Genomic DNA, 57671 nt, shown 5'->3' with positions numbered 1-57671 from the left:
AAAATATCAGAGAAAATATTGTCAGACATTGAGAAACTATTTAATTAATGGAATTACCCTTCAAATCAAGAAAACTTAAAGATTCAATAAAAAGAATAACTGACAAGGCGAAGAACCTTAATTTGGATATAGAGTCTTTATTAGTGTATGGCGTTTCTAAAGAAGAAGGAGTAATTGTTACAGGTAAGGAAGTCGGTAAGAACTTAAGTGAATATTTTTATTTCTCCGGAAAAAAAATCGCCTATAATCCGTACAGAGTAAACATAGGGTCAATTGGCCTAACCAATGAAAGTTTTAGAGGATTAATGAGTCCTGCATATGTTATTTTTGAGGTTGATCCGACTGTCCATATAGAATTTTTATTGCTTTATTTAAAGAGTAACATTGGGTTAGGATTGATTAAATGGTATGGAGATCGTGGAGGGGTGAGAAATTCTTTGAGAATTTCTGATTTAGGTGAAATTGACTTTCCCGATATCTCTTTTAATGAGCAGAAATTATTTTATGATGACTATATAGGAAAAAAGTTAAAAGTAGATGCATTATTAAGTGAGTTAAATAAACAAGAAAATTATTTGGCTAGCTTAAAGAGGTCTGTATTACAAAGCGCGATACAAGGCAAATTATCGAAAGATTGGCGTATAAAAAATCCCAATAATGAGCCATTGGAAAAAATGCTCAAATTGAAAAGAAAAAACAGTGGAGAGGAATTATCAATCGTCAATGATAGTGATGAGAAGTCATTTGATATCCCAAAAACTTGGAAATGGGTGAAACTGGGAGACTTAACTGAGATTCAGAATGGATATGCTTTTAAGAGCCCGAATTTTTCGTCAGAAGGAATAAGATTGTTGAGAAACATAAATATTTCAATTGGAAGAATTGACTGGAGTAATGTTGTATACTATCCGCACCTTGATATAGGAAATTTGGATAGGTTCAAGCTTGATATTAATGACATAGTTATATCCTTAGATCGACCTTTAATTTCAACAGGTTTGAAAATATCAATTATAAAAGAAGATGATTTACCAGCTATGCTATTGCAACGAGTGGCTAGAATTTCATATTCAGAATTAAGAATCAACCATCTGTTTCTATACTATTGGTTTAATTCAAATCATTTCATTTCAAATCTTTCAATAGAAGATAGTATAGGAATACCTCATATTTCAACTAAAGATCTTGAAAATAAAAAAATTCCACTACCACCAATCGAAGAACAAAGGGAGATTGTAAGCATTGTCGTAAAGGCGTTGATGTTTTGTAACGAGCTAAAGAATCAAATTGCCGACTGCAAAAAAAACTTAAAAGATTTATTAGAATCATTTATTATTAAATTTTTTGGAGAAGACAATGTTAATAAATCACAAAAAATCTCTACGCATAGTAAAAATAATAATTTTACCAGGACAATAAAGTATAGTAGCCAAACCAAGCTTATGGAATTAGTTGAATTATTAAAAGAGCATGGTAAATTACATGCTGAAGACCTTTGGAAAATGTCCAAACATTATGATGTCCAAAATATTGGTGACAGCATAGATAAATTTTACGCCGACTTAAAGGAAAAGATTGAGACTGAAAGCTCTATCAAAGAGGTGGAGAATGAAAAAGGCTACTTGGAATTAGTATGAGAATAGATAGAGTTTACATTAAAAAATTTAAGAATCTAAACAATTTTTCAATTAATATTGATGAAAATGAGTGGCATACTGTCCTTTTAGGACAAAACGCCGCTGGAAAATCTAATTTTTTGGAAGCTTTAGTTATTATTTTTCGAGACTTAGATTTAGAACAACAAACAAGTTTCAGTTATTCTATTGAATATAAATGTAATGGCAATCTGATTAAGGTCAATGGAGGTCCGGATGTTGAAAATAAATTTGGTTTATTTCTAGGGGAAAAAACAGCTAACGAAATCAAATATTCTACAATTGTATCTAAAGCTGAAGTAAAAAGGAATAAGGGTAAATATTTACCTAGATATGTGTTTTCTTATTATTCAGGTGTTAGCAACAGGTTGCTGGAACATTTTGATGTACATCAGCGGCGATTCTATGAGGAACTTATAAAAAGCGATAATATACCGGCACAAAGGCCTCTTTTTTATGCTCGGCTTATTCACAGCTACTTTGTACTGATGGCATTTTACTCATTTTCAGATTCCAAAGTCTCTAAGTTCATGGAGGATTATTTAGGAATAGTGGGATTAGAATCGATGCTATTCGTATTTAAAAGACCAATATGGGATAAGAAAAATAAAGATCCACTTGACTTTTGGGGAGCAAAAGGAGTAGTACGCAATTTTCTTAGTGAATTGTGGGATGCCGCAATGGCCCCAATTGTTTATGAAGATAAGGTAAGACTTGATTTTAGACGAGATCAAAAGCAAGATCATCTCTATCTATATATATCAAATCAAGATAAACTTCAGAAAATTGCGAGAAAATACGGAAATAACGCAGGTTTTTTCAAAAGTTTAGAAAGTACCTACATATCTGACTTAATTCAAGAAGTTAGAATAAAAGTACGAAAACGTAATGTCAACGGCGACATTACCTTTAAAGAGTTATCTGAAGGCGAACAACAATTACTAACGGTGTTAGGGCTTTTGCGATTTACTAAGGAAGATGAATCTTTAATACTATTAGATGAGCCAGATACGCATTTAAATCCGTTGTGGAAATGGAGATATATGAGTCTTTTACACGAGATAGTTAGAGAGTCAAAACCAAAGGATGAGGAGACAAGTCAAATACTTATGACTACACATGACCCTTTAGTTATCGGCGGTTTAACAAAGGAAGAAATTAGAATTTTTCAGTCAGTAAAAAGCTTAGATGAAAAAGGGGATGAGTATCAAAAAGTAGAAGCCTTTCAACCTGATTTCGACCCAAAAGGATTAGGCGTAGCGGGTATTTTAACAAGTGGATTGTTCGGCTTGCCAAGTACATTGGATAAGGAAACATTCGATTTATTAAATAGGCGTAATGATCTAATAGTCAAGCAGGATAGTGGTGTTTTGACTATTGAAGAAAAAAAAGAATTAAACGATATTTTTATAACTCTATCCGCGATAGGAATTAATACAACTGATAGAGATCCTCTTTTTGAAAAATTTTTGATCGCAATGAGCAAAATTGAAGCTATTGAACCTTTAAAAACGAACAAAGATGATCTTTTAAAACAAAATGAAGTTGCAAAGAGGATTTTGGAAACGTTAATAAAGGGGGAAAAAAAATGATTTTCATTGACTTGGAAAACAATGCTCCTAACATCGATTGGATTAATAGAGCCGACACCGTTACACAGTCTTTGGTGCGCGCTGCCGACCATGCCGCAAGGAAAGTAATTATTGAAGCAAATGAAGGATTATGGGGAGAATTAAAAGGGTATTTAAGCAAAATTCGAAATAGAAAATGTTGGTATTCCGAGTCTATAAATGACGGTGCCCATTGCCATGTTGACCATTTTAGGCCAAAATTAAAAGCGGTTGATGAAAATAAGGTAGATCAAGGAGGATATTGGTGGTTGGCCTTTAATTGGCTAAATTACAGGTATGCAGGTCCAGCTGTTAATGTGAGGAAGAAAGACTATTTTCCTGTAGTCCAAAATAAAGCCAATAGATACGGTGATAACATTGCAATAGAAGACATCTTACTTTTAGACCCCATAAATATTAGCGATCCAAGTAAACTTGCCTACGATAGCGAAGGCAGGGTAAGTCCGCGATTTACTGACCCAAATTCTCGTGATTATAAAAGGGCATTTTATTCCATTGAAAAATATAATTTAAATTTAGAGGGGCTTAAAGAGGGTCGGAGACAAAAGTACAGTAAAACGACCTTGTTGATTTTAAAAATACAGAGTCAATTAGCCTTACAAGTTATAAATCATGACTTAGCTAGGGATGCCGAAATTGCGAGAATGATGAAAGAACTAAGAGACCTAGCACATCCAGATTCAGAGTATTCTGCATCGGTAAAATTCTGTTTGAAAAGTTGTGGACATGATTGGGCATCTGATTTGTTGATGGCGGCATAATACTATTTCATCAAGTTTGAGTTTAGTTATGAACCTCTTGGCCCCCTGCCGCCGCAGGGGCCTCCCTTATGGCCCGCATGCAAATCGCAACGCTCATTTGTAGCACAAATCAACAATCTATCCCCGCAGCCCACGTTAGTGATGGCAGTGGATACCGGCCCGGCGCTTAATGCCTGTGCAGTATGAACGTACAGCACGGGCCGCAGGCAACGACATTTTAAATTCAAAAGTTAAAATTCAAAAGTCAAAAAAGGGAATCGGTCATTAGTTCATTGGTTCACTGGTTCATTACTTCGTTGGTTCATTGGTTCATTAGTTCATTGGTGGGATGGTGGGTTGGTTTTGGTTCATTGGTTTAGTGGTTCATTAGTTCATTGGTGGGATGGTGGGTTAGCAGGAGGCTTGTTGATTTACTGGTTCATTAGTTTATTGGTGGATGGTTGGGGGAGTTGTATGCCGGCGGAACCGGAATCGCCTGCTTCTGCCTTCTCCCAATGCTATTAATAAGGAATTATGATTGATTTGATATGGAACTCCGAATGTACGATATAGAATAATGAAGGAGAATCTTCGGTGTGGGACATTCGAAATTCAGTGTTCGATATTATTTGTCCTCCTGTTTTTCTTAACTTAACAGCATTGGCCCTTCCCCGGGGAAGGAAGAGCGCATGCCCTCAATTTATTTCTTCCGGACACCTGTGTTTATAACCCCAACAACGGCGCGGCGCTTCATAAAAAAGGTTCGGTTGAAAAGGTCAACCGAACCTTTTTTATTGGTATTTGCCCACTGCCCACTGCCCACTGCCCACTGCCTGCTGCCTGCTGCCCACTGCCCACTACCCACTGCCCACTGCAAACCGCCCACTTAATTATTGCCTTTCACCCTGCCTTTTTCATCGTCGGCGCCGCTGCGGTGCTGGCGTACTTTGATGGAGTTGTTGCCAAAGTTGTAGGTGAGGGTAAGCCGGCCTACCCTCGAGTCGTTTCGTTGCCTGATATCGAAGTTGTTGCCAAGCTCGTTGCTGCTTAGGTTGTTGCGGCGGATGTTAAATACATCGTCGCAGGCCACTTTAACATTCAACTTTTTATTATAGAAGGATTTGCTGAGGCCAAGATCGACCGAGTAACGGGGCCTTATTTTATATATACCGTAGGTTAACCTGGATTGGTAATCGCCCATAACCTCTAACCGGGCGCCGGCAAACTTAAAGGTTTGGGTTGTACGTGCCTGGTACGCCCACTGGCCATTGTTAAAGTTGAAGCCTGCAAGCGAATCGGATTTAAAGCCGAGGTAAAACGCTGTTACGTTGATATTGCCCTCCCACCATTTGGTAATGGTGAAGGGGGTGTTGATGTTGGCATTGTAGCCTGTTTGCGTTTGCAGGTTTTTATTGGTTTGAAATGTTTTTTCGCCTTCGGTTAAAATCAGCTCGGTAATGGCATCGGTGGTACGGCTGTAGCCCAGGCTAACATTAATGGTTTTATTATAGGTGTAGTTAAACTCGAAGTTTTGGGTATACTGCGGGTTAAGGAAGGCATTACCTTTTTGAAAGGTATACGGATCGAGATAAAAAATGAAGGGGTTAAGCGCATCATAACCCGGCCTATCAATACGGCGGCTGTACGATAGGCTTACCTCGTTTTTATCATTGATGGTGTGGTTAATAAATGCGCTTGGGAAAAAGTTAAGGTAGCTGCGGTTTACCGGCGTGCTGCCTATAAGGTTGCCGTTTGATTGGGTATGCTCGGCACGCAGGCCCACCTGTATAGATGTTTTTTTGAACTGCTTGTTCAGGTTAAGGTAGCCGGCTTCAATTTTCTCGTCGTAAATAAAGTGGTTGCTGCGGCCTTTATCGTTAATATATACGCCGCTGCTGTCAATCTGGGCCCTTAAATCGTTATCAGTTTTAACGTTGCTGTATTTGGCGCCGGCTTCCAGTTTTATGGTTTTGGTAAGCGGTTTGGTATAATCAACCTTAGCAGTATATATGGTAATGGTTGACGGGCTTTGGTTACGCAATAACTGCGACGGGCGCTGCGGGCTGCCATCGGCTAAAAAATAATCGGTAGTGTATTGCGCGTTGTTGCTGTTGTTAAATTTAGAGTAATCAAGGTCGAAGCTTAGTTCCTGGCCGCTGGTGTCAATTTTAAGCCTGTCGTTAAGGTTAACGGCTATGTTTTTGTAGGCCTGCTCAAAAATTGAATTGGTGCGCAGCGATGAATCGGCAGCACCATATTTGGTGCCTATTATGGTAGATGTGCTGTTGTGGTTGTTTTCGGTATTTGAGTAGCCACTTACCACAAAGCCAATGGTATGTTTGGGGGTAAGGTCGTAGTCGGCGCCAATGCGGTAATTATTATAATGATTGGCATCGGGCATAAATGACTGCTGGTTAAAATAGTTGGTAACCCCCTGGGCGTTGCTCACCACGCGGTCGAGCAGTAAGTCGTGCGCGCGTTTGCTGTCGCCGCGGCTAAAAGTGCCAAACACATTCAGGTTGCCATCCTTATGGTTAAGGTTAAGGCTGCTGTTATCTCTCCAATACCTGCCTTTGGCCACGCCGGCCGTAATACTGCCATTGGTACCCGACTGGGCATTCTTTTTTAATTTAATGTTGATGATGCCCGAGTTACCCGCGGCATCATATTTAGCCGATGGGTTGGTAATAATTTCGATAGATTTAATGGTGTTGCCATCGGTTGAGCGTAACAGTGTAGCCAGTTGCGCGGCGGTAAGATAAGTAAGCTTATCATTAATCATTACGGTTACACCCTGTTTGCCTTTAAGGCTGATGTTATCGTCTTTATCCACAGTTACGCCGGGGGCCCGTGCCAAAATTTCCATGGCGGTGTTGCCGGCGGCGAGTACGCTGCCTTCTACATTCATTACGGTGCGGTCAATTTTGCGTTCAACAAGCGGTTTGGCGGCGGTAACGGTAACCGTTTTTAAAGTGGTATTGCCGGGCTGCATGTTTAAAACGGGCACTTCAACCTTGGTTGAGCCTTCGGTAACGGTAAAAGGTTTGCTCACCGCTTTTACATAACCTACAACGGTGGCTTTTACCAGGTATTTACCTGCTGGTATTTTATCAAAGGAGTAAACGCCATTATCGTTACTTAAAGCGCCTTTAACTATGGTGGAGTCGGTTGCTTTGATGATGCTTACGCTGGCATAGTCAAGAGGTTTGCCCTGGTCATTTACCAGCGAACCTGATACTTTGGCGGCACCCGTATTGCCGGTTTGGGCAAAGGACGCGCTCCAGCTGATAACTACAAGCAGGAGTGTGTATAATATATGGTTGATTTTAGTTTTCATTATTGTGTTGTTAAAAAGTTTGGGCAATACAATGCCGTTAAGGAAAATAGCTCCTTTTAAAATTTGTAAATAAGTTTTTAGCTGTTTTGGCGGTGGCCTTAAGTGTGTTTAGTAATTATTTGATATAAGCTTTTTATTCATAGTGTATGTCAGTTTGAGGCTGGCCAAGGGGTAAGCGCCTTCGCCGGGGCCTGATCTGTAATTTTTGTGTCTTTTTGTATTAAGATGCACAATAGGGTGCTTTGGTTACAGAGAAATTAAACTTTTTAACGCAGGGAATAAATTTTTAGCAATATTTATGATAATGGCCTGGCCTATTGGCTGGCTGCTACCGGGTTGGGTTGGCGCAGTAACAAATGGATTTGGTTTAACGGCAGGTGTCGGGCTTTGGTTAAATGTAAGGCAGTAAAAAGCAATAATAAGCCCGCTAAATAATAGCAGGCTTATATATTTTACAACTGATCGCATTTTATGTTATACAACGATGTGGTTTTATTGCTGATTTGCATTTTTAAGGCTATCGGCTACCTCCTGCCTTCTCAGGCTGTCGATAGTGGCCTGTGGTACCGGCGGGATATCGCACTCGATGCCGTTTTCTTTCATGATAAATTTTGCGCCAAGCGGGTTAAGCGGTTTATTGCTTTGCTGGCAATCATAAGGGTTAAAACCGATGTTAACATCCAGCCTGGTATCAATAACCAGCTTGGAGTTCAAGGGTACCTTTAAGGTGAGGTGCAGCTCCTGCCCGCGCCAAAGCGTACCGGCGGTTCTTTCCAGGTGGCGGTCAAATTTCAACACCGAGTCTTTTTGGATAAAGCGGTAGGTAATGTTTTTTGTATTGGTAAGCGCATCCTCATAATCGCGGCCGCGGGCGGTGAATGATTCAACCAAAACAGGTTGTGCTACATCGCTTTTTTCAATATCGATGCTTACGCGGCTTGGGCCGTCCATCTCTTCGTTGCCATTAAAGTCGTCATCTAAAATAACCATGCCGTTAAAACGCTCTTTTATGCGCAGGCGGGTGCTATCCTCGTTGCTCAGGTATTTGGCATCGTTAAGCTGCAGGTAATAGGTGTTGTTTGCCGGGGCTTTAATGTTAATGGTGGTGTTTAGCCTTGCGCCTTCCCTAAAATCAACAGATGCCCTTACACCGTAATATACTACTGCGCCAAGCGCGGCCAGCCATACACATAATAAAGTGGTGCCAACCGAGCGGTTGAATGATGCGTTACGGAACAGAAAGCCAATAATGAGTAATATAATAGCGGTTAAAGGGATAGCCAGTAATAAAAAGCCGCCTGCTATAAATACAAGATTGGTATTATGGTTAACTATATTGAACGGAAATATATGGTAGATATCTGTTTTGCCGAACGCTAAAAACATAATAACAACCACAATAAGTGCAATAGCAAGGCCAAAACAGCCCAATAATATACCACCGGCTATTATTTTACCAAGCAAGCTGCCGGCACCCCGTAGAAACACGCCAAGGTGGTCAAAAAAATCGCCGATAAAATCGCGGGTTTTGTAAACAAATGGCCTGGCCTCGTGCTGAAAGTTGTGCAGGTTTTCTTTAACGGAGCTCAGTTCTTCCTCGAAACTCTTTTTAAAACCTTTCAGGTCTTGTTTCTCGCCTTTCATAGCCATCCTGTCGGCGCGGCTAACGGCTTTCGGGATCACCATCCACAATATAACATACAAGAAGAAGCCGCTGCCTGCCACACAAAGGAAAATTACAAAGGCCAGCCTGATCCAAACGGCCGGGATATCAAAATAATTGGCAATGCCTGCTGCAACACCGCTCACCAGGTGATCATCCGGATCGCGAAAAAGCCGGCGGCGTTCGGTGTTATAGGCATAGGAGGTGTTTCCGGGCGCTTTTGCATCGTTTTCGGCCGATTCAAAGTCCTCAACCGAGCCCATTTGCTCAATTACAAGCTTTACGTCCTGCTCAACAATGACTTGCTTGCTTTGGCTTGCTAAAATTTCGTTAAACATTTCGGCAATGCGGTTTTCGATGTCGGTTGTTATCTCCAGGCTATCGGCCGAGGTTGAAAAATGACGTTTTACATCTGTCATGTAAAGTTTAAGTACGTCATAAGCATCCTCTTCGATGTGAAAAACGATGCCATTTATGTTGATGATGATAGTTTTGTTCATGATGGGTAATAATTTCAGGTTTTTTTATTTTCTGTCTCCAATGGCCGTTTGCACAGCATAAACCAATTCCTGCCAGGTTTTATCCAGCTGTTCCAGCACATTCCGGCCCTCGTCTGACAGTACATAATACTTTCGGGGCGGTCCTGAAATCGACTCGACCCAGTTGTAAGTGAGCAGTCCATTGTTCTTTAAACGGGTTAATAGCGGGTACAGAGTACCCTCAACTACAAGCAGTTGGGCTTTCTTTAGCTCAGCAATTATGTCTGAAGCATATGTTTCGCCCTTGGCTATGATGGATAGGATGCAGTACTCCAGTATGCCCTTCCTCATTTGGGTTTGTGTGTTTTCGACGATCATAATACAAAGATATATGTTTAAGATTGTATTATGCAATACATAGTACTAAAATTATTAATATTTATTATTAAAGATGCTTTTTTTAAAAAAAAGTCATCTTTTTAAAGATTTTACTTGACTTTTTGATAATGTAACATTACTTTTAACATTAATTAACTATTAACTGATCTTATTATTAACAAAATGAAAAAACTTCTACTAGCAAGTTTGTGCTTTCTGTTGTTATGCCTAACACAGGTGCACGCACAAAACCGTACAGTTACTGGTACGGTTACGGCCAAAGACGATGGCTTACCCATTCCGGGAGTATCAGTGAAAATCAAGGGGACTTCAAGCGGTACGCAAACCAACGCTGCCGGTAAATTCTCTCTCAGCGTATCTCCGGGAGCGGTACTTTCTTTCTCTTTTATCGGTTATAACAGCCAGGATGTGGCCGTTGGTACAAAAAGTACAATTGAAGTTGTGCTTTTGAGCGCCAACAGCCAGTTGAACGAGGTTGTAGTAACAGCGTTGGGTATCCAAAGGCAGGCTATTTCGGTAGGTTACTCTACTGCAAAAGTATCTGGCAAAGAAATTACCCAGGCAAAACCTATCAGCGTTGTAAACGGTTTAACCGGTAAAGTATCGGGATTGCAGGTTTCAACTGTTAACAACGGTTTGTTTGCCCCAACGCGTGTAACTTTACGTGGTAACAGGTCATTACTTGGTAATAACCAGCCGCTTTATGTTGTTGATGGAGCTATCTTCTATAGTGATATCAGCACACTTAATCCAGAGGACATTTTGGAAATTAACACGTTGAAAGGTTCAAGTGCCTCGGCTGTTTACGGTTCTGATGCATCAAACGGTGTTATCGTAATTACAACCAAACATGGTACAAAAGGTACCTCTAATTTAACGGTATCATCAACCTACCAGGTTGAAAAGGTTTCTTACATTCCTGAATATCAATCTCGTTTTGGCGCTAACGGCGGTGAAGGCGAGGTTTTTGACTTTACCAAGTTTGGCGATGGTAATGGTAACTATTATTATTTCCCTTACGAAAACCAAAGTTACGGGCCTGAATTTAATGGCAAATTGGTGCCTATCGGTCGTCCATTGGCTGACGGTAGCTCTGAACTAGTACCTTACGCGGCAGTTAAAAATCAGAAAAAAGACTTTTTTGATACAGGTATAACTACCCAGCATAACTTTAACTTCAACTCTGGTGATGAGACAGGTAGTTTCTTCATGTCGGGCCAGGATTTGCACAGTAAATCAATTATGCCTAAAGATGAAGGCCGCAGGGACGTGTTCCGTATAGGTGGCGACAAAAAGTATGGAGCTTTTTCAACTTCATATTCTATGGCCTATACTTATTTAACAACCAATAAAACAGCTACAGGCACGGTTTATAATGACTTGATCGAATCGCCTGTTAATATCCCTGTTGTTGATTTGAAAGATCCTAACAGCAAATATGGCGGTGTTGATCAGTATTACAATGACTACTACATTAGCCCTGGTCAAATTATAAATGAAGTGAGGTTACTGAATGTTGAAAACCACATACAGGCCAACTTGCAGGCAAATTTAAAAGTAGCCAAGTTTTTAACCTTATCATACCGCACTGCCCTTGACAATACCTGGGCAAGGTACGAGAATAAAGATGCAGGCAGAACTTATAGTGCTTTTACCAAGAGTGCCAACACGATGGTTTATCCTGATACTAATGGTGATGGAAAACTTGACGTTGTAACAGATGATGGCGCCGGTACTAAATATGCTGCCAATGATGTGTTGCCATCATATGGTACAGGTAACTCAACTAACATTTTATTTAGTTCTGATTTCCTGGCCAACTATAACTTCAAACTGCCATCTGACTTTAAAATTGATGGTACATTAGGTGTTGCTTATTTAGATAATAAAATTACTTATACCAACATTGGTCAAACTTCGCTAAACTTTACCCCATACAATACCTCTAACTTTACCGGCGCACCAGGTTTAGGTCAAGCTCAATTCCAGGCCCGTAAATTAGGTTATTTTGGTACTGCAACTTTAGGGTACAAAACTTACGCGTTTTTACACGGTTCATACCGTACTGACTTAGATTCAAGACTTTCTGAAAAAAACAAATATATTCCTTATTATGATATCGATGGTTCGGTAGTAATAAGCGAAATATTTAAAGGCATAGCCGAAAGTGATTACCTTAACTTTGTAAAAGTACGTTACGCGCATTCCTTAACAGGTAACGCCTCAGCCTTATCTGGCGGTTCTCAGTACATTGCTTATGGAGCTTATCAAACTATCCCAACTGTAACTGCTGCGCCAAACTTCCCTTACAGCGCATCGGGTTTGTCGGGTTACGTTTTAAACGGTACTATTGCTAACCCGAACATTAAACCTGAAAAGGTTACTGAAGATGAGGTTGGATTAGATTTAGGCTTCTTTAAAGACAGGTTAACCTTAACCGCATCAGCATACAAAGCTGTTACTAAAGATGGTATCGTAACTGCGCAGGTTTCACGTGCATCCGGTTTTACATCGGCTGTATTGAACGCTGCGAATACACAAAATAAAGGTTTGGAGTTGGATTTACATGGTACTATCATCAAAACACAAGCTGTTACCTGGAATATGGGCGTTAACTATACCAAACAAAGCAGCCGGGTTAACAGTATTGCTTCAAGCTTAAGCGAGTTAAACGTAGGCGGTAACACTTATGCTATTTTGCACATGCCATATGCCCAGATTAAAGGGTATGACTGGACAAGAGACCCCGCTACTGGTAAAGTAATTGTTGATGCCAATACCGGTTTGCCAACAAGAGCATCGGCAACATCAGCGTTAGGAAATGTTAACCCAACCGATTTGTTAGGTTTTACATCATCATTAAGCTACAAAGGTTTTACTTTAAATTTAACAGTTGATTACAGAGGTGGTTACAAAATATTTAACCAGATTTCAAATACACTTGACCACGCTGGTAACAGTATCACTTCTACACTTACAGGCCGTCAGCGTTTTGTATTCCCGAACTCGGTTTATAAAAATGCTCAGGGGAATTATGTTGATAATACCAACATTCTTACTCAGGATGGTAACTTTAACTTTTTCCCAACCACTTACTTAGGTGTTGATGCCAATTATGTAACCAGTGCCGCCGCCTGGAAATTAAGAGAGGCTACTTTGAACTATAACTTCCCTAAAGCATGGTTACGCGAAGTGAAATTTGTAAAAAATGTTAACGTAGCAGTTTCTGGTCGTAACCTGATCATGATACGTCCGAAAACTAACAAGTACACAGATCCTGAGTTTAACGATGATACCAGCAACGCCGTTGGTAGAACTACATTGAACCAGGCTCCGCCAACAAGAATAATCAGCGGTACATTAGCTGTAACTTTTTAACAAAGAAATTGATAGAAAAAATGAAAACGAAAACAATATTTAAGCGAAAAGTTAACCTGGGTTTGCTTTTCTCTGCTTTGATGTTAACGGGTATTGTAGGATGTCAGAAGGGAACGTTTGATGTTAACAAAGTTAACCCTAATACGCCAACGTCTGCCCCTTCTAAATATTTATTAAGCGCGTCATTAACGGCTACCGCAAGTTTAATGCACGGCGGTAACTCTGATATGATCAATAACTGGATGGGCTACTGGACACAAAGCGGTGGTTTTACACCGAGTACAACGTACGTAATTTATCAGATAACCAGCAGCAACTATACGGGTAACTTTGATAACGCCTACCTTAACTTATCAAATTACAATTTGTTACTGAAAAACTCAGCTTCCGATCCTTTGCAAGCTAACTTTAAAGGAATTGGGATGATTATGGAAGCTTTTGTTTTTCAGCGGTTGGTTGATTTGTACAACAAAATCCCTTATTCACAGGCGTTCGCTACCAACGCTACATTTTCCTATAAATATGACAATGATCCGGCAGCCACGTATAAAGCATTAATTGCTAAATGCGATTCGGCAGTTGCTGTTATCGGTTCGGCGCCAGCAGCAGCCATAAATCCCGGTGCTTATGATGTTGTGTTTGGTGGTACTATGACCAAATGGGTACTATTTGCAAAAACATTAAAATTAAAAATGTTAATGCGTCAGACCGAAGCCGGTTTAGGGAGTGCAGCTGTAGCTACGGCCCTGTCGGGTACAACCGCTGCTGATTATTTAGCCGTTGATGCCGCTGTTAATCCAGGTTATTCAAATGCTTCTTCTGGTCAGTTAAATCCATTTTACTATAACATTATAGCCAATGCCACAGGCCAAAATGGTATAAACACTACTTATTATCGTGCAAATAGTTATGCCGTGAAATTTTATCAGGACCATAACGATCCACGCGTGAATTATTTTTATGCACCATCTGGTAAAGAGACGATAGCTTATACCACCCCAAGTAGTGATAGAAGTGCTGTTAAAGGCAGGGCTTATGGTAGTACTAACGGTAATGGTGAATCAAATTCAGTGATATCAGCTATTGTTGGCACTGGCTTTACCGCTACCGGGACTCCAAAAGGTCCAACTCAATCAGCACCGCTTATCACAGCCTTCGAAAGCTTATTTTTACAGGCCGAAGCAATACAACGCGGTTATATTGCCGGTGATGCAAAAGCTGTTTATAATGCTGCAGTAGCGGCAGATTTTACTTTCTTAGGTGCACCCGGAGCATCTGCATATACCAACCAGGCAGATGCCTTAACAAGCTATGATTCTTCGCCGGATAAGCTTACGCTTATCATAACCCAAAAATGGGCGGCTATGAACACCGTTGATCCCCTGGAATCATATAGCGATTGGAGAAGGCTTGGAATACCAAGAGATTTACCGGTATCGGCTTATCCGGGTGTTACAGTGGCGCATATCCCATACCGTTTGCCTTACCCTATAAACGAAACCACCCTTAATGGGGCTAACGTACCTTCTGGTGGTACCGGTACAGACTTATTCACATCTAAAATATTCTGGATGAAATAAGCTCAGGGCTTATGTTTAAGAAATAATTAAAAAACGAAAAGAAATGAAAAAGTTAATCATATTATTAGGAGTCCTTACCGTCTCGCTTACGTCTTGCTTGAAAGACAAGCCAAACGTGGATTTTTCAAACCTTGGCACATTTGCAGAGATTGTGCATGCAGGTAAGCCCTACTTTGGCGAAGCTGCCATTACTGACCCGGGAACAGGTGCCGACCTTACGATTACAAGGAACCTGCAAATCAACGTTACGGGCCAGTATGCGCCTACTAAAGATGTAGCTGTTACCATAGCCGTTGATAATTCGATAATAGCAACTTATAATGCATCTGATAATTCAAACGTATATGAGGCGATGCCAACCGGTTCTTATTCGATATCTGCAACCACCGCTACTATTAAAGCAGGAACCCGTTTAGCTAATTTCACGGTAACCTTTAAGAAAGCGATGCTTGACCCTGCAAAAAGCTATATGTTGCCAATTGTACTTAAATCGGCTACTAACGCTTCTTTATCGGCCAACTACAGCATTAAGTATTACCACTTTATTGGTAATGATTTTGCTGGCGATTACACCTGGCATTTCCGCAGGTACAACAACTATGGTGTGGGTAACCCTCCGCCTGCTGGTACCGCACCATCTGGTGGTTCATTTGACGATGTTGTTACTATTTACCCTGTAACAGGCACCCATTTCCAGGTTACCAGCGGGTATTATACTGCTGCAGTTAATTACGATGTAAGTTATGTTAAGGCTGGTGGTTTATTCTCTAAATTCACCATTGCGCTTAACGCAACTGATGTTGCCCGTGATTACACACCAAACAATATTATTGTAACACAGGCCCCGGTTATTGTAGGTTATGATGATACAAAATCATATACCTTTGCGGAAGCTCTAAAATTACTCCACTTCCAATACGCAGTTACCGGATCGGGTAATGCAAGATGGATTGAGGATACTTATGTACCATAACGAATAATACAATGTTATTTTATAAGGGGACTGTTGAGAAAACAGTCCCCTTTTTTGTCTGGAACCGGTAGCTAAAATTATATAAGCTCAAGTATTGGTGTCGTTACCTTGGGACAGGCATCTACGCGATACTGCGTTCAGGCTTATGGGTGTAAATACATTCAACAGAAGTTTCTTGATGAAATTATTTAGTTAATAAATGCTGAGCAGGTTTACCGGCAAATAAAGGATATAAACTGATGGGTATTGAGTTTGAAAATAAAACACTTAGCGCTATGTAACTATGCCGGCATGGCCCGAATAAAAAGATATTTTACATCACCTGTTTCAATATGCAGAACAAGTGCGTATTGTATTTGAGGTAATATGTTAATAGCCAACGTTTTGGTAAATGGCGTAAAATTTTGATTACATCGCTGATATTTTAAAATAATTAAATATCTGACTATGAATCTGCTTATATTTATGGTTAACTTTAATACTTATTATAATTAAAATGAAAAAGCAAATCTTATCTACCTTATTGTGTGTTTTAGCCGCGCAGCTTGTAATGGCGCAGTCGATAACCGCATCGGGTACAGTAAAAAATGAAAAAGGGCAGGCTGTTGCTTCGGCCCTGGTGCAGGAAGCAGATACAAAAACCGCTACTTATACAGATTCTACGGGCTTTTTTACCTTGTCTTTAAAAGGTAATTCAGCTATCGTTGTTAGTGCAAGGGGCTATAAGGATGAGAAGGTAACCGGAAAGGATAATCTTTTGGTTGTTCTTAAACCAGGTAAATCTTCGGCGAAGGCACTGAACCTTGATGACCCTAATAAACCGGCAGCAGGTGTACCTCTGGAGAATAAAAATCAGGGAACAGCTTTTTTTAATGTGTCTGGCGCCAGCGGCAGCTTATTTAACATCAGCCATAAAGAAGATACCAAAGGAAGCCGTTATTTAGTTGGCGATGGCTGGGCTAAAGGCTATGTGGTTGACAAAACCGGCGCTACTGTTAAAAACGACAATTTTGCCTATAACTATGACAAGATCAATGGATCGTTGTTATTAACCCAGGATAAACGCGCGGCCGTTGATGTTGACCGGGATCAGATAAAAAGTTTTACCATCTATAATAAACTGGACCAGCCCGAAACATACCAGTTAATTACCGCTATAAATCCTACCCATTACACTCAGGTGTTATCAGATGGCAGTAAATACAAAGTTTATAAGTATACAAAAACAACTTTCGTGAAATCGGACTTTAAAACCGATGGTATGACCTCAACCGGGAACCATTATGACGAATATGTTGATGAGCCAACTTATTATGTGCTTAACGTTAAAACTTCGGCTTTGCAAAAAATATCTTTAAAAGCAAAAGCCATCAAACAAGTTTTCGCTGCCGATGCGGATAAAGTAAAAGCGTATTTCAGCGATCATGCTGATGATGATATTAACGATACCTTCCTGAGCAACCTTGCCGATTCATTGAATTAGCAAATCGGGAAAGAATATATTTTTAAAAAGACCGTTAGCATAAAACCTAATGGTCTTTTTTATTATAATTTAAATAAAAATTTTACCGGTTTAAAATGAAAATAAAACATATAGCAGCGCTCGTGTTGTTCATGATAACATGCGACGTTTTAAAAGCGCAGACAGGCACAAACAGCATTTCATCTACGGGGATCATGTCTGGTACAGGGATGGCCTATAACCTGGTTAACAATGAAGGTACCAAGGGCAGCAGGTATTTATTTGACACCTGGGTTAAAGGTTACGTTACCGACAACAAAGGAAATACAGTTAACAGCGAAAATTATACATTTAATTATGATAAAATAGGGGGCGCATTACTACTGAGCCAGGATAAACAAACCGCCATTGCCGTTGATAAAGAACATGTAAAAAACTTTGTGGTTTACAATAAGGCAGATAAGGCTATGGCTTTTGAATACGTGCCCGCAATTGATGCCACGCACTATTGCGAAGTATTGGCAACCGGGAGCAAGTATAAAATATATAAGTTTACCAAAACCAGGTTTATAAAAGCCGATTATAAGAACGATGGTATATCATCAAGCGGCAACAAATATGATGAGTATGTTGATGAACCTGCTTATTATGTAGTTGATGCTAAAACACCGGCACCACAAAAAATAAGCTTAAAAAATAAAGCCATTAAGCAAGTTTTTGCTGCAGATGCGGATAAAGTAAAAGCATTTTTTACAGACCACAAAGATGATGATATTGACGAAGCATTCTTAGCGGCCCTCGGCAACTATCTGAATCAGTAAATTAGTAAGCACGACGTTGTTTGCGGCCTGCTTGCTAATTCGGGGCTACTTTTTATCCACACTATATTTACCCGGGCCTATAAATATTAAGCCGGCAAATACTATGGCGTCTTCAATAGCATGAGCCGCATCGCCCAGGCTACCGCCGGTACGTAGGTGCATTAATGCCGCGATAGCCAGGTTGATAAACAATAAAATACATACCGGGCGGAATGCAAGCCCGATAATAAGCAGGAACCCGCCCAGCAGTTCGGTAACAGCTGCCAGTAAGCCCCACACCATAGGTAAAAAGTGAATGCCAATATATTTCATTGATCCGCCAAGCTCGGTCCATTCCTTAGGGCCTCCCATCAGTTTAGGGTAACCGTGGTAAATAAACATAACGCCCAAACCCACACGGATAATTAAAAGTCCGAAGTTTTTGTAATTGCCTAAATTGCTAAATAATGCCATGTACTAATGATTAAAATGGTGTTTTAGTTTTGATTTCCCGAAGCCAGGATTTTTAATGCCTGGACGTTATATAAATTTCAAAATGCTGTGTTGTTCCCCTACACTAAGGGTTACATTTCGGCCCAGTATAAGGCTGCAGTTATCGGGTATATGCCCTGCCGGAAAATCAAAGCATACCGGATAATTATACTGCTGTACAATATCCATAATAATTTCGGGTACGGTTTGGCCAAAGGGAATATCGTTATCTTTTACATCGGTAAACCCTCCAACCACCAGGCCGGCCAGGCTTTTGAGCTTGCCCGCCCTGTCAAGGCAGCGCAGCATGCGGTCGATGCTGTAAAGATATTCGCCTACATCTTCAATGAATAACACTTTTCCTGTGTAATCAATATCAGATACTGAGCCCGATACCGCAACAAGTAACGACAGATTGCCACCGACAAGCAGGCCGCTGCTATCGCCGGTGCGATTGGCGGTATGCGATGTAAATTCGTAAGTCAATGGTTCGCCAAATAAAGCCTTTCGCAGCGTATCTAACGATCGTGCCGATGCATCCGGGATATTTACCGGCATTTGCCCATGAATGGTTTGTGCGTGGTAATTGGCAAACAGGTGGGTGTGTAATACAGTAATATCGCTAAAACCGATTATCCATTTGGGGTATTGGGCAAACCGGCTAAAATCAACTTTGTCAATCATCCGGACGGTGCCATAGCCGCCCCGCGCGGCTATGATGGCTTTAATGCTGTTATCGTCAATAAAACGTTGCAGGTCTTTCGCACGCAATTCATCATCGCCGGCAAATTGATGGTAGGATGCTGTCACGGTTTCACCCAATATAACTTCCAATCCCCATGATTGTAACAGGGTAACCGCGTCTGTCATTGGATTGGGCAGTTTTTTTGCCGGGCATACAATGGCAATTTTATCACCTTTTTTTAAGTAAGGAGGAAGTTGGAAAGTTGGGAAGTCGGGAAGCCCGGAAGTCGGTGAGTTTGAAAGATCCGAAGTCGGCAGGTCCGCATGTTCAGAATTAGTTAGTGATTCACTCATGTTTATGTAATAAAGGCTTTCTATCTTTCTGACTTTCGGACTTTCTGACTTCCCCGTCTTTCGGACTTTCCCGACTAAAAACCTATCTTTGCAAATTATTTATAACGTCGCTTATTCATGTCACAACTCAACAAATATAAAAGATATACGGTTACTTCTGCATTGCCTTACGCCAATGGTCCTTTACACATTGGCCACCTGGCAGGTGCTTACCTGCCGGCCGATATTTTTGTAAGGCACCTGAGGCTCAAAAAAAAGGATGTGTTATACGTTTGCGGATCTGACGAGCATGGCGCCGCCATTACCATCAAGGCGAAAAAGGAGGGTACTACGCCCCAGGCTATTATTGATAAATACCATACCCAGATAAAAGAAAGTTTTGAAGAATTTGGAATAGCATTTGATATTTACCACCGTACGTCGTCGCCTATACATCATGATTTATCGCAGGAATTTTTTCTGAACCTTTACGAAAAGGACGAGTTTATCGAAAAATTCAGCGAGCAATATTATGACGAGGATTACCAGCAATTTTTAGCAGACAGGTACATTACCGGCACCTGCCCAAACTGCCATAATGAAAATGCCTACGGCGATCAGTGCGAGCGTTGTGGCACGTCATTAAACCCAACCGACCTGATAAACCCGGTATCAACCCTAAGCGGCAAAACGCCTATATTGAAACCAACCAAACATTGGTACCTGCCTTTGGATAAATACCAGCCCTGGCTGGAGCAATGGATAGATACCAAAGAAGGCGATTGGAAAACCAACGTATTTGGCCAATGTAAATCGTGGCTAAAATCGGGACTGCAGCCACGCTCTATGACCCGCGATTTGGACTGGGGTATTGATGTGCCACTGGAAGAAGCTAAGGGCAAAAAGCTATACGTATGGATGGATGCACCGATAGGCTATATCTCGGCCACCAAACAATGGGCCATTGATAATAATAAAGACTGGAAATTATACTGGAAAAAGCAAGCCGATGAGCAGGATAATGCCTGTTTGCTGCATTTTATTGGTAAGGATAATATTGTGTTTCACTGTATTATTTTCCCATCCATACTGCACGCTCATGGCGAGTACATTTTACCGCAAAATGTACCCGCCAACGAGTTTTTAAACTTAGAGGGCGACAAACTATCAACCTCGCGCAATCACGCCGTTTGGCTGCATGAATACCTGCAGGAATTTCCGGGCAGGCAGGATGAGCTGCGCTATGTATTAACCTCGATTTTGCCTGAAACCAGCGACAGCGAGTTTACCTGGAAAGATTACCAGGCCCGCATCAATAACGAATTGGTGGCTATACTGGGTAATTTTGTAAACCGGGTAATGATACTGATGCACAAATTTTACGATGGTAAAGTTATAAGCGCGTCTGATAAACTCGAATTGCAGGATGAGTACCTGAATACCGAGATTGGTATTTGTTATGACGAGATAGAAAAAAACCTGGAAGCTTATCGCTATCGCCAGGCCTTGCAGGCCGTAATGGATATTGCCCGCCTGGGTAACCGCTACCTTACCGAAAAGGAACCATGGAAAGCTATTAAAACCGATCCGGAAGGTGCAAAGGAAGCCTTGCACAACTGTTTGCTCATTATTGGTCATTTGGCTACTGCCGCGCAGCCATTTTTGCCGGCAACAGCAAAAAAGATCATAGGTATGTTAAACCTGCCCAACCAGGTTATTACTTACGATCAGGAGATCACTTTTGATAACGGCCATCAGCTAAACCCGGCCGCGTTATTGTTTAATAAAATTGAGGACGACGCGATTGACTACCAACTAAAAAAGTTACAAGATAAAAAAGAAGCCGCCGCCCCGGAAAAAACTATAAACGTGCAGCCCGCGAAAGAGAATGTTAGTTTTGAAAGCTTCGCGGCAATGGACATCCGCACGGGGACTATCCTGGCTGCCGAAAAAGTGGCCAAAACCAAAAAACTGCTCAAACTAACCATAGATACAGGCATCGACCAACGGACAGTGGTATCCGGCATAGCCGAATATTACGAGCCGGAAGCCATCATAGGCCAAAAAGTGAGCATCCTGGTAAATTTAGAGCCGCGTGAAATAAAAGGCATCGTATCGCAGGGGATGATCCTGATGGCCGAAAACAGCGAAGGTAAACTAAGCTTTGTTGCACCGGTGGAGGATTTTCATACCGGGGCAGTGATCAGGTAGATTTTGGATGTGCAGATAGTTGTTTTTTTAACCCGATAAAAATTTGCTGCTTAGGCATGTGATTTTTCAGGTATAATTTGCACCTTTGCAAGCTGATTAAAGGATGTGCCTTTTATCAGCCACAGCAGGTCCCGTAGTTCAACGGATAGAATAGGAGTTTCCTAAACTCTAGATATGAGTTCGATTCTCGTCGGGACCACATATGCTTAATTCAAAAACAATCAAAAGCCTGTAAATCAAATATTTACAGGCTTTTTGATTTTGGTAAAATGGCCATTTTATGCATCTTTTTTCACTGTTCTGGTGAGTTTTAGAGCGTTTTTTTGCCACTTACCGATTTACTCACCAAAAGTGCAATAATTTATTGATTTTCAACATGTTCAGAATTTGAACATCTTGATTTTCGTGGCCTGTAAATGTAGGTTTGTAACGATTGTGAACAAAAATTGGTGAGTAAATGAAGACAAAAAATTTTAACCTACTTTTTTACTTAAAGAAGGTAAAGGGCTATGAATCAGGTAATCTACCTATCTATTTGCGTATTTCCGTTGACGGAAAAAGGAGTGAGGCAACTATCGGGCGAGGAATCGAACCTGAAAAATGGGACGAAAAACGCGGAAAAGCCCGTGGAAATACGGAGGATGCCAGGAGTTTAAATGCCCATTTGGACAGTATCCTGGCGAAGCTGAAACGTATCCATACCCACCTGCTGGACAGTGAAGAAGAGATCTTCGTCGATACCTTGCGGAACGAACTGGACTGAAAAGAAAAGAAATCTAAATGTTACTGGAGATTTTCGGCGATCACAGTAAAACGGATGGAATTTCTGATTGGTAAGGGCTTGAGGCCAATACGCTCAAAACCTTTAAAAGATCTTTTGAAATTTAAGCGACCAGACTATGAATTGCGGAAGGTCGATTTTAATTTTCGGGAACAATTCGCTTGATAAAATGACTTTTGAAATCATTTATTCCAATAAGCTTTTCGCTTATAAAAGCATTCGTTAAACTATAAAAGTCGTTTTTAGATTCAAATTTAGATGATTCTATTATTTGTAAGATATCTGAGATAAGGGATACTTTTAAGACATCAAATTTATAAGATAAAGAAATGTTCATGAATTGCGCGAAGGCACCTTTGTAATTTTCATAGTTTTCTTGGTGAAAATTTCTTTTGATATATATCCAGAATTTCATGATTTCCCGGTCATTGGTATTTTCTTTCATTTTTACCTTATCAAACAATAATCTAAAAATAAAAAAATCATCATAAGGGTCTTTTCGATTATGTAGCGGCCAGGCGGCCATTTTTCTGAAAAGCTGGTAAAGACAACCTTCTCTGATATATATATGCGAATTATACAAATCTTCGTCTCTAAACATTCTGCTTATTAATACTTTATTCGGTTTGCCATCTGCTAAATATTGCAGGAGATGTTTTTTAAGACACAGGCCCTCCGTGATACGCCCCTCCTGAATATAAATGCTTGATAGATTAAGGTTTTGCTCAAATATTCTGAACATAGCGGTCTTTAACCCCTTGCTAATCAGGTATTCATTTAAGGCAATACACTCAATTAGCTTAGACTTCGCTTTTTCAAAACTTCTGTTTTTGTAATAATATAGTCCCCATACAGATAAACTCCATTGTTTTAAGTATAAATAACTATCGCAATGGAAATCGTTTTCTACCATTCGATCGAGCTTTATGAGCTTCCTTAGTGCACTTTTTCCCTTTTTCTGGTTAAAAGGTAGCACAAGCTCCTCAAATTCTGCTTTGGCGATTCGAATTTTATTAATTTCCTGCAACTTCTGTTTGCTGTTAATTAATTGTTTCAGTTCTTTGTTTTCCGAAACTATCAAAACCTTTTTAAAATCATATGGCATATTTTGCTCTTCTTTCGATTTCGCGAAATCTGACCATCGGAGGTTGAACAGACTCAGGAGGAGATTTTCCGGTGTGGTTTTACTCATTTGATCTTAATGAAGTGTTTGTGAAAATTTGAATTAATTACCCAGATCAAATGGAATATGATAAGTACTATTACCTTTTTTTATCTTGTTCTCGCGATTTAATGTTGCTATGGTTGCGGAAAATTGACGGTCGTCAAGGTTTTCAATACACTTAATCAAATCGTTTTTAATCTGCATTTTGAGCTGAGTTAAAGCCTCGGGATTGCGGGGCATTGTAATGTAATAGGATTCATTTTTTAATAATTCAGGATGAACATACGATTCCAAAATGCAGACAATCAAATCCAGTACATTATTATTCCGAACAGCTATCGACATACTTAAGGAATTATTTGTTTCGGGGTTTGCTTTATGCCAGATCCCACTAGGAATATATAATATATCTCCTTTGTTAAGAACATATTCAGTTTCCGGCTGCAAACTTTCTTTATCCTGAGAATTATCCCCACTTTTAAAAACTTGCCATTTTTTTTGCCCTTCCAACTGAACGGTAAATACAGCTACAGGGTCGTAGTGAATATCAAAGGATAGTTGATTGATGGCGTTGTAAAACAACGTGATATCGATATCGCTATGAAGCTCCTCTGACAGCTGGTGCGCAAAGCTTTGAATATTCAGATTATATTCCTGAATACCACTAATGATCAAGGACGCCTTTTTATTGATGAGATCACTTACTTTCTGAGGATCTATTTTTGTTTTTTCATACGAATCATTTGAATAGTAAGAAATAGTTTCCTGATAAAGCCCGGGATCCAATATTTTGCCATCTATGGACATGCGTATTTCTGGAAACTGAACACAACTTGCATGGGTGTTCAGAAAATAATTAAGGTCACCAAAAGAAAAGAAATCTTTAAATTTCTCTTGTTCTCCTTTAATAAAAAGAACTTTTTTATTGTGATAATTTTCAAGAAAATGTTCCTTTTCTAATGGATGTAAGATTTTTTCAAGTACAGTCATTTTTTTAACTTATTGAACGATTACAGATGCTCTTATGAGTTTTGAATAGTAATGGCGCTCAAGTAAATGATATAACAGTAATTCATGCTTTCTATGGCTAAAGCAAAATAGCCGGTTGATGTGCATGTGGATTAAGCTGGAAATTAAATCATTAAAATCTGTTTCTTTTGTTTTTTTTAAATGTGTTATTTCATTTATATCCCAACGTGTATCGGCGCTTCTGATCTTTATAATTTCGTTCAATTGACGTTTTTCTTGGTCTGTAGTTTTTTTATTTTCCAGATAATTATTGATAGCTTCCTGCATTAATCTGTATTTGCTATTTAGCTGTTTGAGCAGCATTTTACTTCCACCAAATTCCTGAAAGAATGCAACCCTAAGCCTGTCAACCAAAAAGTGTCTTTCCTTCAATGAGAATCCAAAATCAGTAAATAATTGATCGATACTATACAAAGCCGCTATTGTTTTAGGCATAAAGCCTTTATTAATAAGCTTTAGCAATTTTAAAACAGCAATGCTGTCTTTGTAAAAGAAATGTTCGACTTCTATGATTTTTTCAAATCCATATCTTTCGATTTCTCTTTCGTAACTGTCAACAATGACCCTGGAAACGATTTTTTTCTTTATCCATAGGTCCAGGCCATTCATAAAAAACTGATAAAGTTTTCCCTGTGTTTCCCGGTGTGTATTGAAGAATCTTATTCTGAGGTGATCAAATTCATCTTTATACCGTACAAAAAAGAAATGTTGGAAAAGCAGCTTGTTTTTCGTGATGAAGGGGTATACAAAATCCGTTAGCAGACGTTCCAGATTAAGTGCCCCCCCATAAATTTTTAAATACAACCATTCTGAATGTGGCGGAAACATTCGCTTGATCTTATTAGAAATTAGTGGTGCTTTTGCGCCGGTTTGTATAATTTGTTGCTGTTCTGTGTAAACCGGTATGAGAAGGTCGCTTATGTAATGCTTGTTATTGGGGTCTGAAATGATTGATTTATTGCTGTGGTAAATAAATTCTTCCAAAATAATTTCTTTTTTACCGGATAAGCTTTTTAAAAACAAGGCGACTCCAGCAGTCGTTTTAAGGTCAATCAGTAATTCATCCTCATATTCGATTAATAATAATTTTGAAGGCATTTTATATTTTAATCTGAATTTTTCGAGGAAAGTGGAGTGCCGGTTATGATCCTCCGGAAGACCGGATAGGTGCTTGGCTGTGATCTTCCAGCGGGCTCTTTTTAGAATGATATTCTTATAAACCACTGATGGAAGATAGGTCAGCTTTTCCAAATCGCCCCAATCCCAAACGGCCATCAATTCCCTGTCCTGATATTGTACGTCGCATAAAAATTTATATACAGTAAGCGGTTTGTTGTTGAAATTATGAGCCGTGGTTAACCGGGGAATGAGGCGTTTTTTTAGACTTTGACTATAAAGAAGGACACGATCGTTTCGGACTGTTACAACTATATCGTCAACTGTGATCTGATTCTTTGTATCTGGGCCTTGTCCGCCGAGATATTGAATACTGTATTTTCTTAAATTGGGCCTAATTAAAGAATTACCTACCCCTGTTGCCGGGGTATGGATGATCTCCGCGTAAATTGAGTCGCCGTCAATTGCTTCTTCTTTTGAAATTATATCGTTGACGAGCCCCATAATTTTTCGGTCCCCATAAGCAAACCTTCCTAGCAGGTTTGCTCCGGAAGGCCCGGAAATATTTTTAAGGGCAAATGAAAACTTTTCTTTGTTGATTTCATCTTCAGATTTTAGGAGGCTTCCGAAGATACACATGCTTGATGGGATGTAAACGTTTTGGCCTCTTTCAAGTCCTTCAAGTTCTGAATGTTCAATTTTGATCTCATCAAGGCCATTATCCAGGTATTGCCTGTATTTGTTGATGCAGAAATCCCTGATAGCTGAATAATCTGTTTGTGTATAACCGTCAAAAGATGTGCTGTTTAGATCTGAAATTAGGTCTTCTTCAGAATAGGAGTCAAAATTGAACTGACTGTATCCGACACCGTAATCCATATCAAGCGCTGTCATCAGCGGGACATATTGGTCCTGATATGATTGACTGAATTTGTTTTTGAAAATCTCAAGAAAGTTGTTTCTGTTTTTTTGAGTTAGGCAGCACAGATCATCAATTTGAGAGGTTATTTCCTCAATTAACTGCCTGTTCATCGTATTTGAAACTAATTTTAAGAACAGGTCTGCATGTAATAAACTTTTACGCCGAAATGGAGAGTTGACCAGCGTAGATAATTGCTTTTCAATATTGTGGTAATCGGGAATTGTGTTCTCGTTTTTCTTTAAAGCAATTGATACCCCTGTTAAATTAGAGATGAGCGTGTTGATCTGTTGATTAGAGTCATGCTCTTTTAATTTTACCAGAAGTGAATCTAGTGGATCGGTATCTGTCATTCGCGGCTCAAGCTCACAAATAAGCAACCTGGCCCGTATCAGCTCATTTATATAATTGTTAACTTCATTCTGGTTGGCGTCGGTATGGATATTTAAGTATTCGGTGAGCTGTTTTAGTGTTCGGCCCGGTTTCATAAAACGGAATATCGAATTCAGTAACGCCGATTTTGCTATTGAAGAGAGCTTAAATTCTCTGGTGTCGCCTTTGTCCAGGTATTCAATGTATCGTACAACACCAGGTAGGCTATATAAAGAATCGTTAAGCCGAAATTTTAAAATGGGTAAAATTTCCGGGATACTTTGTAAATGTTGAACCAGCTCATTTATGAATGTTATATCTACCCGTATTTTCTTAAGATGATTTTGCGGGCAAGATAGCTTTATAGCAGTAGGCTCCGGCTTTAACTCCAACAATGCAATTCCTGCGAATACACCGAAAGGCGTTGCTCGTGTGCAACTCCGTAGCCAGTATTTAGTAATACTTTCTTTTAGTTTTTTATCTTCTTGGGTAGTTATTTCCCGGGATTTGAGCAGAGCGGCATATAGCTGAGGCGAGGCCCAATAAATTCCTTCTTCAAAACTTGCAGGAAGAGGATCAGGAACATTATTGTAGGCTTCAGAATCGTAGAAAGGAACGCGGATAACTATCTGACCGAAATTTCTTAACATAGACAGTTTAAATTAAATCATCGACATTAGCAGGGGGACGTTTTGATGGTTTAGGAAATGTATAATAATTCGTCAATTGGAGGCAGGGATGGTTTTAAGTGCAACATATGAGCAATTCCAATACCTATTATTCCCAAACTAAAACATGTATTCCAATTATACTCCTCCGGTTTGGCTACCATGCTTAAAAATCCACCGAACTTATTTTTACAGCCTGCATAGCCTGCCGTTTGCCTGTGCCAGTAAGTGGATCGGTATTTGTATCTGGCATCATTAGTAATTGCAGCTATCTTATTAAATGCGAGGCCCAAACCGGCTGCTCCATAGGTTAAACTGGCATCCCAGGTAAGATTATCCTCTTTTGAGCGATGCAGGCATGTTTCAAGAATCTCTGATGACTTGTTTTTTAAAATTGGATCATCCAGCAACAACGCGGCCTTGTACAACGCATAGCCAATACCAAGGTCTCCGTAACATTGAGAAAATTGGGTTTGAAAAAGGTCCTCACCAATGTAATTCGGAAACAAGCCATTGATCTGGTCTCTTTTTTGTTTAATAAGAAATTTCGCCGCGCTTCGGATTATAAGAAGGCATAAGTTTTGCTCGATTCCTTTTTCATAAACATTAGCCAGGAAATTTATAATAGATGCGGATCCGTGTGAAATGCCCAGATATACTTTATTTTCCAACTGTGGGGCGGGCCAATAAAAATCCCCGTCGGGATCCCGGTGTGCTCGATTGTAACATTCTTTTATACAGTTTATTAAATTGCGCTCAACCAAACCCTGTTGCTCGGTTCTTGATAAAAAATAATTCCCTGCAGCAAGCGCCCCACTTGAAGTATCGAAGTCAGAGCGGTTAATTTGATGGATGATTAGTTCTGACATTACTACGTCGAGATCTGCAAAATAATCATCTGCGTCTATCGTAAAAAAGACGTTCTTCTTATTGAATTCGATAAATCTACCTAAGCCGGACAATTGAACATCAATAGAATCTACTTTATGAGTTGGCTTAAAATTGTAGATATCTAAACGCCGCAGGCCATCCCAGAGAAAATGCTCCGCACTTGATCTGTAAGCTTTATTATTGGTGTATAAGGCGTAATAGCTATAAAAGAGAGACAATCCCAACAAACCGGTTTCAAGGGTTGCCAGGCCAATTGATGAAATCAGTTCAGGAGATTGTAGCCTTTCCCGGATCATATGAATCTGGTCGTTTATTAGCAAATCATCAGAATCGTTAGATCGCATGGCCTGTGATGGAGTCGCTTTAACAGAAAAAAAATGTTTAAAACAATACCAAATAACGTCAGAACTTAACAGTCATTTTGGATTGTCTAAAAATTGGCATTCTCACAGCCGGTTTTCCTTTGGAAACGTGATTACATCATTTTTGGGGAATAAAATGCTGTTATTGCAACAAGTAGCAATATGACATGTCCCCGGAAAACAGCTGTCGGTTTGCGTAGATGATGTAGGGATGGTGTTTCTCAATTGTCTGGCATTGAGCGAAGCGATCACTTGCCTATCAAGTCCGATTTTGTTTAATTTTAGCTTTTTCATATTTCTGGTCTGTATAAATGTGAAATTATAATATCGGTTTATTTTTTTACGGGCGTTACTGAACAGCTTATTTATTAAATGATATATGAGTAGTTGTTACTATCGTTACTGTGGTTGGATCAGTTTCGGTAGGAAATCTTCCATTCTGATTATCATGGTATTTGTACAAGGATTTATACTTTGGAAATGTGAGTTTTTTGGGTTTTGTTTTCATTTTTGATGGTTATAATCCAATTGTAAAAAATAGATATTTAACTTCAAAAATAATTACACGAAAGGCAATTTAGGCAATACCAACACTACATTTGATTATATTTGAATTGAAATGGAGTTAAAACCTCAACCTGGAAATTTTCCAATCAAGAATCATTTTATTTTTTGGATGATATTTATTGCCTATGAGATAATAATTTCGCGTTCTTACAGCGGTACGTTTTCTTCTGTACTTGACTATATTACCTACTATACCCTTAATATAACACTGTTTTACATACATGCCCAATGCCTAATAAGTTTCAGTTTTTCAGGTAGGTTAAAATATATTTTGTGGTTATTAGTCTTTGCGGCCGAGTTACTGTCGTATTTATTTATAAAATATATAATTTCAATATGCTATTATAAAATTGGTTTGTATCAGAGTGCTCCCAGTAAAGTTGGCGTTTTTTTCAGAGAGGGGGTCTGGCGCGGTTTTTATTTTATGGGTCTGGGCTCGGCGTACGGTTTTTTTGTATCGTCTATCAGATATAAAAACAGAGTGACGGAACTTGAGATCGGAAAATTGCAAAACCAAATAGCTTTGAAAGAGCTCGAAAATGAAAAACTGTTTTCAGATATTGCTTTTTTAAAGGTTCAAATCAACCCTCATTTTATCTTTAATACGCTCAGCCTGATTCACAACGATGTCGCGAGGCTTTCCGAAGAGGCGGGAGAACGTCTGCTGATGTTATCCGATGTAATGCGTTTTGCAATAGAAGAACCAGGTCCCGATGGAAAGATAGATCTGGAAATTGAATTAACGTATATTGAAAATTATGTTTTTTTGAATCAGGAGCGTTTTAATAAAGAATTGAATATTCATTTGTCGGTAACCGGAGAAGTTTCCGAAGCGCGGATAATTCCTTTAATCATTATTACGTTAATAGAAAATGTCTTTAAATATGGAGAGTTAAGAAGAAAGGAATATCCGGCCAAGATTGATATCGGCGTAGAAAATGGTCAATTGCAGCTGTTGATTACGAATAGAAAACGATCCGGTAATTATTTAAAAGGTTTTGGAATAGGTATGAAAAACATTCGTAGGCGGCTTGATTTACATTACATGAATAATTACACCTTAGAGATCGAGCAGGCCCTTGAGGACTATTCGTTAAGGCTTTACATTAATTTGTTATAATATGAATTGTTACATTATCGATGATGAATTACATTCAATAGATACGATTAAAGGATATATTTTAAAATCTGATAAGCTGCAGTTTGCGGGCAGTTCAACAAACCCGGTTCGCGGACAATCGGAAATAAACAGTAGAGATGATGTAGATTTGGTTTTTATAGACATTGATATGCCTGACGTTTCCGGTCTTGAACTGACAAAGTTGATACCGTCTGAAATCGCCGTCATTTTTATTTCAGCCCATCATAAATATGCTGTAGATGCTTTTGAACTTAATGTTGTAGACTTTCTCTTAAAACCGATTTCTCTGCCAAGATTTCTTAAGGCGATTCAGAAAGTCGAGACAGTCAAAGGGGCGCTATTGAAAGACACCTATCGAAGTTCGGACTCTTTGTTTATAAGTCCGGGAACCCGGGGGAAGGTGATACAGGTTCACTTAAACCAAATAGTTTACATTGAGGGGTTGAAAAACTATGTAATCGTCCATTTAACAAGTGAAGAGAAACATATAACTTATCTTACGATGTCTGAAATTGAGATGGCTTTACCCCAAGTTCAATTTATAAGAATTCATAAATCATTTATAGTTAATAAGTCGATGATCCAAAGTATTGAAGGGAATATGATTACCGTTAACAGTAAAATCCAATTGCCCCTTGGACATACTTACAAAGATAAATTCAAAGATATAATCGGTATGATTATGCTCAAGAGCAAAAGGTAATGTAGCGCGTGTCGATTGTAAAATATGGTGACGATAGCGCGCGGCTGTCGCAATACCTGATCTATTGATTAGTCCAGGTTGAAAAGTTCCCTGCCACTCAGGAGATTACTGAAAAAATAACTCAACAATGACAGTACCTAAGGCGATCAAGTTAAAGTTGTCTTTTACTTCATCAATTATTTTTCTAAGGCTATTTGCGCATAGCCGATAGGGCGAATTTGGGCGGATGAGCTGCCTGACGAGTGCTTGTTAGCCAATTAGTTTATGACTCTTTTTAAGTTAACCGATAAGATCGCCAATGCACCTGCATATTTTCGATCCCGTAAGATACTGCCCGGTCACAACCAGCAACATTTTAGATAATTAAATCTGCCCTGGTTTTCAATGTAAAATTTTTTAATGAATATGGTCATTGAAGCTCCCGATCAGGATAACTGTTGGTGTAAATCAAAGGTTAGTTTGTGTAATAAATGTTAATGGGACAATGCATCCCCTTAACTTTATTTTAAGCAGTCCGCAACGGAGTTGAGAAGAAGTCTCAGCTTTTCAATTTTTAAAACATTTCAATAATAAACATTTATGCTGGTAACATTCTGCAATGGCTGATTGGGCTGCGGACAGATTTAGATGGTTGTTTATATAGTGATTACAATTAAAACAATCGTGACTCACGCAGGGGCCAATAACAAATGTAAACCAGGCATAATGCAAAATAGTGCCGAAATCGAAATTTACATATATAATATATTAACCAATTTAATTAAGTAATAATGGAAAACAAAAATTCGAGAGTTGCCGGTTTGAAAACATCAGGTGTAGAACTGATCAAGCCACGGAAAATTGAAGATGTTTATGCTAATACGCAAATGGTTGAAGCATTTTGCGGTGAGTTTGGAAAAGGAACAGATTGTCGCGGAGTTAACGCTGCTGTTGAAGCGGATGAAGACAGTTTGCTGTTTTAACATTTAGAACAGCCTGTTCCCATCGGATTTTGGGGAGTGAACAGTACATTGTAATAAAGGCGGCATGATAATGCTTGTTTTCCTATCGCCGTTAACAGTATTTGTTTCCTGAAACCGGTCTTAAAGCGGATGACAGTAGGTTTACTGACTAAAAAATCTCCATAAAAGTGGAGTTTCAGTTTGCTTTTTTAACAGTTTATTAATCAATAATTTAAAACAAAAAAAGGATGAACAATCAACAATCAATGCCAAAAGAACAAATCAAGGAATTGATCAAACCGCGTAAAGTGGAGGATGTGTATTCGAACACCCAGGCAGTAGAAGCATTCTGCAGGGAATTCGGAAGCGGAACAGATTGCAGGGGTGTTAACGCTGCGATCGAATCAGATGAAGACAGCTTGCTGTTTTGATTTGAATGAAAAGCCGGCGGCATGTAGAAATGCGGCCGGCTCTTTAGGTATGGATTTAACAGCAGATATTACAGAAGATGAAGGATATAAAATATAGTTTTTACAATGTTATAGTTCCGATAGCAGAAAAGTCTGAATATCTGATTTATAATTTGATCAGCGGAGGGCTGGAGGTTTTAAATTGGGAACAGGGCTCTTATGTTGAAACTGTCGGGCAATCGGTATTAAGGCTTGATGATAGTGTTGGTGCAGAGCGTCATAAGCTGTTGAACTACCTTTATGATAAGGGTTTTTTTGTAAAAGGGGATTTAAACGAACGTGAAGAATACAACAAGTTTTATTCAAAAAAAAGGGAACTGTTGTATGATAAGGATGACGGGAGTATTAACCTGACGGTGGGCACTACGATCATGTGCAATATGGGTTGCCCATATTGTTTTGAGTTTGTAAAGCCCAATAAGTCATTAAATGATATCGAGAACCTTCGTTCAATCATCAATTATATTAATGATATGCTTGAGCAATCGCCGGTAAAAAGATGGCATGCGCTCAATGTTACCTGGTACGGTGGCGAACCTTTGATTAATAAGAACGCAATATCGAGGCTAACCCCAATGTTAAAGGATCTTTGTGCCAAGCATGGTATCAGCTATTCGGCCAATATCATCACGAATGGTATCCTGCTTACTTCCGATAACTGGGCACTTCTAAAAAACTGCGATGTAAAAAATGTACAAATTACGGTAGACGGGCCACAAAAAACGCATGACAAAAGCCGTCCGCTCAAGGGGCGTAATAATGAAAAGAAGAATTATTTTCAGATACTTGAAAACCTTTGTTTAATGCCGGCTGGTATGCATGTCACGGTGCGGATCAATACAGACCGTGAGATAGCCGACTCAATAGATGAGCTGTTTCAGGATTTTCATGTATTTGGTTTGTGGCCAATGCGCTCGGACCAGATTTCTTTTAGCACAGCCTGGTTGCGTACGTATGAAGAGGCGAACGAGTCTGACCTGAGTGCCCGGTTTAGCGTAGGTGACTTTTTTGATTTTCAGCAGTCTTTCAGGTTGAACCTGGTAACGCGCTATAACCGGTGGGCTGCACAAAACCAGCGTGAACAGGCCCGGTTAAAATGGGTGTTGCCAGAAATACAGGATGAGTGTGCTACGTGGGTGTCTCCGTACAGCCTGGTAGTTGACCCGGACGGCAATATTCATAAATGCTGGGAAACCATTCATGACGGTAAGGAAGCGATCAGTCACGTATCACAGGGCTTTAAAATAGAATCACATCAACCATATATGGATTATGACCGTTCACAGGTTAACGAGATATGCAGTTCATGTAAATATTTGCCGGTATGTGATAAGTTATCCTGCTCGCATCAGGCTTTAAAAGAGGGCATGCCAGATTGCACGCCCTGGAAAACCAAAACGGAAGACAGTCTGAAACATCAATATCTATTAATGGACAGCAGGCCAGATCTGATCATTTTTCCCGGGCATACTAATAAAGTAAACACAGGCCATTCCAATAAATAACCCGGTTAGTACCACATAGCTAAGTCCGTTGACATGGAAAACACACTTACATCACAGCAAGCATATATTGAGCGATTTATAGCGAGGAAGGCCTTGGTTTGGTTACTGCTCTTGCTTGTTTTTTCCAACGCAAGAGCACAAGCTATCAAGGGAAATGGTCAAAAACAACAAAAAATATATTTTGTGAGTAATTACTCATCGATTGAAATATATACTCCGGTAAATGTTTATCTCACTAACGATACCGGAGCGGTAGCTATCGAAGCTGACAGCAACATCGTTCGCCATATACAAGTAAAGGCAGTCAAAGGCACACTCGTTATCAAAAACGATCCGGGTACGTGGTTCAATCCCAAAACTTTTTTCAAGATATTAATTCCTGCTAAGAAGATAAGAAATATAAAAAACATAGGTTCGGCCGATATCAATACGATTAATGCCACACTAACCGGGCCTTCAGTTCAAATTGTTAACATTGGTTCAGGGAAAATAAAGGTGGCTATAGATTGTAATGATTTAAAAGTGAAAGGCAGGGACGCGGCGGATTTTGAGCTGTCAGGCAAAACACAACACGCCATGTTTGATTTGTCGGGAAGTGGGGACGTTCGAGCACAGGAGTTATCAACAAATACAGCGGAGTTGAGCTTAAACGGAAGCTGCGATGCTTGGGTTAACTGCCTTGTTAGGTTAAATGTACATATACCACTCAGCAGCAGCAGTACGGTATATTATAAAGGAAACCCCCAAATTAAAAAAAACGGGCTGGGAGGCAGTATTGAAAAACTTGTGCTTTAACATTTCAACAGATTAAACATGGATCACATGCCGGCAGAAATAATCGCGCCTTCCGTTTCACAAAAAAAGTGGTGGCTGGCAAATACCCATCCGGATAAATCGGGCTATCAGGATGCGCTGATTTTAGACTTTTACCCTCAAAAAGTAGATGTTGAAGTTTTAAAAAAAACAGTAAGCACACTGTATGAAAGGCATGAAAGCTTACGAACAATTTTTCCCTTTATAGAGGGCAAAATCAGACAGGTTATTTTGCCAAATACATTGGATCGCTTTGATCTGCAATATTATGACGCCAGCATGCTACCCCAGCACGAGCAACATGATTTTATGGTGCAAAAGAAAATGATCAGTTTTCATGAGCTCCAAAATGGGCCAGTAAGCAAATTTCTGTTGTTTAAAATCAATGATGATCTGTACAATGTATGTGTTGTCGTCCATCACATTATTGCAGATGCATGGTCAGTTAAGATCCTGAAAGCTGAAATGGTGGATGTTTATTCAAAACATAAGTCCGGGAAATATCCAATCTTTGAATCACCTTCAGTTCAGTTAAAGGAATACACCCAACTACAGAACTACCAATGCCAAAAAAACAAGCATAGGGATATTAACTACTGGAGGCTGGTTTTATCTGATCATCCATCGGCACTGGGCTATCATGAATATGCCGACAGCGATCTTAAATATAACGGATGTCATCTTCCGCAGCAGGCTATCGCCTATGTTATGAATTTCACCGATGCTGCCCATGCCGGGATCCTTTCATCTTCCTTATCTTTGAAATTTGGGTTAAGCTCTGTTTTTTATACTGGTTTCCTTATCAGTTTGAACCTCCTAAACAAAACAGACAGGATGGTTTTTGCATCACCGGTCGCCAATAGATTTTTAAATAAATTTAATAATACGATTGGTTGTCTGACCGGGGGGATTTACTTTGTCCACACTTTGAATCATGAAACTACTATTTCGGATGTGGCCGCCAGTTTTTGTTTAAACCTTGTAAGTGCATGCAGGCATATAATTTTTGACCACGGATATCTTGATTTAAACGAGAGTTATCTTCGTGGGAATTGCCACTTGTATGCTAATCTGGAATTGAATAAGCTAAGTTCAGAATCGCTAATTGGCCAGGACAGCCCAGCGGGTTATCAACAACATCAAAGTACTTATTATGCTTTGGAATGCGCCGCATCTCAATACCAGGATGCTTTTGCATTTCGCTGGAGCTGCAATTTGCGTTTCTTCAAACCATCGTTTTTAGAAACACTTTCCTTTGTTCATAAAAATGTGATGAGCTATATCGTTGCCCACCCTGATCATCAGGTTAAAGACTTATTACAGGCATTGAAACACAGCGAGCTATCAGATACTGCGCAATCGCTGTATAACTAAGCATAATCACGATCAGTTTTTGACACATGATCGATAGCAGAATAAATAACCAAGCCAAATATGATTGCTTTGGCCGTTTTCTAACGATCCTCGGGGCTGTTTTTCTATAAGCTTGCCGAGTGCCCGGTAATTTACTTCTAAATAACATGTTACAGAGCGTTAACATCCGGATATGCCCCTATTCAAGCTCTTTAATCTGATAGAGTAACACCAAACAGGACCATTCAGAATGATAAAAACAAATACCATGAAACCGAAGAAACATCAACAATTAGACCTTTTTTCGTGGGTAAAACAACCTGCCGGGCTTTCTAAAAGAATGGCTGTACTCATTCCGCAATTCAATGAGTGTAAAAATGCGGAATATTACCGTCGTCGTCTCACATATTTTTCAGCTTTGGCGCATAAGTATGCTTATGAGTTGGATATCATATTGATCGATGATGGTTCAAACGATGGGAGCAAGGAAATATTAACCCGTTTTCAACAACGCGGTGACAGTGGTTTTTATTCTGCAGTTATAGCTAAGAACACTCAAAAGGTTGGAGCATTAAATTTAACGGCTATGAATATTTCTCATGATTACATAACTGTATCAGACTTTGATACCGACCTTAACCACCTTGAGAATTTGAAAATGGCAATTCTTCGTTTGGACAATTCAAAAGAATATATGGGTTGTTATTTCAGGATGTACCCCTTTGGAGAAAGAGGCCTTACTTTTAAAATGCAGCAATTGGAATACTGCTTTGCCAGAACATACTATAAATTACACCAAAAAGAGCAGACAGTACCTGTTATGCCCGGTGCAGGGTCTTGTTACCGCAGAACTATGTTGCTGGATATTTATAAGTTGCATTCGGGTTTAAGAAGTGGCGAAGACCGGGAAGCCGCCACTATTGGCGCCAGGCTTAATTTGAAAGTTTTTTACTTCGAAAATGTAGAAGCTTTAACCCGTCCACCCGGCCGGTTACCTCAACTGATAAGCCAACGGGTCCGCTGGTACACAGGTTACATTGAAACTGTTATTAAAGAACGCACATTTTATTTTAGCCAGATCAAGTCGGCGAGCGTTGTTGGAATACGTACCCTGCAAGATTTTGCATCTATTTTACTGTTATTGTTGTTTCCGGCACTTGCAGGAATTGTAATTGTTACCAGCATCAAAAACCTTTTCATTGTTTTATCAATAACCTATTGTTTAAGTGAATGTTATTATTTCCTGCTGTTGACATGCGCAGCTAAAGAAAGAAGATTTACTGGTAATATTTCCGGGCTGAGCATATTGGTATACCCTTTGTTTTGGCTTGTAGTTTCTTTTGTTTCCTGGTGGAGAGCGGTGATATACTGTTTCTCAAATTATAAAAAAATAAAAGCGCATTTTAATCTGAACCAAGAGAATGTTGTGCCCGGTGTTTTATATACACATGAAGCAAGCGTTTAAAAAGGTTCGGCGCATTGAATGGCATGCCAGGCAATGTGTTTTAACCTCGATTTATTCATTCTACGAACAAGACCACCAATATCAAACCTGATGTTGGTGTAAACATCAGGCATGCTTGTGTAATAAATATTTTCTGCGAATGATAATGGCTTAAATTTATAAAACAGGCACTCAACTTATAAACCCAACCGAATATTTAATAGTTATATGAGATTACAAAAGATACCGGTTTTTATTCTGGAAGAACACAACGAAGCCTTTTATGTGTGGAATGAATGTGTACAAAATGGCATAATACCTGCTGCCGATAATGTTTTGTATCATATTGACGAACATGGCGATATGGGGGTTCCGAGGTTTAATAAGTCAATTAATAGCTTAAACCCAGCTGAGCGGGGTGAAGTTAGGACGTTTACTCATGAGGAGATCGGGATAGGCTCATTTATTATGCCGGCCATGTACAAAGGGATTTTTAACAGCATTTACTGGTTTAAATTACAACATAAAACCAGCAGGCACGACCATCTCCTGTATGTAAGAACTTATAATGCAGATGGATTGAAACTCCTGTCAGGGCCGGTTACCGACGAAATCAGGAAAGCTTCAGAAGTTGACCGTGATTTAAAGATCTTCGATTTTCATCTGAATAACATCGATGAAATGCCGGAGGCCCTGTTTTCTATAGCGCTTGATATTGATTTAGATTATTTTTCTTGTTCCGGAAACCCGGTAGAGTTATATGAGATAAGTATTGAAATAACAAAAGCTGAATACGACAAATTTCATAGTTCACCTTACCACCAAAGCAAATTTCTGGGTTTTAAATCTAACGTGTATGAAGCAGATGGCAAGTACCATCTTATTCTTAATGATTACAAGCATACCTATCCTGACCTTTATCCTTTTACCTTAAAGGTAGATCGAGAACTGATCATTGAACGAATAGGCGAGGTCATAAACAAATTAAAGGAGCGCAAGGTGCTACCCAAAGTGATAACTATTTGCCGGTCGCGCTTTAGCGGCTTTACACCGGATGACCAGTGGGAGTTTATTGAAGATTCATTGTTAAAAGGGCTTAAATCTTTATATGAACTGGAAGTTCATTTAGTTGCCGAGCTTGAAGTTGCCTAATCAAAGTGAAATATGAACAATATTAAGATACTACTGCTTCTTATTGCATTTATACCATCTTCGGGATTTTGCCAATGGATGGCCGAAACACATGATTTTATGAATGATAAAACGGTGTATACTATAGTACAGGACAAGAATCAAAAAACGCTTAATTTTTTATTCCCTGAATATGAGTTCTATGACCGGCTAAGTACAAAAGTCTATCCACTTATTGATGCAAGTAAAGAGATGGAACAGAAATTAATGTGGAAAACAGATTTCTCTTATCAGGCCAAATTGGATTCGTCACAGCATTTTCTCGTAACTGATTTGTATCTCGAAAATGTGAGCAGTCTGTCATTTTTAATGTATAATCCATATACCCGGTCATATTATTCAAAAACAATAAAGGTAACTTATCAGGGGTATCAAAACCAAATATCGGATAATCTGGGCGATTGGGACAGCAGCAGTGACCTGCCGGTAATATTTAAAAATAATACCCTTCTGCCATTCAGCGATAAATTTAAGCTTGCAATGTTGGCCGTACCGGTTAACCCAGAATTGAAAGTAAAGGTTTATGCTGCAGATTTTGCGGTTGTGCACGGTGCGATAAAGCATGTTAGCCTTCCAGCAGGTTTTTATTTGCCACAGGTCGCCAAAAAGAATGCAAAACTGCAATCAAATCCGTCTGATTTTATGAGCGAATACATTTCATCATCAACAGATCAGGAAAAAAGAGGCGTGCTTGGGTCAAGCATTTATCTGTCAAATCTGGGTGATAAACTGGCTGAAATAGATTTGATCAATAAGGCAGTATACAGTTCCGTTAAAAACTATCCTTTTTATATTGAAAGAGGTATTAACAAAGATTCGGCGCTGCATAAATTTCAAAAAATAATGCAGTTACAGGCCAATACCGATACAGCAGGTTTTTATAAGTATGTAGGGATATTATCACGTTTTTTAAAAGATGAATTTCACGACCCGCACCTTGGTCTAAATATTCAGCCAGGTGGCGCAATTAAGGCGCAGCCAGTTCAAAAAATAATCAGGCCGCTAAGAGCATATACCATCAATAATAAACTTTATATCGCGGCAGTTTTTGACCCGCGTTACAAAACAACTCTGCCAATAGGTCTCGAAATTGTAAAGATTGACCAGAGATTTGTTACCGATGTTATGGATAGTTTGAGAAAAAATGATCCCGAAGAAGGAAAAAATCTCAATGGTGAGTTTTTGGAGGGTATAGGCAAGCATAAAGGAGATAGTACAATTTTTACTGTTATGGGAACTGATCGAATACAGCAAAAAGTGTGCATGAAATATAATGGCACATTAACAGTTGATGAAAACTTTAAACCAAAGCAGTGTTATTTTAAAATGCTTGATAACGATGTGGCCTATTATCAAATATCAAGCTGGACATTAGATGTTTACCGGAGGTTTTTAAATAACTGGGATAATGTTAAAAACGCTCACAAAGTCATCATTGATCTTAGGGGGAACGGCGGCGGGATTGGTTTATCTGTATTCAGGTTGTTATCTGTTTTTTTTGATAAACCTGCCACCATATATAAGATAAAAGATTTTAATGGTAATTATTCAGATCCCCTTATTATCAAGTCAAATCAGTATTATCACTTAAATCCGGCAGCAAAAGTTGTTGTTTTATGCGATAAAAATACGGTTTGCGCTTCAGAGATTTTTATTGCAGGCATTTTAGCAAACAGGACCAATACGGCCCTTATTGGAAGTGAAAGAACTGGCGGCGTTCTTGCAGATAGGTATGACCTTAACTTTCCTTCGAAAGTAGTTTTTTATACCGATGCGCTCATCGGAAAATTATATCTGAACAAATTTAATTGCATCGAAACAAAGGGTATTGCCCCAACATCGCTGGTGAGTATCGGTAATATCACAGATTTAAAGCCCTATCAGGATAAAGTATTAAGGGTTGCTGTAAACGAATAGACAATTTCCGTATGGGCACAAAGATGTATCAATATGGAAATAGGTGATCTGTTTTCATTAATGGCGAAGGATTGCACAATGCACTCTTTCTGAATGACAGTAGGTTTACTGACTAAAAAATCTCCATAAAAGTGGAGTTTCAGTTTGCTTTTTTAACAGTTTATTAATCAATAATTTAAAACAAAAAAGGATGAACAATCAACAATCAATGCCAAAAGAACAAATCAAGGAATTGATCAAACCGCGTAAAGTGGAGGATGTGTATTCGAACACCCAGGCAGTAGAAGCATTCTGCAGGGAATTCGGAAGCGGAACAGATTGCAGGGGTGTTAACGCTGCGATCGAATCAGACGAAGACAGCTTGCTGTTTTGATTTGAATGAAAAGCCGGCGGCATGTAGAATTGCGGCCGGCTCTTTAGGTATGGATTTAACAGCAGATATTACAGAAGATGAAGGATATAAAATATAGTTTTTACAATGTTATAGTTCCGATAGCAGAAAAGTCTGAATATCTGATTTATAATTTGATCAGCGGAGGGCTGGAGGTTTTAAATTGGGAACAGGGCTCTTATGTTGAAACTGTCGGGCAATCGGTATTAAGGCTTGATGATAGTGTTGGTGCAGAGCGTCATAAGCTGTTGAACTACCTTTATGATAAGGGTTTTTTTGTAAAAGGGGATTTAAACGAACGTGAAGAATACAACAAGTTTTATTCAAAAAAAAGGGAACTGTTGTATGATAAGGATGACGGGAGTATTAACCTGACGGTGGGCACTACGATCATGTGCAATATGGGTTGCCCATATTGTTTTGAGTTTGTAAAGCCCAATAAGTCATTAAATGATATCGAGAACCTTCGTTCAATCATCAATTATATTAATGATATGCTTGAGCAATCGCCGGTAAAAAGATGGCATGCGCTCAATGTTACCTGGTACGGTGGCGAACCTTTGATTAATAAGAACGCAATATCGAGGCTAACCCCAATGTTAAAGGATCTTTGTGCCAAGCATGGTATCAGCTATTCGGCCAATATCATCACGAATGGTATCCTGCTTACTTCCGATAACTGGGCACTTCTAAAAAACTGCGATGTAAAAAATGTACAAATTACGGTAGACGGGCCACAAAAAACGCATGACAAAAGCCGTCCGCTCAAGGGGCGTAATAATGAAAAGAAGAATTATTTTCAGATACTTGAAAACCTTTGTTTAATGCCGGCTGGTATGCATGTCACGGTGCGGATCAATACAGACCGTGAGATAGCCGACTCAATAGATGAGCTGTTTCAGGATTTTCATGTATTTGGTTTGTGGCCAATGCGCTCGGACCAGATTTCTTTTAGCACAGCCTGGTTGCGTACGTATGAAGAGGCGAACGAGTCTGACCTGAGTGCCCGGTTTAGCGTAGGTGACTTTTTTGATTTTCAGCAGTCTTTCAGGTTGAACCTGGTAACGCGCTATAACCGGTGGGCTGCACAAAACCAGCGTGAACAGGCCCGGTTAAAATGGGTGTTGCCAGAAATACAGGATGAGTGTGCTACGTGGGTGTCTCCGTACAGCCTGGTAGTTGACCCGGACGGCAATATTCATAAATGCTGGGAAACGATTCATGACGGTAAGGAAGCGATCAGTCACGTATCACAGGGCTTTAAAATAGAATCACATCAACCGTATATGGATTATGACCGTTCACAGGTTAATGAGATGTGCAGTTCATGTAAATATCTGCCGGTATGTGATAAGTTATCCTGCTCGCATCAGGCTTTAAAAGAGGGCATGCCAGATTGTACGCCCTGGAAAACCAAAACGGAAGACAGTCTGAAACATCAATATCTATTAATGGACAGCAGGCCAGATCTGATCATTTTTCCCGGGCATACTAATAAAGTAAACACAGGCCATTCCAATAAATAACCCGGTTAGTACCACATAGCTAAGTCCGTTGACATGGAAAATACACTTACATCACAGCAAGCATATATTGAGCGATTTATAGCGAGGAATACGCTGTTTCATAAAGGGTATACCAACAATTACAGCATCGAACTTGTAAGCGTATTGATGGATTTGCCCCTGCTTAAGAAACAACGGATAGATGGCCTGGAACTGCTCAATAACGCCAGTTATAATTTGTGTGATTTTTGTATAAAATGTCTTTCAGAAATTAAGGCCACCGGAGCGCTTTCCAACGCAAGGGCTGTAGAAATAAACACTGTATTGAAAAACTGGCGGTATCTAATTAAAGGTGGAAACTCGTTTGCTACCTACGATTACGCGGCTGAAATAACCCATTCAATAAAAATGTTTGGATACCCCTTTCTCGAAAAACTTCAATCTCCTGAATTTAAGCATATTCCTGCGGCGTTTGTTGCAATATCCGGGAATTATAAATATTTCGTCAGAATAAACTGTTTTTTACCGTCCGTTTTTTTTGAAGAGGCATTTTCTATTGTTCTGGATATTTTAGAGAGTAACTATTTGATTTATAGTGCTATTGAGAGAATAGAGGTAGCTAAAGAAGATTTTCCGCTAAGTATTGACAACAGGGAACCCTTTCCAACCTTCAGTATAATTTTTGATTATAGCATGGTATCAAGTCCCGAAGCCCCGGTTATTAAAAACTTTATTGCGTTGTATAACAAAAAAATAGCGCATTTAAAGTCCGGGCTAAACTTCAATTATTTCTATTCAAAAAATGTAGGTCACGGATTGACATTGTCGCAGGGGTTTAAAAATTACAAGAGGTATTTAAAATTGATAGATCAACTGGATAATGTGTATGATGAATCAGACAATTATGCTTTTTCATTAATGTTTAATAAGAAATTGAATGATTAAGATTGCTATAATTGACGAAGGAGTTGATGCCGGTCATCCACGTTTGCTCAATAGCAAAGTAGTAGGATACACAATTAAAGAAAGCGACGGGAATTTATATAGCGTGGATACAGACCATCATATAGATGCCACGGGCCATGGCACAGCTATAGCTTCAATTATTCATAAAATTGTACCCGAAGCCGAACTTCATAGTGTTAGATTATTTGCAGAGGGAGGAAAGATCAGCGAACAGCTTTTAACTGAAGGTATTAAGCATTGCCTTCGTATTGACGGCCTGAAGGTGGTAAATATAAGTATGGGGATAGCCGTAAGCACTCCTTCTTCCGCCTTGTTTGATTCTTGTCGGATTCTTGCAGAAACAGGCGTTATTATAGTTGCGTCATCTCACAACTTTCCGCATCTGGAGTGTTTTCCTGCACATTTCCCTTTTGTTTATTCTGTAGGTTGCGGACTTGTCAAAAACAAAAATGAATACAGTTACGATGAAAGCAAAAAAACCAAAATCTTGGCAAAGGGGGGGCTGCAAAGGATTGCCTGGGCCGATAAGGGGTACAAAATATCATCAGGAACCAGTTATGCTACAGCACATTTTGCTGGAATTTTATCTCGTTTGGTCATAGATAATGCTCCGAAAAACGAGCAACAGGTAAAGGAACTTATCAGTAGTAACAGTTCAAATGACGTTACAGAATTTATTTATATCTCCAAAAATTATGATATCATTAGCTCAGGGGTAAGGCAGCTGAATAAGGCAGAGCAGGATATTTTGGGCAAAAAATTGTTCACACCGCACAAGATTGATTTTGCCCAAAAAGTAGCAGTGTTTCCGTCTTCAGAGAAGGAGATCAAGACAATCATTGAGTTTAAAGATCAGATCCGGGGAGATCTGGTATTGTCTATCGATTATCCAAGAAGTATTTCATCGGCCACGGGTAAAGCCGGCGCTGTGTCGTCAGATTTTTTGTCAATTAATAAAGAGCCGGGAAAACAGGAACTCGACTTGTTCGATACAATTGTAATAGGTTACTTCCTTGATATCCCGGTTGAGTCAAATATTCTTTTCGGGAACAGGGTGTTAAAAAACTGTATACTGAGCAATAAAAATTTTATTGTTTTTGATAACGATGTATTTGATCACCTGAACCGGCTTATTAAAGAAATTTACCCGCAGTATGCAGGTAATATTCACTTTACTTCGGTTCGGAAAAAAGTTGTTGATGAAATTAAAAACTTCCGTCATTTACCTAAAATTCAAACTTCAGTACTTGCTTGTGTGGGTACCGGCAGTAAACAGGGCAAGTTCACCAGTCAAATGAGGATTAAGGAAATATTATCCGCGCAAGGGTACAATGTTTCTCAGCTTTCTACCGAGCCTCAAGGGGTGGTAGTTGGTTCGGCCTTTACATTTCCATTTGGCCATAATGCCAATGTTGAGATTAAATTCAGGGATTGGACAAGTAATATTGAAACAATATTGAAGGGTATTCAACATTACAATAACCCTGATTTGATTATCACAGGTATTCAAGGTGGAATTTTACCGCGGGCTTTTAACATGGATACCGCCAAAGCCGGTGCTATTTTAACGCCGATACAATATTTGCTGGGCGTGCGTCCGGATGCTATTATTTGCACTATTCACCCTACGGATACGGTTGAGCTGGTGCAGCAGACTATCCAAACTGTAAGAAATTATTGTAATAGCACCTGCCTGTTTTGTACCATGAGCCCGGTGCATAATGAGCTTAAAAACATTAATAATGCATTAGTGAAAACATCGCGTGTATTGCCTAAAAATGAGATGATTACAATTATGGATGCTTTTTCGGACAAACTGGGGCTGCCCGTTTTTGATATCATGGATATTAACAATGATGAGAAAATATTGAGCTGTATAACAAATTTCTTTTCATGAAGACATTGAATCCAACCAAGTTAACCATTATGGAAATGTATCAACAATTCGCCCGCAATAAGCATATTGAAGAAGTTGATGTTTATTCGGCCGACTTGTCAGTGCCGTTTAAACTAAATGGTTATATGGAAGAGTGGCCTGCTTTAAAACTATGGGATAGCACATTTTTGACGAAGGAATTTGGTGATACGTTATTGAACGCAAGCAAACACACTACTAAAAATTCGAGTTCCCGTACCTTTTCTTTAAAAGGTTACCTGCAATATATGAATAAAACACGGGCTGCCAATCCCTATTATTTGAAAGATTGTAAATTCCATCTTGGAACAAAAATGGAATTGCATTATACAGCGCCCAACATTTTTAATTGCTGGTATAAAACGATACCTGTAAAGGAACGCAAAACAACCCTGTCGTGGTTGTATATTGGAGCAAAAGGTACTTTTTCGCGCCTGCACTTGGATATCTGGAATACCAGTGCCTGGAATGCCGTGATCACAGGTGCCAAGCTATGGCTTTTTTATCCGCCTGATAATCAGCAATACCTATACAATGGGGCTGTTAATCCCTTTTTTCCTGACCTGGAAAAGTTTCCGGATTTTGCTTTCGCCAGGCCTCTTATAGCGCTACAGCGCCCCGGTGAGATTATTCATACACCAAGTAATTGGTGGCACGCTGTTTACAACCTTGAAAAGGGCGTGTCGTTGACCGAAAACTTTATAAATGATTCAAATTACGCTAATGTGCTGGCATATTTTCAGGAGAAAAGCCCAAAAAGTTACCAAAGCCTGTTAGAATTGATAAATCAAAATAAAACTACTGCAATATATGAATGAGCAAACCTATTTAACCGACAGTGAAATTAAAAATAAGATACTGGTTATCGTCGATCAGTTGATTAGCGCGCAGCCTGAATTGCGTAACTCAGAAACAATGCTGGTAGATGATAAACTTAATGTTTTAATCAGCGAATCGAGCCAGGCGCTTGTTTTTATTACAACAATTGAAGATGAATTTGATGTTGAACTGGATGATGACGACATTGACCTGGATTTTTTTACAGACGTGGATGTCATGATCGCCAGGATAAAAAAGAATTTACAAGATTAGTGAAAATGAAATATGCTCAAAATTACATCGGGGGTTGACATCGTTCAAATAGCCGAAATAAAAAATTGTATTGAGAAACAGGGGGAGCGCTATTTAAAACGGGCCTTTAGCCCTGGAGAAATAGCTTATTGCGATTCTAAGCCTAATAAGTATCAGCATTATGCAGTTAGGTTTGCGGCAAAAGAAGCTGTTATGAAAGCAGTGAAAACAGGCTGGAACAATGGTGTACAATGGAAAAATATTGAAATAGTTAAAAACGGTGAGGGGGCACCTTCACTAAATTTTTCAGGCAGGATAAAAGATATTTTGGATGAATCAGGTTTTAAACATCATGATATATCCCTGTCTCATAACCAGGATTACGCGGTAGCTTTCGCAATATTTTATTAGTAAATGATTAGGTCATGATAACATCAAACCAGGCAGTTTCATTACTTAAATAATTAAAAACAAATGCGCTTTTCCGCGGCTTCGGTCTCTACCGAAAAAAAGAGGGCCCGTGGTGTCTTATATCAGAGTAAAATGTTTCAATAGTTTGTTTTGAATAATAGGTAAATGCATATAGGCATCGAAATCATAAGCCTGTTCGGTAACTGATGTTTTTAGTCAAGTTCCGGAACAGCAAATGGAACCCTAAAAAAATTGACCAGATATATGGAATTTAAAACCATCATTATTGAACAGCAACCAATGTTTGTGATTGACGATGCTGTTACGGAAAAGGAAGTTCATGATTTTTATAATCTTGTTTCCGGTTTGTCTTTTACACGGACCGAAAGGGATAACCACGGAGACGCGCATTGCATCTTCAACGCTGAATTTATTCCTGAAAAGGTTGAAACATCGCTTAGGATAGGTATTGTTGCAAGGCAGCTGCTTCAAAAATTCTGCGCTAAACGCGAATACATATTGCAACGATCATATATAAATATGAGCCATTATGGTGATATGGCTTATCCACATAGAGATTGCTCTTTAAATGGCAAAGATATGACTGTGTTGTACTATGTCAATAAAGACTGGGACTATCGGTGGGGAGGGGAAACAATTTTTTATGAAAACCATGAATCGCAAAATATTGTGATGCCAAAGCCCGGTAGATTTTTAATATTCCCGGGTTTTATTGAACATAAAGGTGCTGTGCCAACCCGCGAATGCGTAAGCTCGAGGTTCACATTTGCGTTTAAATACAGGGAAAAAGAGTAATCGTTTTTATTGTGAATGTTCATAATTAATTGGTGGGTGTTAGCAGATCGTTGGCTAAAAATTAACAGGAATGAAAATCAAGAACAGAAAGTCTTTGGAACTTACAAGGAGGTATCTTAAATATTTCAGGCCATATGTTTTTGACATTCTTTTATTGATAGCGTTAATGATCATTTCAAGCGCTGGTTCGCTTGCTACCCCATATGTGCTGAAAATTATAATCGATCAAATCTTTCCCAAAGGTGATTTTATACAGTTAATTACGATACTCTCACTCCTGGTACTGGTTTATATTTTAAGGATCGTATGCAACTTATGGACTGATATACTCGATAACAAAATCAGCCAAAATGTAGTAGGCAAAATCCGGGTTGATATGTTAAATTCTTTGTTCATGAAGGATATTACTTTTTTTAAAAATGTTAATACAGGCGATGTGCTTTTTACCATAATTGACGACGTACGAAACATACAAACAACGTTATCTTCATTGATACTAAGTTTACTGAATGACGTGTTTGTGGTTATTGGTATTGTAGTTATGCTCTCAATTCTAAACTTCAAACTTACATTAATCAGCTTATTCATCATCCCGATGATCATGTATAGCATCAGGAAATTTGCCCCCTTAATTCAAAAGCATTTTAAAGAGGTTCAGGCATCGGAAGGTTTATTGAATAACTTTTTTCTTCAATGTTTCAAAAATATAAGGGTTATCAAGAGTTATGAAGCTTTTAATATCGAGAATAAGAAACTCTTCAATATTAATTCTCAAATCTACAGTAGCAACAAAAGCAGTACTTTTTTTAGCTCGATAAATGGAAGCATTGTGACTTTTTTTATTGCTATAGGACCTATCCTGGTTTTGATAATTGGCGGAAAGAGTGTTTTCGCCGGCGCATTGACACTTGGCGCTTTGATTGCCTTTATTCAATATATTAACAGGCTTTATTCGCCGGCAATAAGCATCATGAGAACCTATAATCAGATTAATAAGGCGATTATCTCGATGGAAAGGGTATTGCCCTACCTGCCGGAAGAAAAGAAGGGCGTGGCAGAATTTGATAAACCGCTTCACTGTGATGACATAATAAATTTTGATAAACTGGTTTTTGATGATGTTTCTTACAGCATCAATGAAGAGGAAATTCTGTCTGGTTTAAATGTCGAATTTAAGAAGGGCCATATCTATGGGGTTATAGGCCCAAGCGGGTCTGGTAAAAGCACTATAATTAATTTGATATGTGGTTTCCTTTCGCCTTCTGGCGGAAGTATACGAATTGACGATTCTGTATGCATCAGCCAGATAAAGAACTGGAAATCCAATCTCGGGTTAATTGAAAAAGAAAACCAGTTGTTTAGCGATACTATTATTTCCAATTTAAAATACGGCAGTGTTGATGCCAGCCAGGAAGATGTAATTAAAGCGGTTGAGCATGCCATGTTTAAAGAGGTTCTTGATAATAATATCGTTAACTATGATTCTGTTATTACCGATACGGGGTCGACATTGTCAGACGGTCAAAAGCAACGTATTTCTATCGCCAGGGCTCTGGTTAAAGCCCCGCAAATCATTATTTTCGATGAAGCTACTTCATCGCTTGATCCAACCCTTGAGCGTTCAATCATTAATAATTTAAAAAAATATTACAATAATTCAATCATCATAATAATTACTCACCGCGTTTCCTCTCTTCAGGCATTTGATTTTGTTTATGCCATCGAAAAAGGATCGTTAGCTAAAAAAGGGCTCCCCGTTTTATTTACCAATAATTAACACGTGATGGAATATCTACAAAATAGAGATAGCGACATGCTCATGAGCCTGGCAAGCCGGAAAAAAGCGCATGAAACCCCCGATCAGATAAAAAATGTTTTAATTGTTTGCGGACTTTCTGATCTAATCATACAATGTAATGTGGACATTCAGATGATTACACAAATATATATTCCTACATATATTTTCTCTCACATAAAAACCAATGGTACGCAGATAACGGTATTAGATGAAACCATTACAAACTATAATACTTTATGGAAAAATAACAGTGCCCCTGTTGATTTCATCAACCCATATCTCTCGAAAAGCAGCTTAGATGATATTGAGCTTTTGAGATATGATCTGATCATTTTTTACCACAAGTATGAACATGAACTTTTATTAAAACTGGCTGCGGAGATTGACGTTGGTGGCGGACTAAGAGATGACGAGCTCCCGCTGTTTACCGCTATGCAAGACACCAATGAAAAGTCCAGGCAAAGCGCATTTATTGGGCTGAACTCTTTTATAAATACTATAAGCTTTACCCCAAGTGAAATTGAAAAAATAAAAAAATTTAAAGAGATTCTTTTTTCTGACTATTTAGGATTTAATACTTTACAGCAGGAAGCGCTCTACCATGACTTAATCGAAACAATAGTTGGTTTAAATACGGCCCGGTCTGGCGAAAATTTTAAGCGTATCCTCCTGCTTGATGATCAAAGCCGCAAATTTTATATTGGCGATACCTACTTCTGGCTTCAGAATATCAGAAAGAATATACTTAGTGCTTATCCAGCCGCAGTTGTAATCATTAACTGCCGCAGCCAGGAAAAAATAGGAAAAATCAAGAGTATTTTTAGCGATGATTTTGATCAGAGGATAAGCATAATTAACAGGTCACTGGAAGAACTAAACTTTCATGATTTTGATTTGGTGTTATGCGAAAATGATTCAGTTATAAATTTATTTTCCTACATCGTCGCTACTAACAACCGCTTTTTCGAACAGGTAAGTTTATACAGTTATGTTAATACCTTTATAAAACAAGTAAGCGAATACTCTACGCTAAACTACAAATATTTATACGATAAGCGAATGGCCGGGGCGGATCCTATTGCCCTGATACTTCAAAACAAGCGCGACGCCGAGATAAAGCTCAGCGAGATTGAAAAAAACTGGGCTGCCGATTGGCTTGTCGAAAACGGGCTGAAACCCGGCGAAATCTTAAACGTGCTGGTTTTTAATTCCTCAGCCGGAACCAAGATGCTAACAGAAGCCATGGCTATAGAGCTCATTCGCGTTTTTGGCTCTAAAGGGCATAACAAAATATTATTGTTCGATGAAGAAAAGCAAAACCTGTCACTGAGATTAAGGTCGGTACTTCAGGAAAACGTTTGGGGAAAAATTATGGTGTTCGAAGGCCGTGGGCTAAGACAGGCCATGGGGCTGATGGCACACTCCCAGGTAAAATTGATTATGGGCCCATGCACAGGTATCATGCACCTTGCTAATGGAATATATCAGCATAAGCTTAATAAAAAGGAGATAAAAAAGGCCCAATTGCCGGCCTTGATCGTTTACACGGGGAACTGGAAAGAATTGCAACGCTATTATCATCCTAAGCATTGGTGGACAGGGACCTTAATAAGGTGTATCGTTTATTCACACTCAATAGACGTTCCGGAAGGTACGTTCAAAGATCTTGCATTATTTGATGACGAAGTTGAGTCATACTGTAATCAAAGTCTGCCACTCCAGCAAATAACGATCAGTGTTTTTACGTCATATTTTGAAAGGTATCTGCTCCGGCAACAACTTACTCCGGCAGCGTTCGGTAACCAGATGGTTTGATTTTACTAAGCAAATAATATAGAATTAATCAAGTAATACTATGAATCCTAATTTTTCATCATTGGCAATCAGTATTTTTTCGACCGCGATAAACGATTATCATAACGACGCCACTCCCCCCAAAGTTAACCCGGGGGCTCGTTACCGGCACTCAAAAGTTGAGAAATTACTTTATGACAAATGCTGGACAGACCTGGAGCAGTGGCACACAGAAGATGACATCAGGCTTCCCGAAATTAATCCTCAAAGGGCGTTGGAGTTAAAAAGACAAATAGATAGGTTGAATCAGCTTAGGAATGACATCGTTGAATCCATTGATGAATATTTCAGACACCAGTTCGAAGGGATTGTGCCTGTAAATTATGCTGAAATGAATACCGAAAGCCCCGCCTGGGCTATTGACCGGCTTTGTATCCTTTGTATTAAAGCTTTTCACATGAACGAACAATTGCATAGAAATGATGTTGACATCTTGCATATTACCAGCTGCAAAAACAAGCTATTCGTTTTAAACGAACAGATTTCAGACCTGTCGAAGAGCGTTGATAAATTATTAGCAGATATACAAAATGGATTTAAGGTTATGAAAATTTACCGGCAAATGAAAATGTATAACAATCCAGATTTAAACCCGGTACTTTACAAGGCCCCAAAAGCCTATTGAAATAATATTTAAGGTATCGGAGTAAATATTATTTGGTGTTTATTAAAACACTTATTACTTTGAGTGATGTATAAACAAGAATAAGATCTGATCCTATGCTTACTTTTCACTCGAAAGTTTTTCTGCGTGCGCCACTTTTAAGCTTCGAAAATTATAATGAGGCGCAATTGGTGGAACTATTAAACACCGGTATTTTTCAAAGCAGTATTTTCTTAGCAAATTATGAGTTCTATGAATATCTAAAAAAAAAGGATTTTGATTATGCCCTGCTTTCAGATAAGGAAAAAAAAACAGTTTGGAGTTATTACAACAGGATGAGTTTTCGTTCGACACCCTTCGGTGCATTTGCTTCAATTAGTGTCCTAAATTGGCAGGACCATGTAAATAATATAATACTTCAGGAAACAGCAGCTTCTAAATTACATCTTTTAGCCGATCAGGAATTAACGTTAAAAGTAGTGGAAGAACTCAAGCAGCAGTATAGTTATTTTGCTGCTTTAGCAGTTAATCCCACCATTTATCGTCTCAACAAAGAATTACGATATATCAGATCAATGCCGGCAGACAGTAACGGTAAATGCATGTCCCATTTGAGTGCTTTAGAAAATAACCAGGTTGTCGGTTCTATCATCAAATTGTTGAAGTCAAAACGACAATCATTACATAGCCTGATCATGTACCTGACAGATGAATTTAGTTTTGGTCATTCCGACGCTGTGGCTTATCTTAATATGCTTACTGAATCCAAGCTCATTCTTTCAACAATGGAAGGAAGTGTATTGGGGAAAGACTATTTTTTACAGGTGCTGGATTGTGCAAATAAAATTAGCCCCTTAATTGTAAGCCAAAATAGAGAAATACTGGCAAAAATGAGCAATGTTTCATTCCCCGATCCTGTCACTTTGCAAAGTCTTGCTCAAGATCTTGAAAAAGCATTTTTCGGTAAGGAAATTAAAATGGGAAAGAAAGTTTTTTACTCGATTCTGGAGCGGACTGCAAGCGGGGGGTTAGACGTACATTACCAACAACAGATCAGTAATATTGTTCCGGTTCTCCAGCGTTTGACTATAACCAATAAACTACCTGCCTTGAATACTTTTATTCAAAAATTCAAAGCTAAGTTTGACGGCCGGAAAATTTCGCTGCTCCAAGCTTTAGATCCGGATATTGGCATCGACTACGACGGTAGGGCATTTTATATGAATGAAGATAGCCTTACTGAAAATATTTTTTTTAAACGTAAGACCGTTGAAGAATCGCTTATAGATTGGATGCCTGTTCATAAACTTTTGTTGGGCAAATGCCTGAATCTTTATCCAGGCCAGGAGATTTTAATTACCGACGAAGATTTAAATGGTTTTAGTCAAGATAATAGCCTACCCCTCCCTCCGTCAATTTCGGTAATGTTTTCATTAACGCCCGGATATTTGATTCTTGAGGCAATCGGCGGAGTTTCAGCTACAGCAATCACCGGGCGCTTCACTATTTGCAATACAGATATACTTGAAGCCAATAGGCAAATAGCCCAGATCGAACAAGATACCAATCCTGATATTGTTTTTGCTGAAGTAAATTGCATTGTTAATTCACATGTTGACAATATTAACCGAAGGGCCCCGGTATACGTCTATGAAATACCTGTAAATACGGTTTCTAACCTTCCTGCAGAAAATCAACTATCATTGTCAGACCTTTATTTATCTGTTATAAATGATGAGTTGATTCTCGAATCAAAAAAATTAAAAAAAAGGATTATTCCGCGGATAAGTTCAGCGTATAATTATCAAAACAATCAGCTGGGAATATGCCGCCTTTTAGGGGACTTACAATATCAGGGCTTACAAACTTCGCTTAAACCCGAGTTTGACAGAATTTTACCAGGTTTGAGTTATTACCCCAGGGTATGTTATAAAGATGTTATCATCAGCCTGGCCATGTGGAAACTATCTGTCGACGAAATTGTGCGTCTTACAGGAGAAAATGATGATGATAATCTTATTGAACTTGAACAGTTTTTGAAAATTAAAAAAATGCCGCTGAGGCTATCCATTAAACGCGCAGATCAACTGTTGACATTTGATTTGAGCAATGGGGATGAACGTTTGTTTTTTTTAAGATCAATAAAAGGGGATTTTCCGGTGATCATTCAGGAGTATTTGCCCGTTATGCCGGTTGTGGCAAACACAGATAAAAAAATGCTGGCACACCAGTTCGTAGTAGCGTTGATTAACGATACCCCTGTTTATAAAAAGCAGGCCCTGCCATCGTTTTCAAAAACTATACGTGAAAGGGATTTTGTACTTGGCAGTCAATGGCTATTCTTGAAAATATACTGCCAACCCTCTACAAGTAACCTCTTGCTTACTAAGTATTTGCTGCCATTTTTAAAGGAGATAACAAATAAAGAAGCAGACACCTGGTTTTTCATTCGTTATACTGATCCGGATTTTCATATTCGCCTGCGGTTACTGGTAAAAGACAAAGAATTTATTTCCGATTTGCTTGTCAGACTCAGATCCCGCTTATCAGATAGTTTAAATTTTAACGTAGTTCGAGATTACAAGGCCGATATATATAGAAGGGAAATAGAACGATATGGCGCGGATACCATACAGGTGGCCGAGCGTATTTTTTATGCCAGCTCACTAATTATACTGAATTATATCAGAAAGGCTCAATTGCCGGGTTTCAAATACTCATATTATGATTTGGGATTACTTTCCGCTTTTCAGATCATTCAGCAGTTTTTCCCTGATGTTCAAACGCAATATGGTTTTGCTATGACCATTATCAATAATTTTTATACCGAATATGATGATCCTAAGCGATTGAAATATGAGATGGATTTGAAGTTTAGGGAAATTAAAACGGATGCATATAATTTATTAAGAAAAGGAACTTTACTCTGTGAGCTTAAACTTGACAAGTTTAGGGATTTGCTGCACAGTGAAATCAATCGGTATCTGTCTCTTGGCGATAAAACAGAAAGCAGAAAGAGCAAATTTGCTGCGGATATTATTCATATGCATCTTAACCGGCTATTTGTTTCAAGCCAGCGAGAACAGGAGTTTATGGTTTACTATGTAATAATGAAGTATCTGGTTACGGAACTTAACATCCGGAAGATAAACGTTAATAAATGATTTACGATTGTATTTGATTTCTCTCATTAAAATAACACAGCTACCCCGTATTAACTGAAAAATGAAAACTAAGATTCTCCTGTATAACAAATTTTGGGAAATGGAATGGAACCTTCCAACCATTTTAGTTCGCGATGGATTCGAGTTAATTAATAACCGGGATTATTTTGATAAGGCAGATGTAGTTGTGTTTCATATGCCTAATGTGGGCAAAGCTGAACTGAAAGAGCTCAAATTTAAAAAAGGCAAAAACCAACTATGGGTTTTCTTTTCGATGGAGTGCGGCTTACACTATGAATGGCAATCGGAAAAAGAAATAGTTGATTTTTTCGACATCACAATGACCTATAGCCGCAATTCGAATGTGCCCGTTCCTTATTTGTACCCGGGATATTTGAAGCAGATTTTGAATGCACCTGTTTCGAAGTATCATAATATTAATGCGTTTATATCAAGTAGTTTTGATAAAAGCAACAGGCTTAAAGTACTAAGCGAGCTGATGAGATACATGGAAATAGATTCATATGGCAAACAGCTAAATAATAAGCACCTTGACGCAGATGCTGGTTCATCAACGAAAGAGCAAGTAATAGCCAGTTACAAGTTTACAATAGCATTTGAAAACGCGATAGCTGAAGACTACGTTACCGAAAAGTTTTTTGAACCACTTATTGCCGGTTCGGTACCGGTTTATCTCGGTGCGCCCAATGTTGACGATTTTGCTCCCGGCGATCATTGTTATGTCAATGTTAATTCCTTTTCCTCAATAAAAGATCTTGCAAAACATCTTGTGAATTGTTGTAATGATGATACTAAATACCAGCAATATTTAGAATGGAAAAATAAGCCCCTGAAGTATGAGTTTCTTGAACGCCTCGATCTTGTAAAAAACAGGGTTTTTTTACGTCTTTGCGATTATTTAAATAACCGGGCAGAAAATAATGTCCCCAAATGCAAATAATTATTTTATCTCTCTTTAAGGAAACGCTTATGGAGATATTAAGCAAGCTTGTGAAACCACGGATGAAGCCGGTTTCATTTTTAGGGCGCTGCTTGTGTTTTTTCTCAAATAAAGCTTGTCGGTACTGTCTCCTTTGTTGGTCAAGCCATGCCCTCAATCATGTTGTTTGTAACGCTAAAATCGCAGTTGGTGTAAATTCTTTTATAAGAAATATACAAATTACTAACCTTGAAAACAAATCACTACCAGCGCAATGGTAGTATATTGCTAATTGGCTAAAAGTGTTAAAGCAATGTTGGTGCGTCAAATTCCTTGATTGCGCTGGACTGGTTTTTTAGACAGATCCTCACCTCATTTGTGATATCGAATAAACCGCAACTTATGACCTATATAAAAACAATCACTGATGAAGACCTAACTGCTCTTCTTAAAAAAGACAGTAAAGCCGCATTTACGGAAATTTATAGGCGTTATGCAGATAGTTTGACTGGTTTCGCGATGTCAAAACTGCATGATATGGACGAAGCCAGGGATCTTTTACACGATTTTTTTGTTAAATTTTGGGAAGACAGGCAATCACTTAATGTACAGAATAATCTAAAGGCTTATTTATTTAGTTCAATACGGTATAAAATAGTAGATAGAATAAGGCGAAATATTTCAAGAAGATCATATGATTCATTGATACAGTCATTAGCTGATACGTACGAGCCTTCAGTTGAATTGCAGATAGAAGCCGAAGAGCTATCCCTGGCGTTTGTTAAGCTGATTGACAATTTATCTCCAAGAGTTAGCTTAATTTATAAGCTGAGCAGGCATCAGAATCATACGGTTAGTGAAATTGCAGCGATGCTGAATTTAAGCCAGCAAACGGTGAAAAATCAATTAACCAGTGCTTTAAAATATCTCCGTCAATCAATCAAATATATTAGCTTGCTACTGCTGCTTTTACCTCCTCTTTTCTGGTTGAAATAATTCTGCCAAAAAAATAAAATAAATATAGTACTAAGGCGCTACTCATCCGACTACTGTGAAAATGCATAAGTATGA

Annotated in this window: 46 protein-coding genes and 1 tRNA gene (2 of these 47 running past the window's edge); 37 read left to right on the top strand and 10 right to left on the bottom strand. The window is 38.9% G+C overall.

The genetic code is table 11. From position 1 onward, the window contains the following. The 4 genes in view from PQ469_RS27885 to PQ469_RS27870 are tightly spaced (each overlapping or abutting the next) and all read left to right on the top strand, a layout consistent with a single transcriptional unit that may run on beyond the window. On the top strand, positions 1-48 hold the final stretch of the coding sequence (locus PQ469_RS27885) for a class I SAM-dependent DNA methyltransferase (protein ID WP_274210605.1). 1335 nt of this gene lie to the left of the window's left edge; the window shows 48 of its 1383 coding nt (coding positions 1336-1383); its start codon lies off the left edge, out of view; its stop codon occupies positions 46-48. Beyond that, the gene (locus tag PQ469_RS27880; protein ID WP_274210604.1) at positions 48-1637 is read left to right on the top strand and encodes a restriction endonuclease subunit S; all 1590 of its coding nucleotides are present in this window, start codon (positions 48-50) and stop codon (positions 1635-1637) included. The genes PQ469_RS27885 and PQ469_RS27880 overlap by 1 nt, the downstream gene beginning before the upstream one ends. Beyond that, positions 1634-3247 carry an AAA family ATPase gene (locus tag PQ469_RS27875; RefSeq protein WP_274210603.1) on the top strand — a complete coding sequence of 538 codons (1614 nt, stop codon included), beginning with the start codon at positions 1634-1636 and terminating at the stop codon, positions 3245-3247. The genes PQ469_RS27880 and PQ469_RS27875 overlap by 4 nt, the downstream gene beginning before the upstream one ends. Further along, the gene (locus PQ469_RS27870) at positions 3244-4047 is read left to right on the top strand and encodes an HNH endonuclease family protein (RefSeq protein ID WP_274210602.1); all 804 of its coding nucleotides are present in this window, start codon (positions 3244-3246) and stop codon (positions 4045-4047) included. The genes PQ469_RS27875 and PQ469_RS27870 overlap by 4 nt, the downstream gene beginning before the upstream one ends. Positions 4048-4912: 865 nt before the next feature. Here PQ469_RS27870 and PQ469_RS27865 read toward each other — a convergent pair. From PQ469_RS27865 to PQ469_RS27850, 4 genes are all read right to left on the bottom strand, one after another. Further along, on the bottom strand, positions 4913-7363 hold the full coding sequence (locus PQ469_RS27865) for an outer membrane beta-barrel family protein (protein WP_274210601.1): 2451 nt from the start codon (positions 7361-7363) through the stop codon (positions 4913-4915). Positions 7364-7609: 246 nt separating this feature from the next. Then, complete coding sequence (locus tag PQ469_RS27860) at positions 7610-7831, bottom strand: hypothetical protein (RefSeq protein ID WP_274210600.1); 222 nt, start codon at positions 7829-7831, stop codon at positions 7610-7612. 24 nt (positions 7832-7855) lie between these two features. Beyond that, positions 7856-9526 (bottom strand): PspC domain-containing protein, encoded by a 1671-nt coding sequence (locus PQ469_RS27855; RefSeq protein WP_274210599.1) that lies wholly within the window; start codon positions 9524-9526, stop codon positions 7856-7858. A 24-nt stretch (positions 9527-9550) separates the two neighbouring features. Next, entirely contained in the window at positions 9551-9883 is a 333-nt protein-coding gene (locus tag PQ469_RS27850; protein WP_090639171.1) for a PadR family transcriptional regulator, read from the bottom strand. A gap of 183 nt (positions 9884-10066) precedes the next feature. Here PQ469_RS27850 and PQ469_RS27845 point away from each other — a divergent pair, with 183 nt between their 5' ends. The 5 genes from PQ469_RS27845 (at position 10067) to PQ469_RS27825 (ending at position 18118) form a co-directional block, all read left to right on the top strand. Beyond that, positions 10067-13282 (top strand): SusC/RagA family TonB-linked outer membrane protein, encoded by a 3216-nt coding sequence (locus PQ469_RS27845; RefSeq protein ID WP_274210598.1) that lies wholly within the window; start codon positions 10067-10069, stop codon positions 13280-13282. 20 nt (positions 13283-13302) lie between these two features. Further along, on the top strand, positions 13303-14862 hold the full coding sequence (locus PQ469_RS27840; protein WP_274210597.1) for a SusD/RagB family nutrient-binding outer membrane lipoprotein: 1560 nt from the start codon (positions 13303-13305) through the stop codon (positions 14860-14862). A gap of 43 nt (positions 14863-14905) precedes the next feature. Further along, entirely contained in the window at positions 14906-15835 is a 930-nt protein-coding gene (locus tag PQ469_RS27835; RefSeq protein ID WP_274210596.1) for a DUF1735 domain-containing protein, read from the top strand. Positions 15836-16331: 496 nt separating this feature from the next. Beyond that, positions 16332-17318, top strand: a complete 987-nt coding sequence (locus tag PQ469_RS27830) for a carboxypeptidase-like regulatory domain-containing protein (protein ID WP_274210595.1) — start codon at positions 16332-16334, stop codon at positions 17316-17318. A 95-nt stretch (positions 17319-17413) separates the two neighbouring features. After that, the gene (locus PQ469_RS27825; protein ID WP_274210594.1) at positions 17414-18118 is read left to right on the top strand and encodes a hypothetical protein; all 705 of its coding nucleotides are present in this window, start codon (positions 17414-17416) and stop codon (positions 18116-18118) included. 45 nt (positions 18119-18163) lie between these two features. On the opposite strand, the gene PQ469_RS27820 is transcribed toward PQ469_RS27825, so the two are convergent. Both PQ469_RS27820 and PQ469_RS27815 read right to left on the bottom strand, forming a co-directional pair. Continuing rightward, entirely contained in the window at positions 18164-18571 is a 408-nt protein-coding gene (locus PQ469_RS27820; RefSeq protein ID WP_274210593.1) for a DoxX family protein, read from the bottom strand. A 66-nt stretch (positions 18572-18637) separates the two neighbouring features. Continuing rightward, a complete protein-coding gene (locus PQ469_RS27815; protein ID WP_274210592.1) occupies positions 18638-19627 on the bottom strand; it encodes a S66 peptidase family protein in 990 nt (329 codons plus the stop codon). A gap of 117 nt (positions 19628-19744) precedes the next feature. Between PQ469_RS27815 and metG the strand changes: the two genes are divergently transcribed. The 3 genes from metG to PQ469_RS27800 all read left to right on the top strand — a co-directional run bounded on the left by metG (position 19745) and on the right by PQ469_RS27800 (position 22580). Then, on the top strand, positions 19745-21817 hold the full coding sequence (gene metG / locus PQ469_RS27810; protein WP_274210591.1) for a methionine--tRNA ligase: 2073 nt from the start codon (positions 19745-19747) through the stop codon (positions 21815-21817). A 127-nt stretch (positions 21818-21944) separates the two neighbouring features. Next, positions 21945-22016 (top strand) — tRNA-Arg (locus PQ469_RS27805). 258 nt (positions 22017-22274) lie between these two features. Then, positions 22275-22580, top strand: coding sequence for an Arm DNA-binding domain-containing protein (locus tag PQ469_RS27800; protein WP_274210590.1), 306 nt, complete (start codon positions 22275-22277; stop codon positions 22578-22580). Positions 22581-22737: 157 nt separating this feature from the next. On the opposite strand, the gene PQ469_RS27795 is transcribed toward PQ469_RS27800, so the two are convergent. From PQ469_RS27795 to PQ469_RS27780, 4 genes are read right to left on the bottom strand one after another with little or no spacing between them, the layout of a single operon-like run. Continuing rightward, a complete protein-coding gene (locus PQ469_RS27795; protein ID WP_274210589.1) occupies positions 22738-23790 on the bottom strand; it encodes a hypothetical protein in 1053 nt (350 codons plus the stop codon). Positions 23791-23823: 33 nt separating this feature from the next. Further along, positions 23824-24753, bottom strand: a complete 930-nt coding sequence (locus PQ469_RS27790) for a JmjC domain-containing protein (protein WP_274210588.1) — start codon at positions 24751-24753, stop codon at positions 23824-23826. A gap of 9 nt (positions 24754-24762) precedes the next feature. Further along, the gene (locus PQ469_RS27785; protein ID WP_274210587.1) at positions 24763-27849 is read right to left on the bottom strand and encodes a lantibiotic dehydratase; all 3087 of its coding nucleotides are present in this window, start codon (positions 27847-27849) and stop codon (positions 24763-24765) included. Between the two features lie 50 nt (positions 27850-27899). Next, a complete protein-coding gene (locus PQ469_RS27780) occupies positions 27900-29054 on the bottom strand; it encodes a lanthionine synthetase LanC family protein (RefSeq protein ID WP_274210586.1) in 1155 nt (384 codons plus the stop codon). A gap of 685 nt (positions 29055-29739) precedes the next feature. Here PQ469_RS27780 and PQ469_RS27775 point away from each other — a divergent pair. The 25 genes from PQ469_RS27775 to PQ469_RS27655 all read left to right on the top strand — a co-directional run. After that, on the top strand, positions 29740-30807 hold the full coding sequence (locus PQ469_RS27775) for a sensor histidine kinase (RefSeq protein WP_274210585.1): 1068 nt from the start codon (positions 29740-29742) through the stop codon (positions 30805-30807). 1 nt (position 30808) lies between these two features. Further along, positions 30809-31531: a LytR/AlgR family response regulator transcription factor gene (locus PQ469_RS27770; protein ID WP_274210584.1), complete on the top strand. Its 723-nt coding sequence runs from the start codon at positions 30809-30811 to the stop codon at positions 31529-31531. 770 nt (positions 31532-32301) lie between these two features. Beyond that, the gene (gene flmA / locus PQ469_RS27765; RefSeq protein WP_274210583.1) at positions 32302-32493 is read left to right on the top strand and encodes a FlmA family RiPP peptide; all 192 of its coding nucleotides are present in this window, start codon (positions 32302-32304) and stop codon (positions 32491-32493) included. 227 nt (positions 32494-32720) lie between these two features. Next, entirely contained in the window at positions 32721-32903 is a 183-nt protein-coding gene (gene flmA / locus PQ469_RS27760) for a FlmA family RiPP peptide (RefSeq protein WP_274210576.1), read from the top strand. Positions 32904-32980: 77 nt separating this feature from the next. Further along, positions 32981-34447 (top strand): FlmE/OhkG family radical SAM/SPASM peptide maturase, encoded by a 1467-nt coding sequence (locus PQ469_RS27755; protein WP_274210582.1) that lies wholly within the window; start codon positions 32981-32983, stop codon positions 34445-34447. Positions 34448-34480: 33 nt separating this feature from the next. Further along, entirely contained in the window at positions 34481-35242 is a 762-nt protein-coding gene (locus PQ469_RS27750) for a head GIN domain-containing protein (protein ID WP_274210581.1), read from the top strand. A 27-nt stretch (positions 35243-35269) separates the two neighbouring features. Further along, on the top strand, positions 35270-36634 hold the full coding sequence (locus tag PQ469_RS27745) for a condensation domain-containing protein (protein ID WP_274210580.1): 1365 nt from the start codon (positions 35270-35272) through the stop codon (positions 36632-36634). A 247-nt stretch (positions 36635-36881) separates the two neighbouring features. After that, positions 36882-38078: a glycosyltransferase family 2 protein gene (locus PQ469_RS27740; protein WP_274210579.1), complete on the top strand. Its 1197-nt coding sequence runs from the start codon at positions 36882-36884 to the stop codon at positions 38076-38078. 207 nt (positions 38079-38285) lie between these two features. Next, entirely contained in the window at positions 38286-39209 is a 924-nt protein-coding gene (locus PQ469_RS27735; protein WP_274210578.1) for a peptide arginase, FlmR/OhkR family, read from the top strand. Between the two features lie 12 nt (positions 39210-39221). Next, positions 39222-41165 (top strand): S41 family peptidase, encoded by a 1944-nt coding sequence (locus PQ469_RS27730; protein ID WP_274210577.1) that lies wholly within the window; start codon positions 39222-39224, stop codon positions 41163-41165. A gap of 190 nt (positions 41166-41355) precedes the next feature. Further along, positions 41356-41538, top strand: a complete 183-nt coding sequence (gene flmA / locus PQ469_RS27725) for a FlmA family RiPP peptide (RefSeq protein ID WP_274210576.1) — start codon at positions 41356-41358, stop codon at positions 41536-41538. Between the two features lie 77 nt (positions 41539-41615). Then, entirely contained in the window at positions 41616-43082 is a 1467-nt protein-coding gene (locus tag PQ469_RS27720) for a FlmE/OhkG family radical SAM/SPASM peptide maturase (RefSeq protein WP_274210575.1), read from the top strand. Positions 43083-43115: 33 nt separating this feature from the next. Further along, positions 43116-44006 (top strand): hypothetical protein, encoded by an 891-nt coding sequence (locus PQ469_RS27715; protein ID WP_274210574.1) that lies wholly within the window; start codon positions 43116-43118, stop codon positions 44004-44006. Continuing rightward, the gene (locus tag PQ469_RS27710) at positions 43999-45924 is read left to right on the top strand and encodes a S8 family serine peptidase (RefSeq protein ID WP_274210573.1); all 1926 of its coding nucleotides are present in this window, start codon (positions 43999-44001) and stop codon (positions 45922-45924) included. The genes PQ469_RS27715 and PQ469_RS27710 overlap by 8 nt, the downstream gene beginning before the upstream one ends. Next, positions 45921-46760: a cupin-like domain-containing protein gene (locus PQ469_RS27705; RefSeq protein ID WP_274210572.1), complete on the top strand. Its 840-nt coding sequence runs from the start codon at positions 45921-45923 to the stop codon at positions 46758-46760. The genes PQ469_RS27710 and PQ469_RS27705 overlap by 4 nt, the downstream gene beginning before the upstream one ends. Further along, positions 46753-47034 (top strand): hypothetical protein, encoded by a 282-nt coding sequence (locus PQ469_RS27700; protein WP_274210571.1) that lies wholly within the window; start codon positions 46753-46755, stop codon positions 47032-47034. Before PQ469_RS27705 ends, PQ469_RS27700 begins: the two co-directional genes overlap by 8 nt. A gap of 12 nt (positions 47035-47046) precedes the next feature. Next, on the top strand, positions 47047-47424 hold the full coding sequence (gene acpS, locus PQ469_RS27695; RefSeq protein ID WP_274210570.1) for a holo-ACP synthase: 378 nt from the start codon (positions 47047-47049) through the stop codon (positions 47422-47424). A gap of 264 nt (positions 47425-47688) precedes the next feature. Beyond that, on the top strand, positions 47689-48240 hold the full coding sequence (flmC, locus tag PQ469_RS27690) for a FlmC family 2OG-Fe(II) oxygenase (protein WP_274210569.1): 552 nt from the start codon (positions 47689-47691) through the stop codon (positions 48238-48240). A 70-nt stretch (positions 48241-48310) separates the two neighbouring features. After that, positions 48311-50017 (top strand): ABC transporter ATP-binding protein, encoded by a 1707-nt coding sequence (locus tag PQ469_RS27685; RefSeq protein ID WP_274210568.1) that lies wholly within the window; start codon positions 48311-48313, stop codon positions 50015-50017. Positions 50018-50023: 6 nt separating this feature from the next. Further along, entirely contained in the window at positions 50024-51853 is a 1830-nt protein-coding gene (locus PQ469_RS27680) for a glycosyltransferase family 9 protein (protein ID WP_274210567.1), read from the top strand. A gap of 40 nt (positions 51854-51893) precedes the next feature. After that, positions 51894-52517 carry a DUF4254 domain-containing protein gene (locus PQ469_RS27675; protein WP_274210566.1) on the top strand — a complete coding sequence of 208 codons (624 nt, stop codon included), beginning with the start codon at positions 51894-51896 and terminating at the stop codon, positions 52515-52517. A gap of 95 nt (positions 52518-52612) precedes the next feature. Beyond that, positions 52613-55660 carry a lantibiotic dehydratase gene (locus tag PQ469_RS27670; RefSeq protein ID WP_274210565.1) on the top strand — a complete coding sequence of 1016 codons (3048 nt, stop codon included), beginning with the start codon at positions 52613-52615 and terminating at the stop codon, positions 55658-55660. Positions 55661-55721: 61 nt separating this feature from the next. After that, complete coding sequence (locus PQ469_RS27665; RefSeq protein ID WP_274210564.1) at positions 55722-56621, top strand: glycosyltransferase family 10 domain-containing protein; 900 nt, start codon at positions 55722-55724, stop codon at positions 56619-56621. A gap of 381 nt (positions 56622-57002) precedes the next feature. Beyond that, positions 57003-57596, top strand: a complete 594-nt coding sequence (locus PQ469_RS27660; protein ID WP_274210563.1) for an RNA polymerase sigma factor — start codon at positions 57003-57005, stop codon at positions 57594-57596. Positions 57597-57667: 71 nt separating this feature from the next. Then, positions 57668-57671: the beginning of a FecR family protein gene (locus tag PQ469_RS27655; protein ID WP_274210562.1), read on the top strand. The gene runs 974 nt beyond the window's last position; only the first 4 of its 978 coding nucleotides appear in the window; the start codon lies at positions 57668-57670; its stop codon lies beyond the right edge, outside the window.

The organism is Mucilaginibacter sp. KACC 22773, assembly GCF_028736215.1.
Lineage (GTDB): Bacteria > Bacteroidota > Bacteroidia > Sphingobacteriales > Sphingobacteriaceae > Mucilaginibacter.
The sequence above is the reverse complement of the archived record's forward strand: the minus strand, read 5'-3'. Positions and strand labels throughout refer to the sequence as shown.

Excerpts from the sequence above, each read along its gene's own strand:
- PQ469_RS27800 (WP_274210590.1), top strand. The coding sequence starts at position 22,275 with ATGAAGACAAAAAATTTTAACCTACTTTTTTACTTAAAGAAGGTAAAG.
- PQ469_RS27785 (WP_274210587.1), bottom strand. The coding sequence starts at position 27,849 with ATGTTAAGAAATTTCGGTCAGATAGTTATCCGCGTTCCTTTCTACGAT.
- PQ469_RS27850 (WP_090639171.1), bottom strand. The coding sequence starts at position 9,883 with ATGATCGTCGAAAACACACAAACCCAAATGAGGAAGGGCATACTGGAG.
- PQ469_RS27660 (WP_274210563.1), top strand. The coding sequence starts at position 57,003 with ATGACCTATATAAAAACAATCACTGATGAAGACCTAACTGCTCTTCTT.
- PQ469_RS27820 (WP_274210593.1), bottom strand. The coding sequence starts at position 18,571 with ATGGCATTATTTAGCAATTTAGGCAATTACAAAAACTTCGGACTTTTA.
- PQ469_RS27795 (WP_274210589.1), bottom strand. The coding sequence starts at position 23,790 with ATGAGTAAAACCACACCGGAAAATCTCCTCCTGAGTCTGTTCAACCTC.
- PQ469_RS27830 (WP_274210595.1), top strand. The coding sequence starts at position 16,332 with ATGAAAAAGCAAATCTTATCTACCTTATTGTGTGTTTTAGCCGCGCAG.
- PQ469_RS27710 (WP_274210573.1), top strand. The coding sequence starts at position 43,999 with ATGATTAAGATTGCTATAATTGACGAAGGAGTTGATGCCGGTCATCCA.
- PQ469_RS27865 (WP_274210601.1), bottom strand. The coding sequence starts at position 7,363 with ATGAAAACTAAAATCAACCATATATTATACACACTCCTGCTTGTAGTT.
- PQ469_RS27730 (WP_274210577.1), top strand. The coding sequence starts at position 39,222 with ATGAACAATATTAAGATACTACTGCTTCTTATTGCATTTATACCATCT.
- PQ469_RS27705 (WP_274210572.1), top strand. The coding sequence starts at position 45,921 with ATGAAGACATTGAATCCAACCAAGTTAACCATTATGGAAATGTATCAA.
- PQ469_RS27870 (WP_274210602.1), top strand. The coding sequence starts at position 3,244 with ATGATTTTCATTGACTTGGAAAACAATGCTCCTAACATCGATTGGATT.
- PQ469_RS27770 (WP_274210584.1), top strand. The coding sequence starts at position 30,809 with ATGAATTGTTACATTATCGATGATGAATTACATTCAATAGATACGATT.
- PQ469_RS27670 (WP_274210565.1), top strand. The coding sequence starts at position 52,613 with ATGCTTACTTTTCACTCGAAAGTTTTTCTGCGTGCGCCACTTTTAAGC.
- PQ469_RS27875 (WP_274210603.1), top strand. The coding sequence starts at position 1,634 with ATGAGAATAGATAGAGTTTACATTAAAAAATTTAAGAATCTAAACAAT.
- PQ469_RS27835 (WP_274210596.1), top strand. The coding sequence starts at position 14,906 with ATGAAAAAGTTAATCATATTATTAGGAGTCCTTACCGTCTCGCTTACG.
- PQ469_RS27855 (WP_274210599.1), bottom strand. The coding sequence starts at position 9,526 with ATGAACAAAACTATCATCATCAACATAAATGGCATCGTTTTTCACATC.
- PQ469_RS27815 (WP_274210592.1), bottom strand. The coding sequence starts at position 19,627 with ATGAGTGAATCACTAACTAATTCTGAACATGCGGACCTGCCGACTTCG.
- PQ469_RS27715 (WP_274210574.1), top strand. The coding sequence starts at position 43,116 with ATGGAAAATACACTTACATCACAGCAAGCATATATTGAGCGATTTATA.
- PQ469_RS27675 (WP_274210566.1), top strand. The coding sequence starts at position 51,894 with ATGAATCCTAATTTTTCATCATTGGCAATCAGTATTTTTTCGACCGCG.
- PQ469_RS27750 (WP_274210581.1), top strand. The coding sequence starts at position 34,481 with ATGGAAAACACACTTACATCACAGCAAGCATATATTGAGCGATTTATA.
- flmA (WP_274210583.1), top strand. The coding sequence starts at position 32,302 with ATGGAAAACAAAAATTCGAGAGTTGCCGGTTTGAAAACATCAGGTGTA.
- PQ469_RS27780 (WP_274210586.1), bottom strand. The coding sequence starts at position 29,054 with ATGATCCGGGAAAGGCTACAATCTCCTGAACTGATTTCATCAATTGGC.
- PQ469_RS27840 (WP_274210597.1), top strand. The coding sequence starts at position 13,303 with ATGAAAACGAAAACAATATTTAAGCGAAAAGTTAACCTGGGTTTGCTT.
- PQ469_RS27680 (WP_274210567.1), top strand. The coding sequence starts at position 50,024 with ATGGAATATCTACAAAATAGAGATAGCGACATGCTCATGAGCCTGGCA.
- PQ469_RS27775 (WP_274210585.1), top strand. The coding sequence starts at position 29,740 with ATGGAGTTAAAACCTCAACCTGGAAATTTTCCAATCAAGAATCATTTT.
- flmA (WP_274210576.1), top strand. The coding sequence starts at position 32,721 with ATGAACAATCAACAATCAATGCCAAAAGAACAAATCAAGGAATTGATC.
- PQ469_RS27740 (WP_274210579.1), top strand. The coding sequence starts at position 36,882 with ATGAAACCGAAGAAACATCAACAATTAGACCTTTTTTCGTGGGTAAAA.
- PQ469_RS27745 (WP_274210580.1), top strand. The coding sequence starts at position 35,270 with ATGCCGGCAGAAATAATCGCGCCTTCCGTTTCACAAAAAAAGTGGTGG.
- PQ469_RS27755 (WP_274210582.1), top strand. The coding sequence starts at position 32,981 with ATGAAGGATATAAAATATAGTTTTTACAATGTTATAGTTCCGATAGCA.
- PQ469_RS27700 (WP_274210571.1), top strand. The coding sequence starts at position 46,753 with ATGAATGAGCAAACCTATTTAACCGACAGTGAAATTAAAAATAAGATA.
- PQ469_RS27825 (WP_274210594.1), top strand. The coding sequence starts at position 17,414 with ATGAAAATAAAACATATAGCAGCGCTCGTGTTGTTCATGATAACATGC.
- PQ469_RS27880 (WP_274210604.1), top strand. The coding sequence starts at position 48 with ATGGAATTACCCTTCAAATCAAGAAAACTTAAAGATTCAATAAAAAGA.
- PQ469_RS27735 (WP_274210578.1), top strand. The coding sequence starts at position 38,286 with ATGAGATTACAAAAGATACCGGTTTTTATTCTGGAAGAACACAACGAA.
- PQ469_RS27790 (WP_274210588.1), bottom strand. The coding sequence starts at position 24,753 with ATGACTGTACTTGAAAAAATCTTACATCCATTAGAAAAGGAACATTTT.
- PQ469_RS27845 (WP_274210598.1), top strand. The coding sequence starts at position 10,067 with ATGAAAAAACTTCTACTAGCAAGTTTGTGCTTTCTGTTGTTATGCCTA.
- metG (WP_274210591.1), top strand. The coding sequence starts at position 19,745 with ATGTCACAACTCAACAAATATAAAAGATATACGGTTACTTCTGCATTG.
- flmC (WP_274210569.1), top strand. The coding sequence starts at position 47,689 with ATGGAATTTAAAACCATCATTATTGAACAGCAACCAATGTTTGTGATT.
- PQ469_RS27860 (WP_274210600.1), bottom strand. The coding sequence starts at position 7,831 with ATGCGATCAGTTGTAAAATATATAAGCCTGCTATTATTTAGCGGGCTT.
- PQ469_RS27665 (WP_274210564.1), top strand. The coding sequence starts at position 55,722 with ATGAAAACTAAGATTCTCCTGTATAACAAATTTTGGGAAATGGAATGG.
- flmA (WP_274210576.1), top strand. The coding sequence starts at position 41,356 with ATGAACAATCAACAATCAATGCCAAAAGAACAAATCAAGGAATTGATC.
- acpS (WP_274210570.1), top strand. The coding sequence starts at position 47,047 with ATGCTCAAAATTACATCGGGGGTTGACATCGTTCAAATAGCCGAAATA.
- PQ469_RS27720 (WP_274210575.1), top strand. The coding sequence starts at position 41,616 with ATGAAGGATATAAAATATAGTTTTTACAATGTTATAGTTCCGATAGCA.
- PQ469_RS27685 (WP_274210568.1), top strand. The coding sequence starts at position 48,311 with ATGAAAATCAAGAACAGAAAGTCTTTGGAACTTACAAGGAGGTATCTT.